Source organism: Burkholderia sp. MSMB1459WGS, assembly GCF_001534535.1.
Classification (GTDB): Bacteria; Pseudomonadota; Gammaproteobacteria; order Burkholderiales; family Burkholderiaceae; genus Burkholderia.
Genome location: NZ_LPMU01000082.1, coordinates 1 through 47,152 on the forward strand (window position 1 = coordinate 1; position 47,152 = coordinate 47,152).

The 47,152-nt window shown below is 69.6% G+C and carries 39 protein-coding genes and 2 pseudogenes; 19 read left to right on the plus strand and 22 right to left on the minus strand.

The window, feature by feature from the left end; genetic code table 11:
- Positions 1-155, minus strand: a 155-nt coding sequence (locus WT97_RS33855) for a GntR family transcriptional regulator (RefSeq protein WP_124469915.1), incomplete at its 3' end; no start/stop codon positions are given.
- Between the two features lie 557 nt (positions 156-712).
- Here WT97_RS33855 and WT97_RS31145 point away from each other — a divergent pair.
- Positions 713-2,890 (plus strand): DUF4132 domain-containing protein, encoded by a 2,178-nt coding sequence (locus WT97_RS31145; RefSeq protein ID WP_060355057.1) that lies wholly within the window; start codon positions 713-715, stop codon positions 2,888-2,890.
- Between the two features lie 14 nt (positions 2,891-2,904).
- Here the strand turns inward: WT97_RS31145 and WT97_RS31150 are convergent, their stop codons facing one another.
- The 6 genes and pseudogenes from WT97_RS31150 to WT97_RS31170 form a co-directional block, all read right to left on the minus strand.
- Positions 2,905-3,825 carry a hypothetical protein gene (locus WT97_RS31150; RefSeq protein ID WP_060355079.1) on the minus strand — a complete coding sequence of 307 codons (921 nt, stop codon included), beginning with the start codon at positions 3,823-3,825 and terminating at the stop codon, positions 2,905-2,907.
- Between the two features lie 86 nt (positions 3,826-3,911).
- The gene (locus WT97_RS31155; RefSeq protein WP_060355058.1) at positions 3,912-4,235 is read right to left on the minus strand and encodes a TfoX/Sxy family protein; all 324 of its coding nucleotides are present in this window, start codon (positions 4,233-4,235) and stop codon (positions 3,912-3,914) included.
- A 164-nt stretch (positions 4,236-4,399) separates the two neighbouring features.
- Positions 4,400-6,136 (minus strand): site-specific integrase, encoded by a 1,737-nt coding sequence (locus WT97_RS31160; RefSeq protein ID WP_060355059.1) that lies wholly within the window; start codon positions 6,134-6,136, stop codon positions 4,400-4,402.
- Between the two features lie 150 nt (positions 6,137-6,286).
- Positions 6,287-6,409, minus strand: a pseudogene (locus WT97_RS34425) (MFS transporter); the annotation flags it as partial.
- Between the two features lie 84 nt (positions 6,410-6,493).
- On the minus strand, positions 6,494-6,685 hold the full coding sequence (locus WT97_RS31165; RefSeq protein WP_059503043.1) for a DUF2964 family protein: 192 nt from the start codon (positions 6,683-6,685) through the stop codon (positions 6,494-6,496).
- 13 nt (positions 6,686-6,698) lie between these two features.
- Entirely contained in the window at positions 6,699-7,178 is a 480-nt protein-coding gene (locus WT97_RS31170) for a universal stress protein (RefSeq protein ID WP_060355060.1), read from the minus strand.
- A gap of 296 nt (positions 7,179-7,474) precedes the next feature.
- Here WT97_RS31170 and WT97_RS31175 point away from each other — a divergent pair, with 296 nt between their 5' ends.
- The 4 genes from WT97_RS31175 to WT97_RS31190 all read left to right on the plus strand — a co-directional run bounded on the left by WT97_RS31175 (position 7,475) and on the right by WT97_RS31190 (position 12,738).
- Complete coding sequence (locus tag WT97_RS31175) at positions 7,475-8,236, plus strand: 2-keto-4-pentenoate hydratase (protein ID WP_060355061.1); 762 nt, start codon at positions 7,475-7,477, stop codon at positions 8,234-8,236.
- A 31-nt stretch (positions 8,237-8,267) separates the two neighbouring features.
- The gene (locus WT97_RS31180) at positions 8,268-9,680 is read left to right on the plus strand and encodes a hypothetical protein (RefSeq protein ID WP_060355062.1); all 1,413 of its coding nucleotides are present in this window, start codon (positions 8,268-8,270) and stop codon (positions 9,678-9,680) included.
- 174 nt (positions 9,681-9,854) lie between these two features.
- On the plus strand, positions 9,855-12,023 hold the full coding sequence (locus WT97_RS31185; RefSeq protein ID WP_060355063.1) for a hypothetical protein: 2,169 nt from the start codon (positions 9,855-9,857) through the stop codon (positions 12,021-12,023).
- A gap of 7 nt (positions 12,024-12,030) precedes the next feature.
- Positions 12,031-12,738: a DUF3142 domain-containing protein gene (locus WT97_RS31190; protein WP_060355064.1), complete on the plus strand. Its 708-nt coding sequence runs from the start codon at positions 12,031-12,033 to the stop codon at positions 12,736-12,738.
- 227 nt (positions 12,739-12,965) lie between these two features.
- Here the strand turns inward: WT97_RS31190 and WT97_RS31195 are convergent, their stop codons facing one another.
- Together WT97_RS31195 and WT97_RS31200 are read right to left on the minus strand one after the other, a co-directional pair.
- Positions 12,966-13,802, minus strand: a complete 837-nt coding sequence (locus tag WT97_RS31195; protein ID WP_060355065.1) for an alpha/beta fold hydrolase — start codon at positions 13,800-13,802, stop codon at positions 12,966-12,968.
- Between the two features lie 137 nt (positions 13,803-13,939).
- Complete coding sequence (locus WT97_RS31200; RefSeq protein ID WP_059793063.1) at positions 13,940-14,773, minus strand: oxidoreductase; 834 nt, start codon at positions 14,771-14,773, stop codon at positions 13,940-13,942.
- Positions 14,774-14,867: 94 nt separating this feature from the next.
- Between WT97_RS31200 and WT97_RS31205 the strand changes: the two genes are divergently transcribed.
- Entirely contained in the window at positions 14,868-15,839 is a 972-nt protein-coding gene (locus WT97_RS31205) for an AraC family transcriptional regulator (protein WP_060355066.1), read from the plus strand.
- Positions 15,840-15,869: 30 nt separating this feature from the next.
- Here WT97_RS31205 and WT97_RS31210 read toward each other — a convergent pair whose 3' ends face one another.
- The gene (locus WT97_RS31210) at positions 15,870-17,033 is read right to left on the minus strand and encodes an aldose epimerase family protein (protein ID WP_060355080.1); all 1,164 of its coding nucleotides are present in this window, start codon (positions 17,031-17,033) and stop codon (positions 15,870-15,872) included.
- 106 nt (positions 17,034-17,139) lie between these two features.
- Here WT97_RS31210 and WT97_RS31215 point away from each other — a divergent pair, with 106 nt between their 5' ends.
- Both WT97_RS31215 and WT97_RS31220 read left to right on the plus strand, forming a co-directional pair.
- Positions 17,140-17,817, plus strand: coding sequence for a hypothetical protein (locus WT97_RS31215; protein WP_060355067.1), 678 nt, complete (start codon positions 17,140-17,142; stop codon positions 17,815-17,817).
- Positions 17,818-17,908: 91 nt separating this feature from the next.
- On the plus strand, positions 17,909-18,817 hold the full coding sequence (locus WT97_RS31220) for a LysR family transcriptional regulator (RefSeq protein ID WP_034209340.1): 909 nt from the start codon (positions 17,909-17,911) through the stop codon (positions 18,815-18,817).
- Positions 18,818-18,873: 56 nt separating this feature from the next.
- On the opposite strand, the gene WT97_RS31225 is transcribed toward WT97_RS31220, so the two are convergent.
- From WT97_RS31225 to WT97_RS31235, 3 genes are all read right to left on the minus strand, one after another.
- Positions 18,874-20,361 (minus strand): mechanosensitive ion channel family protein, encoded by a 1,488-nt coding sequence (locus tag WT97_RS31225; RefSeq protein WP_060355068.1) that lies wholly within the window; start codon positions 20,359-20,361, stop codon positions 18,874-18,876.
- 111 nt (positions 20,362-20,472) lie between these two features.
- Positions 20,473-20,898 (minus strand): DoxX family protein, encoded by a 426-nt coding sequence (locus WT97_RS31230; protein ID WP_060355081.1) that lies wholly within the window; start codon positions 20,896-20,898, stop codon positions 20,473-20,475.
- Positions 20,899-21,128: 230 nt separating this feature from the next.
- Positions 21,129-22,922 (minus strand): winged helix-turn-helix domain-containing protein, encoded by a 1,794-nt coding sequence (locus WT97_RS31235; RefSeq protein ID WP_060355069.1) that lies wholly within the window; start codon positions 22,920-22,922, stop codon positions 21,129-21,131.
- 11 nt (positions 22,923-22,933) lie between these two features.
- Between WT97_RS31235 and WT97_RS34430 the strand changes: the two genes are divergently transcribed.
- Entirely contained in the window at positions 22,934-23,413 is a 480-nt protein-coding gene (locus WT97_RS34430; protein ID WP_156440345.1) for a hypothetical protein, read from the plus strand.
- Here WT97_RS34430 and WT97_RS31240 read toward each other — a convergent pair.
- On the minus strand, positions 23,356-24,177 hold the full coding sequence (locus WT97_RS31240; RefSeq protein ID WP_060355070.1) for an alpha/beta fold hydrolase: 822 nt from the start codon (positions 24,175-24,177) through the stop codon (positions 23,356-23,358). The genes WT97_RS34430 and WT97_RS31240 overlap by 58 nt on opposite strands.
- Before the next feature lie 64 nt (positions 24,178-24,241).
- Entirely contained in the window at positions 24,242-24,673 is a 432-nt protein-coding gene (locus tag WT97_RS31245; RefSeq protein ID WP_060355071.1) for a DUF3331 domain-containing protein, read from the minus strand.
- A gap of 368 nt (positions 24,674-25,041) precedes the next feature.
- Here WT97_RS31245 and WT97_RS31250 point away from each other — a divergent pair, with 368 nt between their 5' ends.
- Entirely contained in the window at positions 25,042-26,022 is a 981-nt protein-coding gene (locus WT97_RS31250) for an alpha/beta fold hydrolase (protein WP_034209344.1), read from the plus strand.
- 90 nt (positions 26,023-26,112) lie between these two features.
- Here the strand turns inward: WT97_RS31250 and WT97_RS31255 are convergent, their stop codons facing one another.
- A complete protein-coding gene (locus tag WT97_RS31255) occupies positions 26,113-27,693 on the minus strand; it encodes an MFS transporter (RefSeq protein ID WP_060355082.1) in 1,581 nt (526 codons plus the stop codon).
- Between the two features lie 83 nt (positions 27,694-27,776).
- Between WT97_RS31255 and WT97_RS31260 the strand changes: the two genes are divergently transcribed.
- The 6 genes from WT97_RS31260 (at position 27,777) to WT97_RS31285 (ending at position 35,529) form a co-directional block, all read left to right on the plus strand.
- Positions 27,777-28,805: an HlyD family secretion protein gene (locus tag WT97_RS31260; RefSeq protein ID WP_060355072.1), complete on the plus strand. Its 1,029-nt coding sequence runs from the start codon at positions 27,777-27,779 to the stop codon at positions 28,803-28,805.
- Positions 28,802-30,259: an efflux transporter outer membrane subunit gene (locus WT97_RS31265; protein ID WP_060355073.1), complete on the plus strand. Its 1,458-nt coding sequence runs from the start codon at positions 28,802-28,804 to the stop codon at positions 30,257-30,259. The genes WT97_RS31260 and WT97_RS31265 overlap by 4 nt, the downstream gene beginning before the upstream one ends.
- A gap of 217 nt (positions 30,260-30,476) precedes the next feature.
- The gene (locus WT97_RS31270; RefSeq protein WP_060355074.1) at positions 30,477-31,757 is read left to right on the plus strand and encodes a cytochrome c; all 1,281 of its coding nucleotides are present in this window, start codon (positions 30,477-30,479) and stop codon (positions 31,755-31,757) included.
- A complete protein-coding gene (locus WT97_RS31275; protein ID WP_034209348.1) occupies positions 31,754-32,254 on the plus strand; it encodes a (2Fe-2S)-binding protein in 501 nt (166 codons plus the stop codon). Before WT97_RS31270 ends, WT97_RS31275 begins: the two co-directional genes overlap by 4 nt.
- The gene (locus WT97_RS31280) at positions 32,254-34,515 is read left to right on the plus strand and encodes a molybdopterin cofactor-binding domain-containing protein (protein WP_060355075.1); all 2,262 of its coding nucleotides are present in this window, start codon (positions 32,254-32,256) and stop codon (positions 34,513-34,515) included. Before WT97_RS31275 ends, WT97_RS31280 begins: the two co-directional genes overlap by 1 nt.
- Positions 34,516-34,611: 96 nt before the next feature.
- The gene (locus WT97_RS31285) at positions 34,612-35,529 is read left to right on the plus strand and encodes a LysR family transcriptional regulator (protein ID WP_034209350.1); all 918 of its coding nucleotides are present in this window, start codon (positions 34,612-34,614) and stop codon (positions 35,527-35,529) included.
- Positions 35,530-35,732: 203 nt separating this feature from the next.
- Here the strand turns inward: WT97_RS31285 and WT97_RS31290 are convergent, their stop codons facing one another.
- From WT97_RS31290 to WT97_RS31300, 3 genes are all read right to left on the minus strand, one after another.
- Entirely contained in the window at positions 35,733-36,407 is a 675-nt protein-coding gene (locus WT97_RS31290) for a hypothetical protein (RefSeq protein WP_060355076.1), read from the minus strand.
- A gap of 81 nt (positions 36,408-36,488) precedes the next feature.
- On the minus strand, positions 36,489-38,387 hold the full coding sequence (locus WT97_RS31295) for an amidohydrolase (protein ID WP_060355083.1): 1,899 nt from the start codon (positions 38,385-38,387) through the stop codon (positions 36,489-36,491).
- A gap of 144 nt (positions 38,388-38,531) precedes the next feature.
- Positions 38,532-41,426: a winged helix-turn-helix domain-containing protein gene (locus WT97_RS31300; RefSeq protein WP_060355077.1), complete on the minus strand. Its 2,895-nt coding sequence runs from the start codon at positions 41,424-41,426 to the stop codon at positions 38,532-38,534.
- A 400-nt stretch (positions 41,427-41,826) separates the two neighbouring features.
- On the opposite strand from WT97_RS31300, the gene WT97_RS31305 reads away from it, so the two are divergent.
- Positions 41,827-42,747: an AraC family transcriptional regulator gene (locus WT97_RS31305; RefSeq protein ID WP_059503010.1), complete on the plus strand. Its 921-nt coding sequence runs from the start codon at positions 41,827-41,829 to the stop codon at positions 42,745-42,747.
- Positions 42,748-42,771: 24 nt separating this feature from the next.
- Here the strand turns inward: WT97_RS31305 and WT97_RS31310 are convergent, their stop codons facing one another.
- Complete coding sequence (locus WT97_RS31310) at positions 42,772-43,818, minus strand: MBL fold metallo-hydrolase (protein ID WP_060355084.1); 1,047 nt, start codon at positions 43,816-43,818, stop codon at positions 42,772-42,774.
- A 142-nt stretch (positions 43,819-43,960) separates the two neighbouring features.
- Between WT97_RS31310 and WT97_RS35150 the strand changes: the two are divergent.
- Positions 43,961-44,187, plus strand: a pseudogene (locus WT97_RS35150) (LysR family transcriptional regulator); the annotation flags it as partial.
- Positions 44,188-44,213: 26 nt separating this feature from the next.
- Here WT97_RS35150 and WT97_RS31315 read toward each other — a convergent pair.
- Both WT97_RS31315 and WT97_RS31320 read right to left on the minus strand, forming a co-directional pair.
- Entirely contained in the window at positions 44,214-45,674 is a 1,461-nt protein-coding gene (locus tag WT97_RS31315) for an alginate export family protein (RefSeq protein WP_060355085.1), read from the minus strand.
- A gap of 14 nt (positions 45,675-45,688) precedes the next feature.
- Complete coding sequence (locus WT97_RS31320; RefSeq protein WP_060355078.1) at positions 45,689-46,642, minus strand: hypothetical protein; 954 nt, start codon at positions 46,640-46,642, stop codon at positions 45,689-45,691.
- A gap of 63 nt (positions 46,643-46,705) precedes the next feature.
- On the opposite strand from WT97_RS31320, the gene WT97_RS34790 reads away from it, so the two are divergent.
- A partial coding sequence (locus tag WT97_RS34790; RefSeq protein WP_218919479.1) for a hypothetical protein occupies positions 46,706-47,152 on the plus strand: 447 nt, incomplete at its 3' end.

Genomic DNA, 47,152 nt, shown 5'->3' on the forward strand with positions numbered 1-47,152 from the left:
CTCTCCAGCAGCAGATACGCATGCAGCACGGTCGTGATGCTGATCCGGTGCTGCTGGCTCGCCTGCCGCACCGACGGAATCCGATCGCCGTGCCGGTACACGCCCTGGCGAATCAGGCGCTCGATGTCGTCCGCGAGTTTTTCATAGAGTTTCATCGTGCGTCTCCCGCGGGCGGGCGCAGCCGCGCCGCCACGCCATGTGCATCCGACACGCACGCGTTTTGCCCGCCGACCGGGCCGTCGTGATTCCTGATCTTTCCCTCCGGTTTTGCCTTTTCCATCGCACTGGCTCTCTCTTGAAGATGCGCCGGCAGGGTTCCGAACCAGCTGGATCCTCGGCACTGTGCACTTGATGATCGAATCTTAAGAGAAGAACAGTTGGCGGCGAGTACACACATCGAACGCGCGGACAAGAGTACAGTTCGGCGCGAGTCGCGTATCGCGGGAAAACTGTACGTCTTATGAAATGGCCGGACGGTCGGTCGGCCGGCTCGGAGCGGCCAAACCGGCTTGGGCGGGCCGGCGCATGGGCCTCCGCGCAATCGGATCAATCAGGGTGCAATACTGTGCGCCCCCAGGGTTTTTCACGGCGAGAGCGAGACCATGCAGTACACGATCGAAACACGTAGCCCGCTTCGGCGGCGCGATACGCGTCGCGCGACCGGTATGGAAGAAATCGTGCCGGAACGCCGCAGCCGGCCGGGAGCGCGTGCATGACTGACCACGCCCTCGTTGCACTGCTGGTCGCGCGCCTGACCGACCCGGCCGCCCCCTCGGGCTCCGTCGACGAGCCGATCGACCTGTCGACGCTCGACGCGCCTGCGCTCGGCGCCGTGTGGCCGGCTTTCCGGCGCGTCGAGCACGAGCTCCTCGTGCGCGACCAAGCGTTCGACGATCCGCGCGCGGTATTCGCGTGCTGGCTGCGCCGGCAGATCGATGCGCTCGGCCTCGTGCCGCTCATCGACGCCGACGCGGCGCTCGAACTGTTCCGCGCCATTCCGGCCGGCGGATGGAAACGCGCGCTGGAGGATCTGCCGAGTCTCGACGCGCTGCCGTCGGCCGCGCTGCAGGCCGAACTCGCGCGGATCGCCGGCGAACCGGAAGAAGGTGGATTGCACGCGGCATCCGCCTATGCCGCGTATGCGCTCGACCGGTTCACCGGCCGCCGCGACTTCTCGGCACGGCACGAAGCCTATGCGCAGGCGCTGGCCGATTCGCCGTTTCGCGTGCGCGAACTCGACGTGTTGCCCGAACTCGGCCCGGCCGCGCTGCTCGCACTGGCTGCGACGAACGACGGCTATTTCGCGCCGAAGCGGCTGTGGCTCGACCTCAGCGATCCGGCCGTGACGCTCGCGGAAGAGGCCGCGTACGTCGCGTTCGCGCGCGACGCGCTGACCGAAGCCGCGCGACAGGTCGCCGCGCTGCATGCCGGCACCGTGCCTTACGAAGCCGATCGCGCGTTCACGACCGAGGACGCGCAAGTTCTGTCACGCGCCGCGCGCGTGGCCGCCTATCGCGACGAAGCATGGCTGCGCCCGCTGATCGGGCCGCTGCTGACGGGCGTATGCGTCGCGCCGACGGCCGCGAAAACCGCGCCGTCGCAATCGCTCGCCATCGCGCTCGGCCATGCGATCGAGACGATCCCGACACCCGAGAGCGTACGCGCGCTGCGCGACGCTCTGGCCGTCGTCCGTCACGCGGGCGTGCAGAAGAAACTCGCGCGCAACCTGAAGCCGGCCGAACGCGCACTCGGCGAGCGGCCGCGCACCGCGCTGCGGATGACGCTCGACGCGAAGCCCGACAAGAAGCAGCTCGCGATGCTCGCCACGTGCATGGAGGCCGGCTTCTGGCAGCCGATGACGCTCGGCCACGCAGAATGGCGCGAGCGGCTCGTCGACGCGCCGGCCGGCGCCGCGTTCTCGGCGCGGATGATCTGGCTGGCACAAAACAACGGCGACGGTTCGACGCAATCGTTCATCCCCGATATCGCCAAAGGCAAGGTCGTGCTGCGCGATGCGGCCGGCCAGGCGTGCGAGATCGCCGACGACTGCGAGATCCGGCTATGGCACCCGTTGCTGGCCGACGCGGACGAGCGACTCGCGTGGCAGCGTACGTTCGTCGGCCGTTCGCTGCGACAACCGGTCAGGCAGGCGTTCCGTGAGTACTACGTGGCGAGCGATGGCGACGCATCGGCCAGCGATTCCGCAATGTTCGAAGGCCACGTGCTGTCGAGCCGGCCGCTGCTCGGCGTCGCGCGCCGCGAAGGCTGGTCGATCCGCGCGTACGACGACGCGCTCGTCCGCGAATTCGGCGACGTGCGCGCGACCTTCGTCGTCGATGCGCGGCTTTATCCCGGCTCGGAAAGCCACGGTACGTCGCGCCGGCTGCACTTCGAACGCCGACACGGCGCACGGTGGCTGCCGGTGCCGATTGGCGAAATCGATCGTGTGGTGTTCTCCGAAGTGGCGCGTGCGGTCGACCTGCTCGTGAGCGTGTCCGCGTTCGCGCTCGACGACGATGCGACGCATGCGGCAGTCGCCGCACGCGCGACGGACCCGGTCCGCCAGCGCGATATCGAGACGGAACGCCGGGACCGCCTGAACCGATTGTCGGATCTACCGCTGGGCGTGATGGCGCGGCATCGCAAGCACGTGCTGTCGCTCGTGTTCGCCGATGCGCTCGCGCAAGGGAGAATGACGATCGACGAACGTCATGTGCGCGTCGGCGCATGGTCGGTGCATTGCGCGACGGGCCGCGTGACGCGCGACGGCGAACCCGTCGATGCGACGACCGCCCCGCCGCCGTCGCCACTGCGCGCGGTGCCTTGGCTGCCTTACGACGAAGCGCTGCTGCAGCGGATCGTCGACGTCGTCGCGGGGTTGCTCGATTGAGCGGCGGGCGGCGCCTACTTCGCCGTCTGCTGCCGCTGCACCTCCTGCGTTTTCATCTGCAGATACGCGCCGCGCTCCACTTCGTGCAGTTGCTGCGGGTACTGCTCGGTCGCGTCGAACCAGCGCGCGAGGCGCGCATCGAGCGGCTTGTCGAGCGTCGCGAGATACGTGTCGATCGCGAGGTAGTAGCGCATCGTGTTGCGCTCCAGCAGCCCGCGCACGCCGCCGACGTACCGCGGCTGCGCGGCCGACGCGGCGCCGACGGTCGTGAACCCGACCTTGTCGCTGCCGACGGTCGCGAGATAGGTCTTCATCGCCATCCGGCCGACCGTGCCGAAGCCATACGAATACGTGAGGTGCAGAAACGTGCGCGACGCGCCGACCGGCACGGCCTCGAGCGCGATCCGGTAATCCTTCGTGCCCATCGGGCCGCTGTCGGCGGTCAGGTCGACCTGGAAATAATCGGGCGTCGCGGCCGCCACGCGGTAGCGGAACTGCACGCGATAGGTGTCCGACAGCTTTTGCTCGATCTTGCGGCCGAGGTTCACGTCGAGCACCGCGCCGTTGGCGCCGCTCGATGCGTGACAGTACTTCGTGTTCAGGTGCAGGATCAGCACCGCGCACCAGTTCGCGGGGCCTCGTGCGGGATCGTTGAGCTGGCCGTTCACCGCCGCGAACGGATAATCGACGACCGCATAGATGTCGCCCTTCAGCGACGACGACGCTTCCGACGATTCGAGCACCAGGGGCCGGTGAAACGCGTTGTCCTGCAGTTGCGGGCCGAGGCTGCGGTAGCGGTCGAGCAGCGCGGCCGCGCCGTTCGCGCCCTCCGCGCCGAACGACAGCGCGCTCCAGCCTACGCACAGGGTCACGACGAGCGCGCGCCAGGCGCGGCGCGCCAGCCGCGTGCCGCGCGACGGTCCGGATGTCTCCATGTTGGTACTCCCTGGCGCACGATGGTCGCGCGCATGTGTCACAGAATACGCCTGCCGGCTGCGCGGCGCGGCATCCGACTCGATCGTCATCGGCCGCGCTTCACCGGCAGCGGCAATTGCGCGGCGGTGATCCGGATCAGCGTCGACAGCCATTCGCGATCGTCCCAGCGATCGCCGGCGATGACGAGATGCGGCTTCGCGGCCGGATACGGCGGGGCTTCGTCGCACGCGCCGAGATACGCGCGGCCTTCGGGCGTCGGCTTGACGAACAGCCGGTCGTCGCAGACGAGCGCGACCATCCTGCCGTCGCAATAGATGCCGTATTCGCCGAACATCTTGCGCGCCGATATCGTACCGGCCGCCGCGATCTGCTCGACGATGAAATCGACCGTGCGCTGGCTCGATACCATCCGCCGCTCCCGATGAAAAAGTTTATGACCGTCGTGCGCGCCGGACCGTTCCGCCTTGTCTGCCGATACGCTGCGGTGCGTCATCCATTCGCGGACGCGAAACGCGCCCAGGCATCGACCGCTGCCGTCGTGTGCGCGGTGCCGGCCGGCAGCTTCCGACTCGCCTACTTGTCCACGCCGAACGCACTCGACATCTGCCGCGCCCGCTTCACGTCGTCGCCATGCAGATAGATCGACGTCGTCGAGATCGACGCATGCCGCAGGTTGTCGCGCACCGTCGTCAGCTCCGCGCCGCGCGCCAGCGCGTGCGTCGCATGCGTATGCCGCATCCAGTGCGGGCTCGCCTGGCGCAGCTTGTGCGCGAGCGCCGGGTGGTCGGCCTCGACGCTATCGGCCGTCTGCACGAAGAAACGCTGCATCACCTTCCACAGCCGCACGCTGGTGATCGCGGCCGCGTCGTCTTCCGCGAGGCTCGGAATCAGCGGCGTATCGGGCCGCCAGCGCGCCGGCGTGACCGGCAACCGGCGCGCGACCAGATAGCGATCGAGCGCCGTGCGCGCCAGCGGCGGCAGCGCGACGCGGGCGGCCTTGCGGCCCTTGCCGATCACCTTCAGCCACGCGTCGCCATGCGCGTCCGTCCCGATGTCGCCGAGCGTCGCGCCGACCAGTTCGCTCGCGCGCAGCCCGGTCGCATAGCCGAAATCGAGAATGAAGCGCAGCCGTTGCGCGGCGGCCGGCGTCCAGCCCGACTGCGGCGCAGCGTCGCCCGTGCGCTTGCGGAATTCGAGCCCGTCGGCGATCGTGCGAACCAGTAGCCACTCGCCTTCGGTAAACGCGTGCGACGTATCGAGGGCGGTCGCGCCGCGCGTGTCGCGCACCTTCACGCCGGCGAACGGATTCGCGAGCAGGTAGCGCTGCTCGATCAGCCAGCGGAACAGCGCGCCGAGCACCGACAGCGTGTACGCCGCGGACCGCGCGGACAACGCGCCCGAAAACGGTCGCCAGTCGGGCGCGCCGCGCGGCCGCACGGGGCCGACCCAGCGTTCGTGAGGCGTCGGCCGCCGGATGAACGCGCGATACGCGAGCGCATCCTCGGTCGTCAGCGACGACAGCGCGCGGCCGCGCTCGACGATCGCCCACAGGATCAGCCGCTCGGCCTCCTTCCGGTATGCACGCCGCGTCGCGGCCGATTCGTGCAGCGACAGCCATGCGTGCACGGCCGCGTAATCGTTGTCCGCATCGAGCGTGCTGGTCGCGCGCGGCGCGCGGAACGTGCCGGCCGAGCCGTCGACTTCGTGCGGCAGCTTCAATTGCTCCCACGGCACGATGCTGCCGCGCGGCGTCGCGGCGATCAGCGCACGCGCGCGTTCGGTCAGCTCCGGATGCGCGGCGAAGAACGCCTCGATGCGCCGCGCGCTGGCCATGCCGAGCCCCGCGATCGCACGCCACCACTGACGCCGGCGCGGAATCCGCACGGTCAGGTCGGCGAGCGTCGCGATCCCGTGCGCACGCAACGCCGCGACCGCGCGCGCCGGCAACCACAGGCCGACGTCGTCGCCGATCTGCGGGACCGGCGCGCGCGCATGACGCAGCAGGCCGATCGCGTCGGTTGCCGCCTTCGCCTCCCGCAAACGCTCACCGTCCGGATGGCCGAGCCGTTCCGCGAGATCGGGGCGGCCAATCTGCCGCGCGACGCGCACGAGGCGCCGGCGAATGGCGCCGATCACGCCGCGCGCCGACCGTCCGTCGCCGAGCCGGTCGGGCAGGTAGCGCTCGACGGCCTGGCGCACGGTCATGCCCGCGTACCACGCGCGCAGTGCGGCCAGTTCGTCGGCGTCGGGAAAACCTGCGGGCGCAGGCGCGGAATCGGGGGAAAGCGGTGAGGCGAGGCGCGGTTTCATGGGCGCCAGTTTGACAGAAGCGCGCGCGGCCGGATACGCCGCCCGCCCCCTCCCGAACGGGAAGATGCGCGTGCGCGGCCGCGAACCCTGCGGGCAGCGCGCCAGCACATCGGAACGGTCGAAAGACGTTCAGCCCGTGACGACGGGTGTGCGCCACACGGAGCCCGGCAGCGAGAGGCCGGTCGCGGACGCGGACGCCATCACAAGCGACATCCCGTATTCGCTCTTCAGGTACTGCGTAATCCACGGCGACAGCGCGGTGAAGCCCTCGAATCGGGCGAACCCGGGGCGGAGCAACGGCTGTCGCCGGTCGTCGCAAAACCGAGGCCGGACGTGCGCCCCCCTCCTCCATGCGGGTCACGCCTCGTCTTTCGGCCCCGGGTTCAGCATCACGACGAAGCCGGCCACGCCGACGATCAACGCAACGGCGCCGCCGCGCAGCGCCGTCGTCGCATCGAACAGCAGGCCCGTCACGACGGCCATCATGCCGGCGAGCGACACGAACACGGCGATCGCCGCGACGACGATCCGGTACTGGCGGCGTATCATCGTGCGCGCCGCGTCATGCCGCGGCCGCGGCGACCGGCTCGTCGGCGTCGTCGCCACGAATCAACAGCACCGGGCACTTCGAGCCGCGCACGAAACGCTCGGCGACGCTGCCGAGCAGCACGCGCCGGATGCCGCGCCGCCCGTGCGTGCCGACCACCGCGAGATCGATCCCGCGCTCCTTCACGTAACGTTGCAGGCGTTCCGCGACGTCCTCGCCGATGCTCTCGGTCTCGACGAGTTCGGCTTCGCCTTTCGCGCCGGCCAGCGCGACGATCCGTTCGGCTTCGCGCAGCACCTTGCGCCCGTCGTCGCGAATTTCCTCGACGAGCGCGTGCGGATCGAGACGGCCGGCATACGTGAACAGCGCCGACTTGTCGACCACGTACACGACGCTGACGTGCGTATCGCCCGCCAGCGCCACCTTCACGGCCTCGGCCAGCGCCCGCTTCGACGAAGCGCTGCCGTCGACGGCCACCATGATCTTCTCGTACATGCGAACCTCGCTGGGGTGAGTTGCCGCGCGCGCCGTCGCGCCCGGCCATGTCTCCATCATCGCCCGACGGCGGGTTCGAATATTGACGGCGATCAAGTCCGGCGGCGACCGCGCATGCGGCGAAACGGCGCGACGGGAAGGGAGTAGCTTGCGTTGCCGGCCAGGCCGCGAACCGGGCCGGCCATGCGTGCGCCGACGCGCTATCGAGCGGCCATCGCGCCGAAGGCGCTATCATCGAATGTGCGACTTTCGTCCGGCCCTTTTTTCCGGCCCCACTTTCGACTCGCTCAACCGACATGACAACGACTACCGAACGCGTGGACGGCGCCGCCCAGCATCTCGTCGCCGCCCGCCATGCCGGCGCGCCCGGCCCGCTGTTGCCCGATGCACTGCGCCCCGACGACATCGACACCGCGCTCGCGATCCAGCAGCGCGTGGCCGTTCTGCTCGGCGAACCCGTCGGCGGATGGAAATGCGCGCCGCCGCCGCCCGATCGCGTGATCCTCGCGCCGATCTTCGCGTCGACGATCCGCGAAGCCGATGCACCGTACCGCGTCGTCGGCGGGCCGATCGTGCGGATCGAACCGGAAATCGCGTTCGTGCTCGACCGCGACCTGCCCGCGCGCGAGCAACCGTACGCCGAAGGCGACGTGCGGGCGGCGATCCGGGAAGTGCGCGTCGTGCTCGAGATACTCGGCTGCCGCTATGCGGAGCCGGCGCGCGCGTCGAAGTTCGAGCTGCTGGCCGACGGGCAATTCAACCAGGGATTGTGCGTCGGCCCGGCCGTGCCCGACGGCTTGAACGCGCCGCTCGCGACGCTGGCGCTGTCGTTCGAAGGCGCGCTGAACCGGACGATCGACGGCCTCCATCCGGACGGCGATCCGCTGAAGCCGCTGGTGTGGCTCGTCAACTTCCTCGCGTCGCGCGGCGATGCGGTGCGCGCCGGCCAGATCGTGACGACCGGCTCGTACGCGGGTGCGATCGAGGTGCCGCTCGGCGATGCGCTGACGGTCCGCTTCGGCGAGCTCGGCAGCCTGTCGGTGACGTTGACCGCGTGACGGGTCACGTCGCTTTCACGCCCGATCCGCCATGTCGCTGACACCGCTGCCCGCCCTGCTCGATGCCACCCTGCGCACCGTCGCGCGCCGTTATCGGCTGCCGCCGCTCGACCGCGCGTCGTCGCTGACCGACGCGACGAACCCGGCCACCGCGCTGGCGGTCGTGATCGAGGAAGCGCGCAGGATGCAGGCGGACGGCCACGCGCCCGGCGCGGACCTGCGGCAGCGCTTCATCGATGCGCTCGCACGGATGATCCGCGATGCGATGGATCCGTCATCCGGCGATCCGTCGTTTCAGGCATCGGTGCTGCGCCACGATGCGCCGAACGTACGCGAATACGCGTCGTTGTCCGCGCACGCCGAGCAGGACCGGCGCGCGCTCCACGCGGCCGTCAATGCGATCGCGCACCCGGCCAAGCTCGAGCGCAGCGCGCAGGCCTGGCAACGCGACGGCCTCGCGCGCCTGCATGCGGCCGCGACCTCGGCGGCGTGGGCCGAGCTGCGTGCCGCACTCGCGCAATTGCTCGCGCTGCCCGAGATGGCGACCGACGCGGCATTCGAGCAGGACATCGTCAAACTCAAGGACAGCCCCGCGCTCGAACGCACGCTGCGACTCGATGCGCTGGCCGCGGACGAAGACGTGCGTCGCTACCGCGCACTGTGGGTCCGTCAAGGCCCGCTCGTCGGCAGCACGGCCGCCGTCGCGCAAGGCGCGGCATCCCAGCAGCGCGGCGCAGCCGTCGAAGCGCTGGCCGCGCAGGCGCTCGACGCGCTGGCGCGCAGGCTCGACGCGGTGGACGAGCAGCGCACCTACCGCGTGGTCACGTCGATGCGCGTGCCGTCGTCGATCCCGGGCCGGCACGACCGCGCGAAAACCGAATGGGACGCGATCCTGCTCGAACGCGCGCGCGGCGGCGACCCGGCGCTCGCGTGGAACGTGCGCTTTCTCGTCGAAGCGAAGGCATCCGCGGATGCCGCGACCACCGACCTGCCGCGGCTGCTGCGCGGCCTGAACCTGCTCGCGCAGGCAGCGCCCGACACGGTCTATGCATTCGAGACGCACCAGGGCACGGTGCGCGTGCATGGCGCATCGCTGCACGCGTTGACGACCGACGAAACGGCGCTGCCACGCGAGGTGCTGTATTGCTGCGACGCGTCCGCGGACGCGACACCGCGCCTGCTGGGCGCCGCGAGCCGAATGCAGTTGCTGTCGGCACAGGCCAGCCTCGAATACGCGAGCGCGCTCGCGCGGCAACCGGATGCCGATCCGGACGGCCTCGGCGTCATCTGGCACGCGCTGCTGACCCTGCCGCAGTGGCAAGCCGTGCTGCATCAATATCCGTCGTTGCGGCAGGTCCGCGAGCTGATGGTGGCCATCGACGACTTGCGGGCCGCGCTCGACGAGATGGACGACGGAGGCATCGCCACCAGCGTGTGCGCGTGATGCGCGAGCGCGGTCGCCGCGGGACGCTCACGCACGCCGGCCCAGTTGGCGAGCACCTCGAACGGCAGCATTCATCGCGTGAGCCATCACGCCTCGTCAGGTACGATACGCGCCGGGGCCGACCGCGCCCCCTGAGAGAACCGGCCGTCGCGGCCCCTACCCGACACAAGAAAAATGCGAAGAAACCCGATGCTGCACCGAAACCTGTTCGCCGCGCTGGCGGCCGGCCTGCTCTGGATGCCGGCCGCCCATGCCAGTGGAGACGATGGCTGCTACGTGCCGAACACGCTCCGGCAAACTTCATACTCATGCGGCAACGTGCCGATGCTGACGCCCGCCAACGACACGCGCATCAACGCGATGCTGATGATGGTCGACAGCGGCAAGGTCGCGCAGGTGTTTCCGGACCCGAAGACCATCCCGGCGAAAGAGCGGGTCGACCGGATCGTCGTGCCGTTCCCGATGGATTTCTCCGGATGGATCTATATCGGCCAGAAGGAGCCCGACCAGACCCGCGGCGCAGCAGATACGGATGCGTCGTCGAACCGGTACGCGGACGGCGAAGGCAGCATCTGCCGCAGCATGAGCGCGGGCGCGGAAGCGTTCAACGACGCACTGGCCGGCGCCGGCGGCCTGCCCGCCGACGAAGCAGCGCGCCTGCGCGCGGCACGCGCCGACATCGCGCAGAAGACCTGTGCCGCGGGCGGCGCGAGCGCCGCGTGGACGAAGCCGCCGGTCAAGTTGCCGCTCGGCCAGCAGTTCGCCGCGTACCTCGACGGCACGAACGCGTTCTACCGCGCCGACTTCCTCACCGCGACCCGCGCCTTCGCGAACGCGTCGCACAGCGCGGACCCGTGGCTGAAGGAAACCGGCCTCTACATGGCCGGGCGCGCGCAGTTAAACGCGGCGCAGGCCAACGTATTCGACAACGACAGCCCGACGCCGACGCGCGCGCGCGTGTCGAAGGTGTCGCTCGACGCGGCGAACACGGTGTTCCGGACCTATCTGAAGGTGTATCCGAAGGGGCGCTACGCGGTGTCCGCGAGCGGGCTGTTGCGGCGTGTCGCGTGGCTCGACGGCAACGTCACGCAGCAGGCCGACCTGTACGGCCGTGCGCTCGCGCGCTGGTCGCCGGCGACGTCGAACGTGCCGCTGATGCAGCTGGCGAACGAATTCGACAGCAAGCTGCTGTTCGGCTCGGCATTCGACGCGAGCCAGATCCAGTCGCCGACCGTGCTCGCCACCGTCGACCTGCTGCGCATGCGTGCGTCGGACAGCAGCGATCCGAGCCGCAAGCCGATGACGCTCGACGAGCTGCAGGCGCAGAAGCCGCGCTTCGCGAACGCACCCGCGCTGTACGACTACCTGCTCGCAACGTGGTACGTGCAGATCGGGCACAAGCCGGATGCCGCCCTCGACCTGCTGCCGCAAACGCCCGCCGCGCCGCTCGACTACTTCGGGCTGAGCCAGCAGGCGCTGCGCGGGTTCGCGCTGGAGGATAGCGGCCAGAACGACAAGGCCCGCCAGTTGTGGCGCGACCTGATCCCGCTCGCGACATTCCGCTTCCAGCGCGAAATGCTGGAACTCGCGCTCGCGATCAACCTGGAGCAGGCCGGGCTCGTCAACGACGCATTCGCCGACGATTCGCCCGTGCAGAACGCCGCGATCCGCGCGGTGCTGCTGCAGCGCGCGGCCAATGCCGACCTGCTGCGCGCGCAGGCGCGGAATCGCGCGACCGGCAGCGCGCTGCGCGACACCGCGCTGTACACGCTGCTGTACAAGGAGCTCACGCGTTCGCACTACGCGGATTTCATCGCCGACACGGCGCTGGTGTCCGGCACGTCCGCCGATCCGTTGAAGCCGTTCGTCGCGGCCGGTGCGAAAAACGCAGACGGCTACACGTGCCCCTCGGCGCGCGACATCGCCGCGACGCTGCAGCAGAATCCCGCCGATCCGAAAGGGCTGAACTGCCTGGCCGATTTCGTGCGGCTTCATCCGCCGGTGCCCGGCCTCGAAATCGATCCGGTGCCGTCGTGGGTCCGCAATGCGTCGAGCACGGCCGCCACGCGCGTGCCGCCGACGCTCGGCGACGCGCCGTCGCAGTTCGCGGGCAAGCCGTACGAGCGGATGTCGAGCTACGTGACGGTGATGGCGGATACGCAGGCGGACCCGAACGACCGCGCGTACGCGTTCTATCGCGCGATCAAGTGCTACGAGCCGAGCGGCTCCAACGAGTGCGGCGGCAAGGAAGTGTCGAAGAGCACGCGCAAGCGCTGGTTCGACACGCTGAAGACCGCCTATGCGGGCAGCCCGTGGGCGCGGAAGCTTCGCTACTACTGGTAAGCGCCGCATGAAACGCATCGCGTGCATCGCGCTGCTGCTGGCCGCGCGCGGTGCGCTGGCCGGCACCGTCGACGCCGCACGGTACGACGCGTTCTGGCTGTGGGCGGGCGTGAAGCCGCAGACGGTCGTGCGCAGCGCGCGCGCCGTCTACGTGCTGCAAGGTCAGATCGAGGCGTCGCCGCGGGACGAGTCGCAGGTGCGCGTGATCGCGCAGGGCGTCGCGCTGCCGCCCGCGCCCGACGCGCACGTGTGGCTCGTCTATCGCGCGCATACGCTGCGCTGGACGCCGCGCGTCACGCAGATCATGCTCGCGCAGCTCGCACGCTGGCGTGCGTCGGGCCGCACGATCGCCGGCATCCAGATCGACTTCGATGCCGGTACGCGCCACCTGCAGGATTACCTCGCGTTCCTGCGCACGCTGCGCGAGACCTTGCCCGCCGATTGCCGGCTGAGCATCACGGGGCTGCTCGACTGGAGCAGCCGCATCGATACCGACCAGGTCAACCGGCTCAAGGGGATCGTCGACGAAGTGGTCGTGCAGACCTACCAGGGCCGCAGCACGATTCCCGACTATGCGGCCTATCTGCCGCGCGTCGCGCGGCTGCAACTGCCGTTTCGCATCGGCGTGATCCAGGGCGGCGAGTGGGACGCGCCGCCGTATCTCGCGTCGAATCCGTGGTTCCGCGGCTACGTCGTGTTCCTGCGCAATGGCTAGCGGGCGCCAGCGCGACGCAAACGAAGCGTCACGCCGATCGACGATGCGCTACGCGGCGCTCGCGATCTTGCTGCCGAGCAGCCGGCTGCCGCGCCTCGCGCATCCGGGCGTGCGCTTCGTCGATTTGGGGTGAAGCACCCGGCGGGCGATCCGCCCTTTCCCACGCGGCCGGATCGCCTCCCTTCGATCGCGGCGCCGCCCGCCGCAGCGGGCTGGCGCCGACACCGTCATGCCCGCACGAACGCGAGCAGGTCGGCGTTGAGCACGTCCGCGTTGACCGTCAGCATCCCGTGCGAATAGCCCGGATAGGTCTTCAGCGTGCCGTTCTTCAGCAGCTTGACCGACTTCAGCGCGGAGTCCGCGATCGGCACGATCTGGTCGTCTTCGCCATGCAGCACGAGCGTCGGGACGGAGATCGACTTCAGGTCGTCGGTCTGGTCCGTTTCCGAAAACGCCTTGATGCCGTCGTAATGCGCCTTCGCGCTGCCTGCCATCCCCTGCCGCCACCAGTTGCGGATCACGCCCTGGTGCACGGTCGCGCCCTCGCGGTTGAACCCGTAGAACGGGCCGCTCGGCACGTCGAGGAAGAACTGCGCGCGATTGTCGGCGAGCGCTTTGCGGAAGCCGTCGAACACCTCGAGCGGCAAGCCCTCGGGGTTGGAGTCGGTCTTGAGCATCAGCGGCGGCACCGCGCTGACCAGCACCGCCTTCGCGACGCGGCCGGCCGGCTCGCCGTGCTTCGCGACGTAGCGCGCCACTTCCCCGCCGCCCGTCGAGTGCCCGATATGCACCGCATTGCGCAGGTCGAGCGCTTCGACCACCGCGAACGCATCCGCCGCGTAATGATCCATGTCGTGACCATCCCAGACCTGCGCCGAGCGGCCATGGCCGCGCCGGTCGTGCGCGATCACGCGATAGCCGTTCTGGACGAAGAACAGCAGCTGCGCATCCCAGTCGTCGCTGGACAGCGGCCAGCCGTGGTGGAACATGACGGGCTGTGCATCTTTCGGACCCCAATCCTTGTAGAAAATATCGACGTTGTCCTTCGTGGTGACGTATGGCATCGCGATGCTCCGGTGAGGTGGATGAACGTGGCGAGCGGGCCGGTTGCCATTATCGGCCATTATTGTGAAACCTCGACGCCATCGCGCGCAGCGACGGCCGATCATCCACCGGCAGGAAATGAACGATGCCGCGCGCGTCAGCCGTCCGTCGACACCGTCACGGCTTCCCACGCGCGGATTTCGTCGTCCAGCGCCGACAGTTTGCTCCGCACGAGCCGCAGCGCATCGCTGCCGAGCAGCAGATGCGCGGGCGGACGGTCCGCCGCGATCACGGCGAGCATCGCCCGCGCGGCCTTCGCGGGGTCGCCCGGCTGCTTGCCGCTTTTCTCCTCGCGCGCGCGGCGGATCGGATCGAACAGCGCATCGTAGTCGGCAATCGAGCGCGGCGTGCGCACCATCGAGCGGCCGGCCCAGTCGGTGCGGAACGAACCCGGCGCCACGGCCGTCACCGCGATGCCGAACGGTTCGAGCTCCTTGCCGAGGGTTTCGGAAATGCCTTCCAGCGCGAACTTGCTGCCGCAGTAGTACGCGATGCCCGGCATCGTGATGTGCCCGCCCATCGACGTGATGTTCAGGATGCGGCCGCGCCGGCGCGCGCGCATGAACGGCACGACGGCCTTCATCATCGCGACCGCGCCGAACACGTTCACGTCGAACTGCCGGCGCATCTCGTCGAGCGGCGCCTCCTCCATGATCCCTTCGTGCCCGTAACCCGCGTTGTTCACCAGCGCGTCGATGGGCCCGACGTTCGCCTCGATGTCCGCGACGACGCCGTCGATGCGGTCGAAGTCGGTCACGTCGAGCACGCGCGCGACGGCCGCCTGCGCGGACAGCGCCTCGAAATCGCGCGCCGCCTGCGCGCTGCGCACCGTACCGACCACCGTGTGGCCGGCGGCCAGCGCCTCCCGGGCGAGCGCGCGACCGAAACCGCTGCTGACGCCGGTAATGAGCATGATGTTGCCGGATGCCATGTGAGCTTCTCCCGAATGTCGATCGAAGCATGCATACTAGTCTGACGCACTGCGCAGAATAAGCCCGATTCCGCTGATTTTCTTGCACAAAACTATGAGCACCTCGCCCATCTCCGCCCGATCTCCGGCGCTGTCCCCGCGCGACCGGAAGCGCCTGGTGACGCTGCTGCGCGCGCTCGCGCCCGACGAAGGCTACAACCTGACGGCGCTGCCGAGCGTGCGCATCCTGCGCTCGAACCGCGCGCTGTCGCGCACGCCGGTGCTGTACGACCCGGGCATCGTGATCGTGTGCCAGGGATCGAAGCGCGGCTACTTCGGCGGCGAGCGCTATCTGTACGACGAGCACCATTACCTGGCCGTCTCCGTACCCGTCCCGTTCAGCATGGAAACCGACGCCACGCCCGAGCGCCCGCTGCTCGCGCTGTACCTGCACCTCGATTTCACGCTGGCCGCCGAACTCGCCGCGCAGATCGATCGCGCCGGCCTCGCACGACCCGTGCAGGCACCGAAGAGTATGATGTCGACGCCGATGGATGAAGCGATGTACGCGTCCGTGCTGCGTTTCGTCGAGGCGATGCAGCGGCCGCTCGACGCCGCGGTGCTCGGCCCGGCGCTGCTTCGCGAGCTGTATTTCCGCGTGCTGACCGGCGCGCAGGGCGATGCGATGCGCAGCGCACTGGCGATGCGCGGGCAGTTCGGCCGGATCGGGCGCGCATTGCGCGTGATCCACACCGACTACGCGCGGCCGCTCGACGTGTCGCAACTGGCCGACGCGGCCGGCATGAGTGTGCCGAGCTTTCACAGCCATTTCAAGGCGATCACGCAGGTGTCGCCGATGCAGTACCTGAAGTCGACGCGCCTGCATCAGGCGCGATTATTGATGGTGCGCCAGGACCTGACGGCGGAGGCGGCCGGCTACGCGGTCGGCTACACGAGCCCGTCGCAGTTCAGCCGCGAATTCAAGCGCCTGTTCGGCTTGACGCCGGCGAAGGAGACGCAGCGCATGCGCGCGAGCTTCGCGATTCCCGAAGCGTTCGACGATGCGGTGTTCGTGTCGTCGCATTGACGCGCCGGAACGCGGCCGCGACCCACACGCTCATCGCGCACCCACCCGCCACACCGTCACTTCGTGCAGCGTCTCGCCCGGCTTGAGCACCGTCGACGGGAAGGCCGGACGATTCGGCGAATCGGGAAAATGCTCGGCTTCCAGCGCGAACGCATCGGTTTGCCGGTAGACCGTTCCGCCCTTGCCCGCGACGCTGCCGCTCAACCCGTTGGCCGTGTAGAACTGCAGCCCCGGCTGCGTCGTGTACAACTCGAGAAAACGCCCCGACGCCGGGTCGTAAGCGCGCGCGGCAAACGCCGGCGCCGACTGGCCACCCTGGTCCAGCACCCAGTTCTGGTCGTAGCCATGCGCGAGCGCGAGCTGCGGATACGCATCGCGCAGATGCGCGCCGATCGGCGTCAACTGGCGCAGATCCATCGGCGTGCCCGCGACGCTCGCCAGTTGCCCGGTCGGAATCGACGTGTCGTCGGTCGGCGTGAAGCGCGATGCGGCGATCTCGATCAATTGCCGCTCGACGCTGCCGCCGGCCTGCCCCGCCAGATTGAAGTAGCTGTGGTTCGTCAGGTTGACGACCGTGTCCCGGTCGGTCGTTGCACGGTAATCGATGCGGACCTGATCGTCGCGGGTCAGCGTGTAGGTCACGTCCGTCGTCAACGTGCCGGGGAAGCCGTTCTCGCCGTCGGGGCTCACGTAGCGCAGCGTGACGCTCGCACCGGTCGCGTCGCTGTGCGTGCCGGCGACCGTCCATACCTTCGCGTCGAAACTGTCGGGGCCGCCGTGCAGCGTGTTCGGCCCGTCGTTGACCGGCAGCTTCCAGGTTTTGCCGTCGAGCGTGAAACGCCCGCCCGCGATGCGATTCGCATACCGGCCGATCAGCGCGCCGAAATGGATGTTGCCGTTGCGCGCTTCGTAATCGTGCAGCGAATCGAAGCCGAGCACGATGTCGGCCACGCGGCCGGTGCGGTCCGGCACCTCGAGTGCGGTCACGATGCCGCCATACGTGATGACTTTCAGCGTCACGCCGTGCCGGTTCGCGAGCGTGTACTGGCTCACCGGCTGCCCGGACGCGGTCGTCCCGTAATTCGCATGGCCGATCGAGACGTCGGGCGCCGCCGATGCGACGGCTGCATGCAGCCCGACTGTTGCGAGCACACCTATCGCGAGCATCGATCGTCGCGGCCAGATTCGTTTCATGGAAGCCTCCGAAGGGGTGCGGTCCGTGCCCGCGCGCAAGTTGCGTGCCTGCACGCCGCCGCGTTTGCTATGCTGCGCGCATCGTCCGCCCGAGCCGAGCGCCGCCATGAATGCCATCGCCCCCGATATCGAGCGCACGCTGCGCGCCGCCTGCGACGCCTGCTTCGGCACTGCGACCGTGTGGCCGCTCGTCGCACGCGCCTATGGCCAGCCGCAGCGCTTCTATCACACGCTCGCGCATCTGGCGGAACTGTTCGCGCACCTCGCGCCGTATCGCGCGCAACCCCTATGGCCGGCCATCGAGCTTGCGGTCTGGGCCCACGATGTCGTCTACGCGACGACGCTGCCAGACTACGCAAGCAACGAAGCGCGCAGCGCGCAATGGCTCGCGCAGGTCACCAACACGCACTGTACCGCGTCGTGGTTGCATGCGCACGCATCGCACGTGTCCGTTGCATCCGATCTCGTCCTCGCGACGCAGTCGCACCGGCTGCCTGAAACGTTCGCCGCCGATCCGGCATTGCAGCGCGCGGGGCGGATTTTTCTCGACGCCGATCTCGCGATCCTCGCGGCCGCGCCCGAGCGGCTTCGCGAGTACGACCGCGCGATTGCACGCGAGTGGGCGCAGGATCCCGATGCGCCGTCGGCAAGCTTCCGAGCCGGTCGCAGGCAGGCGCTCGAACATCTGCGCGGGCAGGCCCCGCTGTTTCGATCGGCGGAATTCGCGCCGCTCGAGCAGCGCGCGCAACGCAATCTCGACACGCTGATCGACTTCTACGCTTGAACGCCGTACACATCGCGACGGACTTGCACGCTGGAGCCCGCGCCGTACCGGCACTGGTATGATGCGCCAGCCACCTCTACCGGAATTCGCGATGAAGCTGTCATTCGAAGCGCTCGAAGCCCTGGACGCGATCGACCGCACCGGAACCTTTGCCGAAGCAGCGGAACTGCTGCATCGCGTCCCCTCGGCGCTGACCTACCTGGTGCAGAAACTCGAAAGCGATCTCGGCGTGGCGCTGTTCGACCGCAGCGGACGGCGCGCGAAGCTCACGCATGCAGGGCGCATCGTCGTCGAGGAAGGCCGGCGCCTGTTGCGCGCGGCCGAGCAACTCGAAATGAAGGCGCTGCGGGCACAACAGGGCTGGGAAACGGAAGTCCGCGTCTGCATCGACGAAATCCTGCCGTTCGACGCGCTTTGGCCGTACGTGCACCGGTTCTACGCGCTCGGGATGGATACGCGGCTGCGGCTGTCCACCGAAGTGCTCGGCGGCGCGTGGGATGCGCTGATTTCGCGTCGGGCGGATCTCGTCGTCGGCGCGGCGGGCGAACCGCCGGAATTGCCGGGCATCGTCGCGCGGCCGATCGGTTCGCTCAAACACGTGTTCGCGGTCGCGCCGTCCCATCCGCTCGCGTCGCTGCCCGAACCGCTGGCGATGACGTCGGTCGTCCAGTATCGCGGCGCGGTGATCAGCGATACGTCGCGCGAATTGCAGCCGCAGTCGGTCGCGATCGATGCGGGCCAGCCGACCCTCGCGGTCCCGACGCTGGCCGCGAAACTGGAAGCGCAATGCGAAGGGCTCGCGGTCGGCACGCTGCCGGAATGCATCGCGGCGCGCGCGATCGCCGACGGCAAGCTCGTCGCGCGCCAGGTGACGGGCATGCGCGACACCACGCACTGCTATCTCGCGTGGCGCGGCGACGAAGCGGGCCGCGCGCTGCACTGGTGGGTCGAGCAGCTCGACCAGCCCGATCTCGTCGAGCGCTTCACGACGCCGGACTGACGCGCCCGTTCACGGGTCGCCGGGCCGCCGGCGGCCGCTCGCGATCCGGCCCGGCGTCAGCCGAGCGAATCGTGCAGCCGCTTCATTTCCTTCTCGAGCCAGCCGATCAGGCTGAACCCCGCGTGCGCCTTCTCGACCGGCGGAATCATCATCCGTTCCTCGGTCGCGATATGGTCGGTGAGCGACTCGCACATCAGCCTGCCGAGCGCCGGCTTCCTGCCGATCAGCGCCGACAGATCCTCGCTGCGAAGCTGATGCACGGTCATGGCCGTCATCGCGCGGACGGTCGCGTGAAGCCGCGTGCCGGCGAGCACGACCGACTGCCCGATCGCATCGCCCGGCGCCATCCGCCGGACTTCGACGTCGCCCGACGCGCCCGGCACGAACACCGCCGCGACGCCCGATTCGACGATCGTCAGCACGCGTGACTCCGAATCCGACGCATAGATCACGTCGCCCTTGCCGAACGAACGCGCGACAAGCGCATCGGCCAGCACGGCCAGATCGTCGTCGTCGACGCACGCAAACAATTCGACCGCACGCAACAGCAACAGCCGACGCGATACCGGATGCCCTGGCGATGTCGATGACGATGCCGACGCCGACGCAGCGCCCGCGAGCGGCCGCCACGCGACGCCTGCCGCGGCCAGATGCCGATGCGCGAGATCGTAGAGCGCATTGCGCACGGTCGTCTTCTTCTGCAGCGCGTCGACGTAACAGACGAGTTCGTACTGGATCGCGTTCGCGCGGAAAGCCTTCACGACGGCGATCGGCGCAGGGCGTGCGAGCACGTCGAGCGAACTCGCCGCGGCCCGCTCCAGCGCGCCGACGGCGACGGCCGGCCGCACCGCAGGATCGAGGTCGAGCGCGAGCGTGACGCCGTGCAGGCCGGCCGGCTCGCTGAGGTTCACGATGGTGGCGCGCGCCGCGGTGCTGTTCGGCACGACGACCAGATTGCCGAGACTGTCGATCAGCTTCGTCGCGCGCCAGTTGCTCTCGACGATCCGCCCTTCGAGCTCGCCGATCGAGACCGTATCGTCGAGCCGGAACGGTTGCGTGGTATTCAGCACGAGCCCGGAGAACACGTCGTTCAGCGTGTTCTGGAGCGCAAGCCCGAGGATCACCGCGACGGCGCCGGACGTCGCGACGAGGCCGCTCAACGGCAGGCCGAGCACGTAGCCCAGCGCGGCCACCGCGGCCGCGCCGAATACGATGCCTTCCGCGATGTCGTGAAAGAGCCGCTGGCTGCGCCACGCACGCGGCAGCAGCAGATGATTGATCAGCAGGCTGAACACGATCGCGCACTGGAGCCACCATGCGATGCAGATGGCCTGCACCACGATCCGATCGAGCCCGCCAAGCGACGCGGGAACGACGAGCGGGCTGACGCCGGTCGCGAACAGCACGGCGCTCAGCGCGGCGAACGCCGCACAGCGACGGATGGCGCGAGCCACGGGGCGATCGTGCCCGAGCAGCCGCCACGCGGCGAGGTCGGCCAGCACGATCGGCGCGCCGTAGAGCGCCGTATCGGAGAAATTCAACATAGCGGAACGCAAGCGCGGCGCGCGAAAGAGTGGTGGCGGCGGCACGCAGGCCGCCGCGCGGACGGCATCGTCGGGCACATCGCGTGCGGGCCGCCGATGCGCCGGCCGCGATCAGCCGCGCCGCTGCACGACGCCTGGCAGCGGCAGCCGCAACACATAGCGGCCGGCGCCCGCGATCGCGATCGTGCCGAACAGGATCAGCAGCATCCACGCGAATTGCGCATCGCGCAGCGGCCAGTCCGGGTGGACGAACACCAGCGCGACGAGCGTGACGATCATCACCGGCAGCGCCGCCAGCCTCGCGTACAGACCGACGATCATGAAGATCGGGCACACGACCTCCGCGAAGATCGCGAACAGGATCGACAGCGTGCGGCCAAGATGGAACGGGTCTTCGATCGCCGCGGCTTCGGCCGTGTAGTGGACGACCTTCGGCAAGCCGTGCACCACGAGCAGCAGCACGCTGGCGGCGACCCGCAGGAACAGCAGGCCGAGGTCGGTCGCGTGACGGGAAAGGTCGGATTGGTCAGGTTTCATGCGGCGGTTCGTCGGTTGAGCGGGAGGCGCGGCGACGCGCACGCCGGGCATTGCGCCGCGCCGGCGTTCAGTGGGGTCGCGCGAGGTCGACGGGCGCTCGGCGCCGGCGCGCACGCGTGCCGACGAGGTGCCGGCGCCCTCCGTTCAGGCAATCTACGCGTGCCGCCTGCCGCTGTCCTGTAACCGGGCTGAATCGTTCTGAAACGTGACCGACGCGCACGAACCCGGCGTCACGACTCGCGCGACGGCAGCTCGGACTCGGCCGCGTCGAGTCCGAGTGCGTGCACTTCCGACCACGCATCGTGCGCGACCTCGGTCGACCCTGCCGTATGCGCGAGCGCAGCCGCATACGCGGCCAGCAATCGCACGCGCGCATCGCCGGACATCGCGTTCGCGTCCGCGTCGCGCATCGCATCGAGCGCGACGCGCGCCCGTTCGCGACATTCGTCGACGAGCGACAGATCGAACAGGCAAGGTACCGCGACGGCCGCGAGCGCGATGCCGAGCGCTGCGTCGCCCTGCGCCGAAAACGCCCAGTCGAGCGCGGCGCGCAGATTGCCGAGCTCGCGCCGGACCACATCGAGCCGGGCCGTGCCGCCCGGCTCGTCGCCGCCGTGGGTCGCACGCCGGAACAACGCGAGGAAGTAGGTCGCATGCGCGCGCGCGGCAGCCGGCCCCTCGCCGTGACTGTCGAGCTGCTGTTGCGCGTAGGCTCGCGTGGTCGTCAACAGCCGGTAGCGCGGCGCGCCGTGCGCGGTCTCGAGGATCAGCAGCGACTTCGACACGAGGCCGGCGATCGTATCGAGCAGGTCGGCGCCGGCCGGCCCGTTGGCGCCGACGACCTCGCGCACGGCCTCGATCGAGAAGCCGTCGCGAAACACGCCGAGCCATCGCAGTAGCAGGCGCTCGGCATCGCCGAGCAACCGATAGCTCCAGTCGTACATCGCCTGCAGCGTCTGATGGCGCGGCAACGCCGTGCGAAAACCGCCGGTCAGCAACTGAAAATGATCGTCGAGATGGGCGGCCAGCACGTCGATGCCGAGCACGGCGGCACGGGCCGCGGCCAGCTCGATCGCGAGCGGCAGGCCGTCAAGTCGACGGCAGACCGATGCCATCAACGACAGGCTGCGCGCATCGAGCGGAAACCGCGGATCGGCCGCCCGTGCACGCGCTGCGAACAATTGCACCGCGCTCGCGCGCATCGCCTCGCGATCGTCGGCGCCTTCGTCGAGTACGTCGAGCGGTGGCACCGGGCACACGCGCTCGCCGTGGATGCGCAGCGATTCCCGGCTCGTCGCGAGCACGCACAGCCCGTCGTCCGCGTCGGTGAGCGCGCTCGCGATCTGCGCGGCGGCGTCGAGCAGGTGCTCGCAATTGTCGAGCACGAGCAGCATCCGGCGACGCGCGACGCTGGCGAGCACTGCCTCGAGCGTCAGCGACCCGGTCGGCTGCGTGATGCCGAACGCGCCGGCGAGCGCGTCCGGCACGAAGCGCGGACACGCGACGGTGGCGAGCGAAACGAATACGGTGCCTTCCGGAAAGTGCTCGGCGGCGCGCGCCGCCGCTTCGATCGCGACCCGTGTCTTGCCGATGCCGCCCGCGCCGACCAGCGTCACGACGCGCGCGCCCTGCAGGGCGGCCAGCACGTCGGCGACCGTCTGTTCGCGGCCGAACAACGCGCTCGGCGCCGCGGACGGCCGCCACGTCGAGGCCCGCACGGGCGCGTCGCCGTCGTCCTGCCCGACGACCAGCCGATAGCCGCGGCCGGGCACCGTCACGATCAGGTTCCGGTCGCCGGCCAGCGCCTTGCGCAGCGAAGCGATGTGCACTTGCAGGTTGTTTTCCTCCACCACGGTGTGCGGCCATACGCGCTGCATGATGTCGTCTTTCGATACCAGCGCACCGTTCGCCCGAATCAACAGCTCGAGAATTTCGAATGCGCGGCTGCCGATGCGCAGCAGCTTGCCGTTCGAACGAATTTCACGTCTGTCGAGAAAAACGTGAAGTGTTCCAATCCGGATCATGGGAATTTCTTGTGAGTGACATTCAACGACGCTCGACCGAAATCGCGCGCCGGTTCGGCATCAATGCTACGGTATTTGCATGGTCGAATGATTCAAATTATCAGAATGAACGACTCGAATTTTTTGAAATGACGAAAAACCCCGCCGCGAGGCGCGGCGCAGCCTTTCGCATGCACCGAAATACGGCGGGGCCGCGCACGTTTCATGTGCAAATCGTGCATGCGTCCATGAATACGATTCCGATATATCAGGCGAATCGTTTTTCGGTCGGAGCAATACGGCGCATTTTCGTTTTGATTCGACCGGCCGGTTTATTTTCGGCCCCGCTATTGCGGCGGCCGAATATCCGTCGGCTTATTTGCCTGCCTTTGCGGCGCGATTCGACGCGCGGAGCGGGCGCACGCCCATTCCGCCGCCGGCATGCATCGCGCGATCAGGCCTGCGCGAACGCCAGCAGCTCGTCGTTCAGCCTGGCCGCGTGCGTCAGGTAGAGCGCGTGCGGGCCGCCTTCGTAGACGCTCAGCGTCGCATGCGGGACGCGTTTCGCCGTGGCGGCGCCCGTCAGCGCGAGCGGCGCCGTCTGGTCGTCGTCGCCGTGAATCACGAGCGTCGGCACGTCGAACCGTTGCAGGTCGGCACGGAAATCGGTCTCGGAAAACGCGCGGACGCAATCGAGCGTGCCCTTCATCCCGCCCTGCAGCGCCATGAACGACGTCCAGTCGAGCGCCGCGCGCGAAACCGTCGAGCCGTCGCGGTTCGATCCGGTAAACAGCGGCCAGAAGGCGTCGAAAAACGCCGCGCGATCGGCCACGATGCCGGCGCGAATACCGTCGAATACCGCGACGTCCACGCCGTCGGGATGATCGTCGCGCCGCACCACGAGCGGCGTCACCGAGCCGATCAGCACCGCCTTCGCGATGCGGCGCGTACCGTGCCGGCCGATGTAGCGCGCCACCTCGCCGCCGCCCATCGAAAAGCCGACGAGCGTCACGTCGTGCAGGTCGAGCGTCTCGAGCAGCGTCGCGAGATCGTCGGCCAGCGTGTCGTAGTCGTATCCGCTCCAGGGTTGACCGGATCTCCCGAAGCCACGCCGGTCGTACGCGATGCAGCGCAGGCCGTGCGACGCGAGATGATGCATCTGCACGTCCCACATGTCGGCATTCAGCGGCCAGCCGTGAATGAACACCACCGGGCGGCCGCTGCCCCAGTCCTTGTAGTGAATCGATACGCCGTCGCGGGTGGTGAACGTGCTCATGAGGGTTCCTTTCGAGTAGGGAAGCCGCGTACACGGACGCGGCCGAAGCGTGCGGCGCCGCACGTCATGCGCGGGACTGCCGGGCGACGAATTGCTCGAGCGCCGCCGCGAGAATCATTTCGCGGCAGTTCGCGGGGCGTTTCTCGCCGCGCCACTGCGGTTTGTAGATCGCGTCGCCGGCCCGGATCGGCTGCCCGGTGAGCGCGCAACGGCCGAGCCCGCGGCCGCGCGCCTTCGCGCTGATCCAGCGTTGTTCGTCGTAGCGGCAGCGCGTCGGGTCGCTCCACGACACCAGCATCGACGAATCGGTCTGCCGCTCGACCGCGACGATCGCGCAGCGGCGACGCACGTCGCCGCTCGAGGGCGTCGGCACGTCGTCCCGATGCGGGCGACGCGAGCCGTCGGCCCCCCGCTCGAGCGGCATCATCCGGAGGCTCGCGGCGGGCGACGGCCTGAGCGACGTGATCATGTGCTCCCAACGATTGAAGGCGTCCATGGCGGCATATCCAGGCAAGTGACGGGCGGCGCGGGCCGGCCGGCGCCGTTCGCATGGTGCGCAACGTGTGCCGATGACCCGATGCTGACGATAGTCGCCGTTCGCTGAAGAGTCCCGGTCGCGCGCTTAATTTTTCTGCAGCGCGACAAAATCCGCTCGCGGCGCCGCGGCGTTCAAGAAAATTCAGCCGAATTTCAGTACGGCGCGCCCCGCGCCGCGATACGCTCCCGACGGCATTCGTTCGTCCGCGCGCGCCCCTCGCCGCGCGGCGTCGCATGCCGAACGGCTGCCGGGCGGGATGGCCGCGGCCGGCCGCCACCGATCCACCATCCCGTGCGGCATCGCCGCCGCATACCTCAGGAGTCCAGATGCATTCCGAACAGACCGATGCCGTCGCGTCGGCCCGCCGCCGCGACATGCTGCTCGCCGGCGCGACGGCCGTCGCCGCAGCCGCGCTGCCCGCGATGGCGGCCGCGGCCGGCACGCCTTCCCGCAGCACCTCTTCAGCCCACCCAGGAGCGCACACGATGAACACGATCACCACCAAGGACGGCACGCAGATCTACTTCAAGGACTGGGGCAGCGGCCGGCCGGTCGTGTTCTCGCACGGCTGGCCGCTGTGCGCGGACGCCTGGGATGCGCAGATGCTGTTCCTCGTGCAGCACGGCTATCGCGTGATCGCGCACGACCGCCGCGGCCACGGCCGTTCGAGCCAGCCGTCGCACGGCAACGACATGAACACGTACGCGGACGATCTCGCCGCGCTGCTCGACGCGCTCGACGTGCGCGACGCCACCCTCGTCGGCCACTCCACCGGCGGCGGCGAAGTCGCGCGCTACATCGGCCGCCATGGCACGAAGCGCGTGTCGAAGGCGGTGCTGATCGGCGCGGTGCCGCCGCAGATGGTGAAGTCGCCGACCAATCCGGGCGGCTTGCCGATGGACGTATTCGACGGCATCCGCAAGAACGTCGCGGAGAACCGTTCGCAGTTCTACAAGGATCTCGCCGTGCCGTTCTTCGGCTTCAATCGCCCGAACGCGAAGCCGTCGCAGGGCACGATCGACGCCTTCTGGTCGCAGGGGATGATGGGCGGCATTCACGGTCAATACCTGTGCGTGAAGGAATTTTCCGAAGTCGACTACACCGACGACCTGAAGAAAATCGACGTGCCGACGCTCGTGCTGCACGGCGACGACGACCAGATCGTGCCGATTGACGATTCGGCCCGGCTGTCGTCGAAGATCGTGAAGCACGCGGTGCTGAAGGTGATCGAGGGTGGCTCGCACGGAATGTGCGTCGTGAACGCCGATCGCATCAACGCCGAACTGCTCGCGTTCCTGCAGGCGTAAGCGTGCCGTCTGCCGCGGCGGCGCACATGTCGTCGCGGCAGATGCGTCGTTCAGGACTTTTCAGATTATTTCAGCCGCGCGATACGGCGCTTACGGCGCCCGCACCGGGCGCAGCAGGATGCCGAGCAGCGCGCCGGCGAGCGCGAACGCCATCGCCACGCGGTAGTTGTCGGCCAGCGCGAGCGTGGTCGCCTGCACGCGCACCGCGCGATCGACGAGCGCATAGGCCGCCTGGTTGCCCGTCGCGAACGTGGCGCCGTGCGCGACCAGCGACGCCGCGCTGGCCCGCAGCCGCTCGAGCGTCTCGGGATCCGACAGCGACACATGCAGACCGACGAGATTCGAATGGGTAGCTTCCCTGATGCGCTGAATCACCGCGATCGACGTCGTGCCGAGCTGTCCGCTCAGCAGGCGCGTCGTCTGCACGACCGCGCCGAACGTCAACGCATGCTCGGCCGTCACGTGCTTGCCGAAGAAGAATATGACCGACGTGAGCGCCATCGTCTGACCGAGCGCCTGCAGCAACTGCGACGGAATGAAGTCGGGCTCGGCCCAGACCGGCGTGAGCCGCGCCCCGAGCGCGAACGCGATCGCCACCATCGCGAAGCCGGCGACGATCAGCCGGCGCGGGTCGACACGCTGCAGCAACAGCGCGACGCATGGCGCGAACAGCAGTTGCGGCATTGCGATCCAGCGCAGCGTATCGCCGATCTGCAACGGCCGAAGGCCGTACGTGCTGGCGAGAAACAGCGACGGGATGAAGCTCGTGTTGAGCACGGTGAAGCGCACGAGGCCGACGAGCACGATCAGCAGCGCGACGTTGGGCCGCACGAGGTAGCCGAGATCGAGGCCCGCGCGCGGCGACGCGAGTTCGTGGATCAGGAACGCGGCGATCATCAGGATGCCGGCGGCCAGCAACGCGACGATCAGCGGCGATTGCAGCCAGAACAGCCGCTCGCCCTGGTCGAACGCGATGCACAGGCACGCGAACCCGCTCGCGCCGAGCAGCATCCCACGCGCGTCGATGCCGGACGCGAAGCGCTTGATCGGCTCGTCGGCGAGCGACAGCATCAGGCACGCGATGAACGGCACGGTCAGCACCGCGTTCTGCCAGAACAGCCAGCGCCAGCTCAGGTGTTCGCTGTACCAGCCTTCGAGCGTGGCCGACAGGTTCAGCGACATCTCCAGATTCATCGCATACGCGGCGATGCCGAACGGAATCAGCCGCGGGGGCAGCGTGCGCACGACGAAGCCGACCGTCAACGGCACGAACACGCCGGAGGCGAGCCCCGCGATCGCCTGGCACACGATGAACGCGCCGAATTGCGTGCAGAGCGGCAGCACGCTTTCCGCGCCGAGAAACACCACGGCGCCCGCCACCAGCACGCGGCGCGTGCCGAACATGAAGGCCGCCGCGATCGCGAGCGGCCCGACGAACATCTGCGACGCGGTAAACGCGGTGTTGATCCACGCGCCCTCGTCGACGCCGACGCCGAGCGCGCCGCGCACGTCGGCCAGCCCGAGCGACGTGATGCGCGACGTCAGCGTCGCGACGATCGCGCCGAGCAGCACTGCCGCGATCGCGGCGATCGACCGAAACGTCGGGATGTCGGAGGCCGGGCCTGCGGCCGGCGCCGGCACGGCACTGCCGGTGGCGAACGTCGTGTTCATCGTCGAGCGGCTCCCGCCTGTCAAGCTGGCGCAAGCATAACGCGGTGCGTCGAATCCTGCCCGTACGATGGAGTTTGCCGATCATGACCCCACCCTCCCCCACGCCGTCGCCCGCTGCATCCGCGCGTTCCCGACGGCCGGCCATCGTCGCGATCGCCGCGATCGCGCTGCTGCTCGTCGCGCTGCTCGTGTACGCGTTCGACGCACGCGATCGCGGCACCGACGACGCATACGTGACCGGCCACCTGCACGTGATCTCGCCGCGCGTCGCCGGCACGGTCGAGCGCGTGCTCGTCGACGACAACCAGTTCGTGCACGCGGGCGACGCACTCGTGCAGATCGACCGGCGCGACTTCGACGTGCGCGTCGCGGCGCAGCGCGCACGCGTCGCGCAGGCGCATGCCGACGCGAGCCGCGCCCGCGCGCAGATCGAACAGGCGGACGCAGCGCTCGTGTCGGCGCACGCCGATGCCGAAAAGGCCGAACTCGATTACGCGCGTGCACGCGAACTGACCCGCGAGACGCCGCGCGGCCTGTCGAAGCAGGAATTCGATGCGGCCGATGCCGCCCGCAAGTCCGCCCGCGCGCGCGTCGCGGCGGCCGACGCGCAACGGCGCAGCGCGATCGCCGCCGCCCAGGCCGCCGACGCCGCGTCGAGCCAGAACGATGCCGAATTGCACGACGCACTGCTGCAACTCGGCTACACGGCGGTCGTCGCGCCGTCGGACGGCTACGTCGGCAAGAAGACCGTCGAGACCGGCGAACATGTCGCGCCCGGCCAAGCGCTGCTCACGCTGGTCGAGCCGCATCCGTGGATCGTCGCCAATTTCCGCGAGACGCAACTGCGGCACGTGCGCGCCGGCGACGTCGTGCAACTGCGGTTCGATGCGCTGCCGCAGCACGCGTTCACCGGCCGCATCGACAGCCTGTCGCCCGCGACGGGCGCGCAGTTCGCGCTGCTGCCGCCCGACAACGCAACCGGCAATTTCACGAAGGTCACGCAGCGCGTCCCCGTGAAGATCCTGCTCGACGGCCCGGCCGCGACGGAGCCGCGCATCCGGCCCGGGCTGTCGGTCGTCGTCACGCTGCAACCCGGCGGCGCAGCGCGATGAAGCGCGCCTTCGCCGTGCTCGCCGCGAGCCTGCTGGCCGCATGCTCGATCGCGCCGCAGCCGCTCGCGCCCGTCCCGGTCGGATCCGACCGTTTCCGCCATGCCGATCCGTCGACCGATGCGCGTGCGCCGTCGCTCGCGGCATGGCCCGCCTGGTTCGGCGATCCGCAGCTCGGCCGCCTCGTCGACGCCGCGCTCGCGCACAACCTCGATCTACGCGCGGCGGCCGCGCGGGTCGACCAGGCGCAAGCGCTGCTCGGCGTGCGCGATGCCGCGCTGGCGCCGACCGTGCGCGTCGATCCGTCGTTCAGCCGCACGCGCGTCTCCGGCACGGTCGACAACGCGCTGCCGAAGCGCACGATGCACAACTGGTCGGTTCCGGTCGCTGCGAGCTATGAAGTCGATCTATGGGGGCGCTTGCGCGGCGACGCCGACGTCGGCGAACAGAACGTGCTGCAGGCGGCGGCCGACCGCGACGCGGTGCGTCTGCGCGTAGCGACCGAAGTGGCCGTCGACTACCTGACGCTGCGCTACGTCGACGACGATCTCGTGACACTCACGCGCGCGATCGGGCTGCGGCGTACCGCGCTCGACGTGATCGCCGCACGCGTGCGGGCTGGCGCGGCGAGCGATCTCGACGGGCTGCGGGCGTCGGCCGATCTCGATACCGCGCATGCCGATCTCGCGGAGAGCCGCCGGCTGCGCGAGAACCTCGTCGACGCGATCGCGGTGCTGACCGGCGTGTCGCCGACCGCGTTCGACGTCGACACAGGCGTCGTGCCCGTACAGGTGCCGGATGTGCCGGCAGGGTTGCCGTCCGCGCTGCTCGCGCAACGCCCGGACGTATTCGCGGCGGCACGGCGCGCCGATGCCGCATCGCTCGAACTGGGCATCGCACGCACCGCGTGGCTGCCGACGCTGACGCTGACCGCCGACGGCGGTTTCGCCACCCGCGACCTGCGGTCGTTTCTCGACCGCAACAGTTCGCTGTGGGGTCTCGGCGCGAACGTCGCGCTGACGCTGTTCGACGGCGGCAAGCGCGATGCCGCGGTGGCCGCCGCACGGGCCGGCACCGAGATCGCCGACGCAAACTATCGCGCGACCGCGATCGGTGCACTGCGCGACGTGCAGGATGCGCTCAACGACATCGCCGCGCAAAAAGAGCGGATCGTCCGCTACGACCACGCGGCGCGCGCGACGGACGCCGCGGCGCGGCTGTCGCTGAGCCGTTACGCGCACGGTTACGTCAGCTACCTGGAAGTGATCGACGCCGATCGCGATGCGCTGAATGCGCGGCGCCAACTGATTCACAGCCGGCAGGCGCTGGCCGTCGCGACGGTGAGCCTCGTGCGTGCGCTGGGCGGCGGGTGGACGCCGCCGGCGCCTTCCGGCCGAACCGGGCCGGTCGAGGGCAGGACACCTTTCAGAACGTTTCAGCGCCGCTTCAGGCAATGATCGCGGCCTCTGCGTAGACTGCGTTCATGAGCTGCCGCGCAGGACGGCGCTTGCGCCCGTTATCGACCTGGAGTGACAACATGATCCCTGTCGCCAATCACCGCCGCGCGGCAAGACGGTCGCGGCTGCATCGGACGGCCACGCACGGCCGACACGCATCGTCCGGTGTCGCCGCGCATCGCATGACTTGCCGCGCACCGCGTCGACTGGAGCGCGCATGAAGCACAAACGACTCTGGTTCGGCGCGGCCGGCATCGCGATCGCGGGCGTCGCGGTCGCGATCGGCATCATGGTGCGGCCGTCGATCGCGCCGATCAATCCGCCCGCCCCCGCTTCGTTCGATCCGCAGCTGGTGCGCGCCGGCGCGCGCGTCGTCGCGCTCGGCGACTGCGTCGTGTGCCACACCGCGAAGGACGGCAAGCCGTTCGCGGGCGGGCTGCCGCTCGCGACGCCGTTCGGTACGATCTACGCGACCAACATCACGCCGGACGCCGAAACGGGGATCGGCCGCTGGTCGCGCGACGCATTCGCCCGTGCGTTGCGCACCGGCATAGGACGCAACGGCCAGCCGCTTTACCCGGCGTTTCCGTACATTCATTTCACGCGGATGTCGGACGACGACATCGCTGCCGCGTACGCGTACCTGATGACGCGCGAGCCGGTACACGCGACGGCGCCCGCCAACGACCTGATATTCCCGCTGAACTTCCGGCCGCTGGTCGCGTTCTGGAACGTGCTGTTCCTGCGCGAAGGCGCGTATCGACCGGACCCCGCGCAGTCCGCGCAATGGAACCGCGGCAGGATGCTCGTCGACGGGCTCGGCCACTGCGCGTCGTGCCATTCGCCGCTGAACGCGATCGGCGGCGAGCAACGCGGTCGCGCGTTCGACGGCGGCATCGTCGACGGCTGGGAAGCGCCGCCGCTCAATGCGCTCGGCCAAGCCGTGCGGCCGTGGACACAGGCGCAGCTCGTCGCGTACCTGCGCACCGGCCGTGCGAGCGAGCACGGCGCGGCGGCCGGGCCGATGCTGCCGGTCACGCGCGATCTCGCGACGGTGCCGGTGGAGGACGTCGAGGCGATCGCCGCGTACATCCTGTCGATCCAGAAACCGGCGGACGCGCGGGCGGCCGCGCATCCGGTCGAGCGCGCCGCGACGACGCCGGCCGCGCAGCGCGGCGCGACGCTGTTCCAGGCGTCGTGCGCGCAGTGCCACGGGCCGGCCGCGCCGATGCAGTCGATCGGCGAGCGGCCGACGCTCGCGTTCAGCACGGCGGTCAACGCCGATACGCCGCGCAACGCGATCCAGATGATGTTCAACGGCATCGGCTGGCACGGCGAGGACACGCTGAACTACATGCCGTCGTTCATCGACCAGTACGACGACGCGCAGATCGCCGATCTCGCCGCATACGTGCGCGAGACCTATACCGATCGTCCCGCATGGTCGGGCGTCGACGCGCTGGCCGCGAAGCTCAGAAAAGAGGACACCGCACGATGATCACCCTCACCGTCAACGGCGTGCGGCACACGCTGGACATCGATCCGTCCACGCCGCTGCTGTATGCGCTGCGCAACGACCTGCACCTGCACGGCGCGAAGTTCGGCTGCGGCCTCGGCCAATGCGGCGCCTGTACCGTGATCGTCGACGGCAAGCCGACCTTCTCGTGCCTGATGCCGGTGGCCGCGCTCGGCGCGCGCAGCGTGCGCACCATCGAGAGCCTCGGCACCGCCGAGCATCCCGGCCCGCTGCAACGCGCGTTCATCGAGCACCAGGCCGCGCAGTGCGGCTACTGCATCGCCGGGATGATCATGCGCGCGCAGGCGCTGCTCGAACGCAATCCGAAGCCGAGCGAGCAGGAACTGCGCACGCACATGGAACCGAACCTGTGCCGCTGCGGCACGCACATGCGGATTCTCGCGGCGGTGCGCTCGGTCGCGGGGCTGCCGGCTCCCGAGCCCGCCTCCGCTCCCGTCACGATCAGCAAGGGGCTGTGATGAATTCCCACGACGACATCGACGAAGGCCGCCGGCACTTCATCGTCTCCGGGGCGCTGTTCGTCGCGTTCAGTCTTGCGCCTGCGTCGCGCGCGGCTGCGCAACTGGTGATCGCCGAAGAAGGCGCGGCCGTGCATGTGGCGAAAGCCACTCAGACGCTCGCCGGCAGCCTGAAGACCAATCCGCTGCTCGACGCGTGGATCAAGATCGCGCCGGACGGCAAGGTCACGGTGTTCACCGGCAAGGTCGAACTCGGCACCGGCGTACGCACCGCGCTGCTGCAGGTGGCCGCCGAGGAACTCGACATGCAGCCGTCGCTGATCACGTTCCTGACCGCCGACACCGGCGCGTCGCCCGACGAAGGCCTGACCGCCGGCAGCCATACGATGGCGGACAGCGGCTCCGCGCTGCTGAACGCGGCCGCGCAGGTGCGCGCGCTGCTGGTGGAGGGCGCGGCGAAACGCTTCGGCGTCGATCCGCGCACGCTGACGACCGCCGACGCGGTGATCAAGGCGCCGGACGGCCGCACGATGACCTACGGCGACGCGATTCGCACCGTCGACCTGCACCGCAATGCTGCGCCCACGTCGCCGCTGAAGAACCCGGCGACGTTCGCCGTGATCGGCACGTCGCTGCCGCGCGTCGACATCCCGAACAAGGTCACGGGCGGCGTCAGCTATGTGCAGGACATGCAGTTGCCCGGCATGCTGCACGCGCGCGTCGTGATGCCGCCGGTATACGACGCGAAGCTGCTGTCGTTCGACGAAGCCGCGATCCTGAAGCTGCCGGGCGTCGTGCGGATCGTGCGCAACGGCAGCATGCTCGCGGTGGTCGCGCAGGGCGAATGGCAAGCGGTGGTCGCGCAGCGCGCGCTCGCCGCCGGCTGCCGCTGGTCGCCCGGCCGCGCGCTGCCCGAGCGCAGCACCGTGCACGCGGATCTGAAGCGGATCGCGACGCAGCGCATCGAGATCGCGAACACGCACGCGGCCACCGCGCCGGCCGTGAAGACGCTGAACGCGACGTTCCTGAAGAACTACCTGCTGCACGGGTCGATCGGGCCGTCGTGTTCGGTCGCGCATCTCGAGAACGGGACGATGACGGTCTGGACCCACTCGCAGGGCGTCTACCCGCTGCGCGACGCGCTCGCGGAGATGCTGTCGATGCCGAAGGCAAGCATCCGCTGCATTCACACCGAAGGGTCGGGCTGTTACGGACACAACGGGGCGGACGACGCGGCCGCGCATGCCGCGCTGATCGCCGCCGCGATGCCCGGCAAGCCGATCCGCGTGCAATGGATGCGCGAACAGGAACACACGTGGGATCACTTCACGCCGGCGATGGTGACCGAGATCAGCGCATCGCTCGACGCGAGCGGCCGCATCGTCGACTGGAACTACGCGTTGTGGAGCAGCTCGCACAACGAGCGGATCGTCAACGCCGGCCGGCTGCTGCCCGCGCGCATGCTGGAGCCGCCGTTCGTGCCCGCGCCGTCCACGCCGATGCTGCAGCCCGAGGGCGGCGCCGACCGCAACGCGATTCCGCTGTATGCGCTGCCGAACCAGCACATCGTCAACCACTTCTCGCCGACGATGCCGCTGCAGACGTCCGCGATGCGCTCGCTCGGCGCGCACACGAACATCTGGGCGATCGAAAGCTTCATGGACGAACTCGCGCGCGCGGCCGGCGTCGATCCGGTCGAATTCCGGCTGCGTCACATGGCAGACCATCGCGCGAGCCAGGTGATCCGGCTCGCCGCGAAGCACTTCGGCTGGCCGAGGCCGCCGCGCGCGCGCAACCGCGGCGTCGGCTTCGCGTTCGGCAAGTACAAGAACCTGATGGCCTACGTCGCGATCGCGGTCGAGGTGTCGGTCGTGCCGGAAACCGGCCAGGTGACGCTCGAACACGCGGAAGCCGCCGTCGACGCGGGCCAGATCGTGTCGCCGGACGGGATCCGCAACCAGATCGAGGGCGGCATCGTGCAGGCCGCGAGCTGGACGCTGTACGAGGCACTGAAGTACGACACCGAGCGGATCCGCAGCTTCGACTGGAGCAGCTACCCGATCCTGCGCTTCTCGGCCGTGCCGCGGAACGTGACGGTCCATCTGATCAATCGCCCCGGCGCGCCGTTTCTGGGCGCGGCCGAGGCGTCGATGGGGCCGACCGCCGGCGCGCTCGCCAACGCGATCTTCGACGCGACGGGCCAGCGCATGCGCGAAATGCCGTTCGCCGGCGACGCACTGAGAAAGCGCATCGACGCATAGCGGTTTCGCCGCACCCGCTACGCGATCCCGATACCCGACCGGACGGCGCCGGCACGCACCGGCGCCGCATGCCGACAGGCTGGAGAACTTCCGACGATGGATACCTTGCTTTCGATGCGCGTGTTCACGCGCATCGTCGAAACCGGCAGCTTCACGCGCGCGTCCGATACGACCGGCCTCACCACGCCGCGCGTATCCGCGCTGCTGAGCGCACTCGAGCAGCATCTCGGCTGCCGGCTGCTGAACCGCACCACGCGCCGCATCTCGCTGACCGAGGACGGTCAGGCTTATTACGAACGCTCCGTCGCGGTGCTGCGCGAGATCGACGACATGGAGGCATCGGTCTCGCAGGCGCGCAACGTGCCGCGCGGCCGGCTGAAGGTGAACCTGCCGCCCGCGATGGCCAAGCAGGTCGTGGTGCCCGCGCTGCCGGCGTTTCTCGACGCTCATCCGGGCATCATGATCGAACTCGGCGTGACCGACCGGCAGATCGACCTCGTCGGCGAAGGGGTCGACTGCGTGGTGCGCATCGGCGCGCTCGACGATTCGGGGATGATCGCGCGGCGCATCGGCAGCCTGACCACCTGCACCTGCGGATCGCCCGCGTATTTCGCGCGATGCGGCGAGCCCGAGACCGTCGACGATCTCGCGCAGCACGTGGCGGTCAGCCACATCTCGGCCGACACCGGGCGGCCGCGCGTGTGGGATTACGTCGTCGACGGCGAGCCGCGCATCGTGCAGATGTGCGGCACGGTGGCCGTGAACGACGCGGACAACTACATCGAGTGCGGCGTCGCCGGCATCGGCCTGATCAAGACGTCGCTGTACCTCGTCGAGCCTTACCTGAAGTCGGGCCGGCTGCGCGAGGTCCTGACCGATTTCAACGCGCCGCCCAAGCCGATCTCGGTGCTGTATCCGCCCAATCGCCACATCCCGGTCAAGCTGAAGGTGTTCGTCGACTGGCTCGCGGGCCTGTTCGAGCAGATTCCGACGCTGCAGGGCAAACGCGGCTGAACCCGCACGGCGCGGCACCTTTGCGTGCCGCGCAACGCTCGATTGCGCGGCGTCTCGCTTCCGGCTTTATCGATCGGCGCGAGGTCCATGCGCTACGCGCGCATATATCGCGAATCCGGATCTCGTCGAGCGCATCTCGGTCCGCGCGCGGTGGCGCGATGCAATCGGTCGCACGCCCGCCGCCGCGCGCCGGACCGGCGCCGTCACGTGTCGCTCCACCGCGCGCCCAGCACGCGCCCGCAGAAATTCGGCCGATGAAAATCCGGATCCGCGCGTTCGAGCACGTCCGCGCTCCACGTGCCGAACGTCGACTGCGGCCGATGCTCGACGCCGCGCGCGACCATGTCGAGGAACGCTTCGCGAAAGCCGCTGCCGCGCGGGTAAGTCGCGAGCAGCGCCGTGCGCTCGTCCTGCGTATAGGCGTCGAAGTCGGTCGCCATCAGGTCCGTCGACACCGCACCTGCCAACGCGCGCGCGAGCGGCGACGCGCGGGCGGCCACGCCCGGCGTCGTATGCAGCGCGATCGCTTGCCACACGTCGTCGCGCATGCGCCGCGACCGGCGATGCCGCAACAGCAGCGCGTGCGCGGCGTCCGCGCCGTCGAGCTCGTAGCGTCCGGTCGAACGGCAATACGCGGGGCTCAGCCCCATGTTCGCGTACATCGCGGCGACGTACAGTGCGTCGGCGTCGCACGCGTCGCCGGCGCGCCGCGCGGCGAGCGACGCGAACACGAACACGCGCGCCGCGTGATCGACGAGCGCGGCGGGCAACGACGCGCGGGCCGCGTCGGCTGCCTCCACCGTAACGGGCGTGCGCGGAATGCGAACGCCGGCCACTTCGTCGCCGGTGGCCGATGCGCGCGGGTGCGCAGCATTCATCCTGTCTCCTTCATGCCCCGTGCCCGGGGCGGAAAATCGTTCAATGCACGGCGGCGTGCGGCGCGCACCGGCACGCGCCGCTCAAAACGCGACGCAGCAGCGGCCGAAGGCTTCGCAGCGTTCGGCGGCCGCACTTGCCGTCGGATAGCGCGGCCGCGCGAAGCGGCGTCCGTGACCGTGCGCCCGGCACGCGTCGATGCCGGCAGCCGCGCACGCGTCGCCCGCCGCCGATGCGTGCGGCGCGTCGCGCCCTCCGGCACCCGCCGCATCGGCGACGCCGCCTGCGGCGACCGGCGACCATGCGGGGCTGACGGGCGGCGGCGGCGGCGCGAGCGGCGAAAATTCCTGCTCCGCGTGCACGACCTTGCCGTCGACGACCGTCAGCACCGACGACAACGCCGGGATACGCCGCGCGTCGACCGTGAAGTAGTCGTCGCTCAGCACCGCGAAGTCGGCGTACCGGCCGGGCACCAGCGCGCCCTTGCGATGCTCGTCCGCGGAGAACCACGCGCTGCCGACCGTGTAGCGGCGCAGCGCCTCCATCCGGCCGAGCCGGTTGCGCGCCGGATACAGCGCGGTGCCGCCGACGGAGCGCCCCGACACCATCCAGTACAGCGCGACGAACGGGTTGTAGCTCGCCGCGACCGTCGCACCCGAGCCGGCGCCGACCTGTAGCCCGGCCGCGAGCATCGCGCGGATCGGCGGCGCGCGCGTGGCCGCCGCCGCACCGTGGCGCGCGATGAACGCTTCGCCCAGGAACGCCATGCGCGGCTGCACGGTGATGCCGCCGCCGAGCGCCGCGACCCGCGCGATATTGGCATCCGAAATCGTCTCGCAGCGATCGAAGCACCAGCGCAGCCCGTCGAACGGCGTGTCGCGATCCACCGCTTCGAACACGTCGAGGAAGCGGCCGATCGATTCGTCGTAGGTCGCATGCAGCCGGAACGGCCAGCGGTGGTGCACGAGCAGCCGGACGATGGCCGCCAGTTCCATCTCGATCGACGCGGGCAGGTCGACGCGCGGCTCGAGAAAATTCCCGAGATCGACCGCCGAGAACAGCAGCCGCTCACCCGCGCCGTTCGCGCGCAGAAACGCGTCGCCGTCGCCGGGCGCCGTCAGCGCGATCCATTTCGCGAAGTCGTCGAGTTCCCGGCCGGCGTGCCGCGCGCCCAACGCATAGGCGATGCGCGTCGTCAATTCGCCGCGCCGCGCGAGCGTCGCGACCGCCGCATAGTCGTCCGGGTACGCGAGGCCGTCGCTGCCGGCGTCGATCGCGCTCGTCACGCCGACGCGGTTCAGCGCGCGCATGAACTGCCGCGTCGAGTTGACCCGGTCGTCCGCATCGAGCATGGGTGCGCGGGCGAGCGCCTCGAACAGCACCGCCGGGTCCGCATGCGCGAGCAGCAGCCCGGTCGGCCGCCCGTGACGGTCGCGCCGCAGTTCGCCGCCCGGCGGATCGGGCGTGTCGCGTCCGTAGCCGAGCGCACGCAGCGCGGCCGCATTCAGCCACGCGCAGTCGCCCAGGTGCTGGATGAATACCGGCGTGTCGGGCGCAATCGCGTTGAGCTCGGCCGCGGTCGGTCCGCGCTTCTCCGCGAACTGCAGCGCGGTCCAGCCGCCCGCCACGCGCGCCCATTGCGGCGCGGGCGTGCGTCGTACCTGCCGGCTCAGCAGGTCGAGCGCGTCGGCAAGCGACGACACGCCGTCCCAGCGCACCTCGAGGTTGAAGTTCATGCCGCCGCGGATCGCCTGCAGGTGCGCGTCGATCAGGCCCGGAATCACGGTACGGCCGTGCAGATCGATCCGGGTCGTGCCGTCGTGAGCATGGCGCAGCACGTCGCGATCGTCGCCGGTCGCGACGATGGCCCCGTCCTTCACGGCGAGCGCGCGGACGAACGAGCGCTGTTCGTCCTGGGTCGCGATCTTGCCGTTGAAGACGACGAGGTCCGCCGAACGCGCGGGTTCCGTCGCTCTAAGCACCGTCGGGCCTCCCGTGCGCGCCGGCACGCGACGCCGCACGATACGCGCGGCTTCCCGCCACGCACCGGCAAGCCGCCGCACCGCACGCGTCGGCACGCATGCTGCGATTGCGCGGCCGCACTGCCGTACCGGATTCGCGCATCGTCATGCCGCCTGCTGGGCCGCGTCGGCGGCATCGCGCCGCGCGCGGGTCAGGCATGGCGCGGCCGGCGCATCCTGACGAACGAAGTTCTGCACGCGCAGCAAGCGACGCACGTCGTGTGCGCGCGAATGCGGATCGAAGTGCCGCGCGACCCCGGCGACCAGCGCCGACGCTTGCGCGGTATGCCCGCGCTCGATCAGGTGATCGGCGAGATCGAGCGAGCCGCGCAGCGCCCACATCGCGGCGCCCTGCGCGTTCGCGGTCTGGATCGCCATCTGCAGATGACGATGCCCGTCGGCCTCGTACGCCACCGCGAGATTCGCACCGACGGTACGCGCCTGCTCGAGCATCGCGACGCCTCGCACGCGCAGCAGCTCGGGGACGAACAGGTGCTCGCCGTGCGCGCGGCAGCGCGCGAGCGTCGCATCGAGCCGGATGCGCGCCTCGTCCGCGCGGCCGGTCCGCACGAGGCCCTCCGCATACGCGACGGTCAATGGCGCGAGCACGCGCCGGAATCCGCTCGCCTCGATGCGCCGCAGCGCGGGTTCGAGCCGGGCGAGGCCGGCGCCGGGATGGCCGGCCTGGATGTCGAACTGGCCGGTCAGGCATTCCGCGTGACTGCGCCAGATGTCGAAACCGTGCGCGTCGGCGGTCGCGCGCAGCGTCGCGAGATAGTCGGAGGTGATGTCGTGATCGCCGTAGCGCAGCGCGATCGGCACGGCGGCCGCACCGAGCACGATGCACAGCGCGAGCGGCGACGGGCCGCGGCGCCCATGCTCGACCGCTTGCGCGGCGACGCGCATCGCGTGCTCGGGCTCGCCTTGCATCCACAGAAGACGGATCAGCATCGTGCGGCCCAGCGTTGCCATGTCGACGCCCAGCGCGGCCTGCGCGCACGGCGATTCGCCTGCGTCGGCGAGCTCGGCCGTCGCCGCTTCCAGCCGCTCGCGCGCCTGCGCATGCTCGCCGAAGTAATGCAGCGACGTCGCGACCATCGCGTTCGCCAGCAACCGCTGCGACCGGTCGCCGCGCCGCTCGGCCGCCCGCTCGAAGCGCGTCGCATAGCGCAGCGATTCGTGAATGTCCGACAGCGTCAGCATCGTGTTCCACAGCCCGACCAGCGCGCGTGCGTCGAACGCATCGTCGCCGATGTGCGCGGCGAGACCGAGCGTGCGATCCCACATCGCGGCGGCGGCCGGTGCGTCGCCGTCGGTATGCAGCAGCGCCGACGCGCAGGCCGCCCGCAGCCGCATCTCGCGCGCGACGTCGACGGGGCCCGCGGCGCGCGTGTCGAGTTCGTCGAGCACCTGGCGCGCACGCGCCGTGCACGCGCGCATCCGCGCCGGCTCCAGCAGCGCGCGCGCCAGCCGGTCGGGCTCGGGCACGCCCGCGGCCTCGGCGGCGTCCGCCGGTTCGTCCGCGGCCGACGCGGGCGCATCGGCAGGCGGCACCTCGGCGGGCGCCACGAGCCGCACGGGCGCGCGCTCGCGCTCATACTCCGCGTGGCGCGCGACGATGCGCTCGAACTCGCCTTCGTCGTGCAGTTTTTCCAGCGCGTACGCACGCGTCGATTCGGTCAGCCGGTAGCGCGCAGATGCGCCATGGAACTCGACCGTCACCAGCGATTTCGCCACCAGCTCGCCGAGCACCGCGATCATGTCCGCGGCCGACGTGCCGGGCTCGGCGGCGACCGCGTACGCGGCATCGAACGAAAACGGCCCGATGAAGCACCCCATCCGGCGAAACAGCGCGCGCGCGGCCCGATCGAGCAGCACGTAGCTCCAGTCGAACGTCGCGCGCAGCGTCTGATGACGCGGCAGCGCCGAGCGCAGCCCGCCCGTCAGCAGGTTCAGCCGGTCGTCGAGACGCGACGCGACGACCGCGAGCCCGAGCGTCGCCACGCGCGCCGCGGCCAGTTCGATGGCAAGCGGCAGCCCGTCGAGGCGCCGGCAGATGTCGCCGATCAGCCGCATGCCGGCTTCGTCGACAGTGCAATCCGGCGCGGCCGCGCGCACGCGCTCCAGGAACAGCTCGACGGCCGAACAGCGGACGATTTCGTCGGCGGACGCGTCGCCGTCGGGCACCGCGAGCGGGCTCATGCGCAGCACCGCTTCGGCCGAGATGTGCAGCGGCTCGCGGCTCGTCACGAGCACGCGCAGCGAGCCGGCGCTCGACGTCAGCGTTTCGACGAGGCTCGCCACCAGATCGACGATGTGCTCCGCGTTGTCGAGCACGAGCAGGCAGCGCGACGTCGCGAACGCGTCGGCGATGCGGTCGATGGCGGGTACGCCCGGCGTATCGAGGCCGAGCTCGGCGGCGAGTGCGATCAGCATGTCGTCGCGCGTCGACGCGCGCGCCAGCTCCACGAACAGCACGCGCTCGCGCGAGCGGCTACGCACGCGGTGCGCGACGCGCACGGCAAGACTCGTCTTGCCGATCCCGCCCGCGCCGACGAGCGTGACGACCGGCGTGCATTCGAGCATGTCGACGATCTGCGCGAGTTCGGCGTCGCGCCCGACGAGCGGCGCGATCGGCGACGACACGGCGGCATCGGGCGGGACGGCGACGGCCGGCGCTTCGGCGGCCGACGCGGGGTCCGGGCCGGGCGACGCGCTCGCCACCAGCAGGTAGCCGCGCCCGGGCACCGTCTTGATCAGATCGCGGCTCGCGCCGAGCGCCTTGCGCAGCGTCGCCACATGCACCTGGAGCCGGTTTTCCTCGACGATCAGGCCCGGCCAGACCGCGTCCATGATGTCGTCCTTCGACACGACCGAACCGCTCGCGCGGTGCAGGACTTCGAGAATGTCGAGCGCGCGCCCGCCGATGCGCAGCGACGCGCCGTGACGGCGAATGTCGCGTTGCTCGAAATCCACCGACAAAGTTCCGATCTGAATCATGGCCGCCTCCGGTCCCTCGGGATGACCGCCGGATGAACGCGGCAGTTCACCCGGCGGGAAGTCCGCGTCCGGCGCACCCTTGCGCCGGACGGAAAATGTCGAATTCCGGACCGAGTGTAGACGGGTGGCCGCTGAAAATCTTGAAAGAAAATGCGCTCTGCCCGCGGCTATCGGTCGGGCGCGACCGGCGCGATCACTTGCGTGTAAAAGTGGGGCGCTATACTCTGCCGAGCCGCCCGCGCAGGCGTCGAGCCGGGCTGCGCACGCATCGCGCGCACGCGTTGAAAGCAATTTGTAACGATTGCCAGCGGACGTTTATGCAAATTCATTTTGAACGTTCGCGTGCGCATCTAAACTGGACTCGTCATTTCACGCTCCGAGTCCCTCGCTGGGGAATTCCATGTCAGACTCCGTCATCGCCGCGCCGGTGGCATCGTCTCCGCGGCGGCCGAAAGATACGCTCGGCTGCGTGTCGAGCCTGCTGGCAAAGGATGTCGAAACGACGTCCGGCGGCCTGAAGCTCCACCGCAAATGCATGCGCGAAGCGCACGTCGAGCGCATCGAGATGCCGCCGTGCGACCGAGGCTTCCTGGTCGGCGTGTCGCTGGGCGGCGGCCACCGGCGCACGCTCTATGGGCGCACCGGCGCGAGCGAACGCCGGTTCCAGCATCACTCGATCTACATTCGCGATTTTTCCCGTCATTTCCACGCGGACCTGTACGGCAACTTCGACTTCGTGCTGGTCGAGCTGCCGCATGCGTATCTCGAACGCGTCGGCCCCGAGCACGGCGGCCAGCCGATCGGCGGCCTCGCGTGCCGCCCCGACGTACGCGACCCGGTACTCGGCCATCTCGCGCACGCGGTGGCGGACAGCCTCGACGCACCCGGCCCGCTGAACGCGCTGTTCATCGAGCAGGTCGGGCTCGCGATGGGCACGCATCTCGTGCGGCGCTACGGCAACGCGCGCACGCGCGAGCTCGAGCGCAAGGGCGTGCTGTCTCCCGCGAAGGTGGCGCGCGCCCAGGAGCTGTTGATGGAAAAGGCGGACCTCGGCGTGTCGATCGAGGAAGTGGCGAACGAATGCGACCTGTCGCGCGGCTATTTCATCCGCGCGTTCTCGCGCACCACGGGCCGCACGCCGCACCAGTGGCTGCTGGAGCAACGCGTGACGCGCGCGCGCGAGCTGATCGAGACGTCCGACATGACGCTGGCCGATATCGCGGTCGCGTGCGGCTTCGCCGACCAGAGCCATCTGAACCGCGTATTCGCGCGGATCGTCGGGCATCCGCCCGGCGCGTGGCGGCGCGCACGGTCGCGTTGACCGGCATGAACGCACGCCGGGCCGTCACCGCACCGGCGTCGCGTCGTAGTTGACCGGCACCCAGTCGTATTGCGCGCCGTCCCGGCGCAAGTGCCCGAGCCCGGGAAACGCGATATGCGCGGCACCGACGAGATAGCGTCGATCGGCGACGCGCTTCAGCGTGGCCCGCCGCGTGCGGCGCGCGGCGCCGGCATCGCTGTCGTACTGCACCGTCGCGTCGACGTCGCGCAACTGGATCGCCGCGACGTGCACGATGTCGCCCCACGCGAGCATGCCCGCGTGGCCGCTCTCGATCAGATAAGCCGTATGGCCCGGCGTATGGCCCGGCATCGGCACCGCGCGAATGCCGGGCGCGAGCGTCGCTTCGCCGCGAAACGTCCTGAAGCGGCCGGCCGCGACGTAAGGCGCGACCGCCGCGGCGGCCGCATCGAAGAACGACGCGAGGAACGCCGGCGCCTGCGCCTTGTTGGCGGGGTCAAGCCAATACGCGGCCTCGACGGCGTTCACCCGCACGACGGCATTCGGAAACGTCATCGCGCCGTTCGACACAATGCCGCCGACATGGTCCTTGTGCAGATGTGTGAGCAGCACTTCGTCGATCTGTTCGGGCGCATAGCCGGCCGCGCGCAGGTCGTCGAGCAGCTTGCCGCAGCAGTCGCCGTACAGCGTGCCGGCGCCCGCATCGACGAGGATCCGCTTCGATCCTGTATCGACCAGGAACGCGTTGATCGAGCCCTGCACGGGCGGCTCCAGGAAGGCGCGGTCGAGGTCGCGCCGGATCTCGTCCTTCGAGACGTCGCGAAACACCGTGTCGATCGGAAACGGATGGGTGCCGTCGGACAGCGCGATCACCGTGAAGTCGCCGATCTTCTGCCGATAGAAGCCGGGAGGCTGCCGGCCGGCGGCGGGGGCCGGCGCCGTGGATTGCGCTTCGGGTTGCGCGTTGGCGTCGGCTTCGGGCTGCACGCCGGCCTGCGCAAGCACCGCGGGCATCGACAGGCCTGCGCACCCGGCCACGATCAGCAAACGGGCCGCATGCGCAACGCACGCGTGCCGGAACAGGGTCTTCATGCGATCTCCGTGACGAACCGTGCGCGCGCCCGGCCGAACGGAACGACCCGCACGACACGCGATGCCGCGCAGCTTATCGGGCGCCGCGGCGAAAATCCTGAGCGGCGCCTGAATCGTCCTGAAGACACGGCGCGCGAGCGCGGCCGCGCTCGACGGCGCCGGCATCGCGCTGCTATCCGACTGGCTGGCCGGTACGGATGTCGAAGCAGGCCGCCCGCAGCGGCTGTCCGAACGGTACGACGTGACGCCGCGCTCGGCACGCGCGGCGATCACCGCGCTGTACCTGCCGAACCGGCGCGGCTCGAAGCGCGTGACCGCGTTGTGACCGCGTTCATCGATTTCGTCGCATCGCTTGCCCGCGCGCGGCCCCGACACGCGCCGCGCGGCGTGACGCGTCACCAGCCGAACTTCGCTTCCATCCCGAGATAGTCCGCGTTGCGCGCGCCGAGCGCGCGAATCGACGAGCCGAGCTGGAAGTGCACGGCCTCGAGCGCGAGCGCGACGTTCGCGTTCACGAGCCAGTCGACGCGCGCCTGCGCGTACATCCCGGTCCACGCGCCGCCCTTGCCGGCCGTGCCCGGCACCGCCGACATCCCCTGCCCGTAGATCGCGTCGGCGGTCGTCTGCCGCCACTGGAAGCCGACGGCGGTGAGCACCGTCACCGAGCTGGCCGGCTTGAACGTCAGCGACGGCTTCACGTGGATCAGGTTGCTGTATCCGGTGTAGCCGGCGAGCGTGAAGTAATAGCCGTTCGGAAACAGCGGGTTGAACGTGCCGACCCGCCGGTCGCCCGGATGCGCGTCGCCCGATGCGCCGTCGACCTGGATGCCGATGCGTGGTGTGCCGGCCGTCTTCGCGAACGTGTAGCCGCCCAGCGCGCCGAACGCCCATGCGCCGACCGTGTCCTGCCCGACGTGGCCGGTCTGCAGCATCGCCTCGACGTCCCAGTCGACCCCATCGGTCTTGCCTGCGTAGCGCATGTCGAACACGTCGCGCCGCTCGGTGCCGGATGCATCCGGATAGCGCGCGTTGTCGCGCGTATAGCGCGACCAGTACGCGGACAGATCGCCGGGCCCGGTTCCGTTGCGCTCGACGCGCACGCCGTCGAATCGCAGGTGCCGGTTCGACACGTCGTCGAACACGGCCGCATTGCGATACTGCACCGGGCGCGTCACATAGCCGATCAAGCGCCATTTGCCGATTTCGTAATCGGTCCACAGTCCATCGTATGCCTGCCGCACGTTCGGGCCGTCGCGCACCGACACGAAACGCTGCAAGTCGAACGCCATCTCCTGCCGGCCGATCCGCGTCTTGAACGTGCCGGGCCCCAGTTGGTCGACGTACGCGACGAATGCCTGCTCGAGGTCGAGCTGATCCTTGTCGACCGGGCCGACCGTGTCCTTGCCGAACGGCCGCGCATCGACGAACTGCACGAATGCCTGCAGATGCCCGCGATAGCGCAGGTCCGCATGTACGTTCGCGCGCTGGATCACGTAGTTGTCGTCGTGCGCGGCGCCGAGGCCGAACAGCGGTGCATTGTTCAGCTCGAAGCGCTCGCGCAGGTTCGCGCCGAGCGACAGGTAGGTCGACGGGTCGTCGCCGAGCCGTATGTATTTCAGCGCGTCGAACGGCTTGCGCGGCACGCACGGATTCGCGAGCGCCGACCAGTCCTCCTGCCAGCGGTTGAACGACACCGTCGGACGTTTCGCGGTGCACGACGCCGCGGCAGCGGCCGGCGACGCGGCCGCGCCGGCCGCCGCTACATCGGCATCGGCGCCGACGGCCGACCCCGCGTGCAACGTAGCGCCGCCCGCCAGCACGACGCACGGCAACGCGCCGCGCCACGATCGCTTCATCGGCCGGCGCACCGTCATTTCGACCGCGCGTGGATTTCGGCGACGTAGCCGCCCGGGAACTGCACGAGCGCCGCGTCGCGGCCGTCCGACTTGAACGGCGGCACGAGCACCGTCACGCCCGCGGCTTCGGCCTGCTTCAGCGTCGCGCCGAGATCGGCGACTTCATAGCCCGTCATTTCGCGCCCGAACGGGTACGGCAGGTGGCCGTCGGTCGCGAGCACGGTCATCTTGCCGAAGCCCGATTCGATGCGAATGCGGCGGTAGGTATCGTTCGGCCGGCCGATCTCGATGCCCGGCGCATGGCGCACGTCGGACACGATCTTGCCATGCGAGAACGCGGCGAAGTTGCGTGCGAGCTTGCTCGCGCTTTCCGGCGATACGTACACGCGGTTCTCCGGCACCGTCTGCAGCGGGTCGTAGTTCGGCGCCTGCGTGTGCCAGTACAGCTGCATGTTCACGCCGCCCGGCCAGCGGACGATCGCATCGCGGCCGATCGGATCCGGGAACGTCGTCACGACGATGTCCGCACCATGCGCGCGCGCCGATTTCACCGCGACGTCCATGTCGGTGACGAGATAGCCGGTGCGTTCCTCGCAGAACGGATACGGGATCGGCGTCTTGAAACCGAATACCGAGATCGTGCCGACCGGCGTCAGCACGAGCTGCGACATCGTCTGGCTCGGCGTCGGCGTGACCTGGAACACGCCCTGCTTCGACTTCTTGCCGCCGAAGGTCGCGACGAAGCTGTCGGTGAAGCGGTCGAAGTCCTCGGGTGCGACGCACACGTGCGTCGTGTCGTACTGCGGGCCGACCGCAATCGCGGGGAAGCGCGCCGCGGCGGCCGGCGACGCGATGTCGTCGAGGTGGGTTTCGTCGGCGAGCGCCGGCACGCCGGCCAGCAGCGCGGCGAGCACGGCCGACGACGCGGCAGTCATGCGCAGCAGGTTGCGCAGATTCAGTGAACTCATCGATTTTCTCCTTGATGGTGACGCGCGCGGCCTGACGCCGCGCGCGGATTCGGATTCAGCGGGATGCAGGCTGCTCGTCCGGGCGGCCCGGACGACAGGCGGGAAACACGCGCATCGCGCGCGGCAGCGTGCGCCGCAAGCGGACGCGCGCGGCTTCCCGCGCGGCGGCAGACGGAGCAGACGCCTCGCTTCGGCAAGGTCGTCGCGACATCACCGTATGGCGGGACCGCTGCGAGCGGGGTCTCGTCCATCGTCGAGCACGGTAACAAGGACGAGCCCACCGATCGGTCCCGGATCGTCGAAAAATGCGTCAAGGGCCATGAAGCGCGCGATGCGTGTCATGTTCCAGAACTCGGCGGCCCGCCGGCAGCACCCACGGCGGCGACACCCGCGTGCGGACCCATGCCGCGGAGTCGCACGTGGTATGCATCGCCATGTCAGACCGCCCAGCACGAACAGCCGAACGCGCCCCAGAAGCCCTTCGCGTCCGACGTCGGCAACGCACTTGCC

What these genes read in the sequence shown, in the direction of transcription:
- WT97_RS31145 (WP_060355057.1), top strand. Translation starts at nt 713, where the DNA reads ATGACTGACCACGCCCTCGTTGCACTGCTGGTCGCGCGCCTGACCGAC.
- WT97_RS31150 (WP_060355079.1), bottom strand. Translation starts at nt 3,825, where the DNA reads ATGGAGACATCCGGACCGTCGCGCGGCACGCGGCTGGCGCGCCGCGCC.
- WT97_RS31155 (WP_060355058.1), bottom strand. Translation starts at nt 4,235, where the DNA reads ATGGTATCGAGCCAGCGCACGGTCGATTTCATCGTCGAGCAGATCGCG.
- WT97_RS31160 (WP_060355059.1), bottom strand. Translation starts at nt 6,136, where the DNA reads ATGAAACCGCGCCTCGCCTCACCGCTTTCCCCCGATTCCGCGCCTGCG.
- WT97_RS31165 (WP_059503043.1), bottom strand. Translation starts at nt 6,685, where the DNA reads ATGATACGCCGCCAGTACCGGATCGTCGTCGCGGCGATCGCCGTGTTC.
- WT97_RS31170 (WP_060355060.1), bottom strand. Translation starts at nt 7,178, where the DNA reads ATGTACGAGAAGATCATGGTGGCCGTCGACGGCAGCGCTTCGTCGAAG.
- WT97_RS31175 (WP_060355061.1), top strand. Translation starts at nt 7,475, where the DNA reads ATGACAACGACTACCGAACGCGTGGACGGCGCCGCCCAGCATCTCGTC.
- WT97_RS31180 (WP_060355062.1), top strand. Translation starts at nt 8,268, where the DNA reads ATGTCGCTGACACCGCTGCCCGCCCTGCTCGATGCCACCCTGCGCACC.
- WT97_RS31185 (WP_060355063.1), top strand. Translation starts at nt 9,855, where the DNA reads ATGCGAAGAAACCCGATGCTGCACCGAAACCTGTTCGCCGCGCTGGCG.
- WT97_RS31190 (WP_060355064.1), top strand. Translation starts at nt 12,031, where the DNA reads ATGAAACGCATCGCGTGCATCGCGCTGCTGCTGGCCGCGCGCGGTGCG.
- WT97_RS31195 (WP_060355065.1), bottom strand. Translation starts at nt 13,802, where the DNA reads ATGCCATACGTCACCACGAAGGACAACGTCGATATTTTCTACAAGGAT.
- WT97_RS31200 (WP_059793063.1), bottom strand. Translation starts at nt 14,773, where the DNA reads ATGGCATCCGGCAACATCATGCTCATTACCGGCGTCAGCAGCGGTTTC.
- WT97_RS31205 (WP_060355066.1), top strand. Translation starts at nt 14,868, where the DNA reads ATGAGCACCTCGCCCATCTCCGCCCGATCTCCGGCGCTGTCCCCGCGC.
- WT97_RS31210 (WP_060355080.1), bottom strand. Translation starts at nt 17,033, where the DNA reads ATGAAACGAATCTGGCCGCGACGATCGATGCTCGCGATAGGTGTGCTC.
- WT97_RS31215 (WP_060355067.1), top strand. Translation starts at nt 17,140, where the DNA reads ATGAATGCCATCGCCCCCGATATCGAGCGCACGCTGCGCGCCGCCTGC.
- WT97_RS31220 (WP_034209340.1), top strand. Translation starts at nt 17,909, where the DNA reads ATGAAGCTGTCATTCGAAGCGCTCGAAGCCCTGGACGCGATCGACCGC.
- WT97_RS31225 (WP_060355068.1), bottom strand. Translation starts at nt 20,361, where the DNA reads ATGTTGAATTTCTCCGATACGGCGCTCTACGGCGCGCCGATCGTGCTG.
- WT97_RS31230 (WP_060355081.1), bottom strand. Translation starts at nt 20,898, where the DNA reads ATGAAACCTGACCAATCCGACCTTTCCCGTCACGCGACCGACCTCGGC.
- WT97_RS31235 (WP_060355069.1), bottom strand. Translation starts at nt 22,922, where the DNA reads ATGATCCGGATTGGAACACTTCACGTTTTTCTCGACAGACGTGAAATT.
- WT97_RS31240 (WP_060355070.1), bottom strand. Translation starts at nt 24,177, where the DNA reads ATGAGCACGTTCACCACCCGCGACGGCGTATCGATTCACTACAAGGAC.
- WT97_RS31245 (WP_060355071.1), bottom strand. Translation starts at nt 24,673, where the DNA reads ATGGACGCCTTCAATCGTTGGGAGCACATGATCACGTCGCTCAGGCCG.
- WT97_RS31250 (WP_034209344.1), top strand. Translation starts at nt 25,042, where the DNA reads ATGCATTCCGAACAGACCGATGCCGTCGCGTCGGCCCGCCGCCGCGAC.
- WT97_RS31255 (WP_060355082.1), bottom strand. Translation starts at nt 27,693, where the DNA reads ATGAACACGACGTTCGCCACCGGCAGTGCCGTGCCGGCGCCGGCCGCA.
- WT97_RS31260 (WP_060355072.1), top strand. Translation starts at nt 27,777, where the DNA reads ATGACCCCACCCTCCCCCACGCCGTCGCCCGCTGCATCCGCGCGTTCC.
- WT97_RS31265 (WP_060355073.1), top strand. Translation starts at nt 28,802, where the DNA reads ATGAAGCGCGCCTTCGCCGTGCTCGCCGCGAGCCTGCTGGCCGCATGC.
- WT97_RS31270 (WP_060355074.1), top strand. Translation starts at nt 30,477, where the DNA reads ATGAAGCACAAACGACTCTGGTTCGGCGCGGCCGGCATCGCGATCGCG.
- WT97_RS31275 (WP_034209348.1), top strand. Translation starts at nt 31,754, where the DNA reads ATGATCACCCTCACCGTCAACGGCGTGCGGCACACGCTGGACATCGAT.
- WT97_RS31280 (WP_060355075.1), top strand. Translation starts at nt 32,254, where the DNA reads ATGAATTCCCACGACGACATCGACGAAGGCCGCCGGCACTTCATCGTC.
- WT97_RS31285 (WP_034209350.1), top strand. Translation starts at nt 34,612, where the DNA reads ATGGATACCTTGCTTTCGATGCGCGTGTTCACGCGCATCGTCGAAACC.
- WT97_RS31290 (WP_060355076.1), bottom strand. Translation starts at nt 36,407, where the DNA reads ATGAATGCTGCGCACCCGCGCGCATCGGCCACCGGCGACGAAGTGGCC.
- WT97_RS31300 (WP_060355077.1), bottom strand. Translation starts at nt 41,426, where the DNA reads ATGATTCAGATCGGAACTTTGTCGGTGGATTTCGAGCAACGCGACATT.
- WT97_RS31305 (WP_059503010.1), top strand. Translation starts at nt 41,827, where the DNA reads ATGTCAGACTCCGTCATCGCCGCGCCGGTGGCATCGTCTCCGCGGCGG.
- WT97_RS31310 (WP_060355084.1), bottom strand. Translation starts at nt 43,818, where the DNA reads ATGAAGACCCTGTTCCGGCACGCGTGCGTTGCGCATGCGGCCCGTTTG.
- WT97_RS31315 (WP_060355085.1), bottom strand. Translation starts at nt 45,674, where the DNA reads ATGAAGCGATCGTGGCGCGGCGCGTTGCCGTGCGTCGTGCTGGCGGGC.
- WT97_RS31320 (WP_060355078.1), bottom strand. Translation starts at nt 46,642, where the DNA reads ATGAGTTCACTGAATCTGCGCAACCTGCTGCGCATGACTGCCGCGTCG.